Source organism: Asticcacaulis solisilvae (assembly GCF_017875235.1).
In the GTDB taxonomy this organism is placed as follows: Bacteria; Pseudomonadota; Alphaproteobacteria; order Caulobacterales; family Caulobacteraceae; genus Asticcacaulis; species Asticcacaulis solisilvae_A.
Map to the genome: position 1 here is coordinate 1 of NZ_JAGGMI010000018.1, position 53,577 is coordinate 53,577.

The window sequence follows — 53,577 nt, forward strand, 5'->3', positions numbered from 1 at the left end:
AAACGCGCCATACGTGGCGGAAGGGCAAGCATCCGCACCGTCCTGTTTATCATCGCCGGGCACCTCGCCAAATACGAACCCGACTTCAAAGCCTTCCACGACAGGCTAGCCCTAAAGGGAAAAGCCAAGATGCAGATCCGCATCGCACTCGCCCATAAACTCATCGTCAGGCTCAATGCTAAAGCTCGCGATATACGCGAAACGCTCCAAACTACAGCTTGACACCTCAGATAGTCGCTCCCCATGCCTTCGGCACAGGGAGGAGAGTTAGCGTAACTGTTTAGCTGCCGTACCTACCCACCCAATCGGCCAATTTTTCGATAAAGCCGGTCAGGAACTGCGCCGTCTTGTCGTTCAGCACATTGCCGTCGTCGTCGATCAGGTCGGGCTTGAAGGTGAAATAGACTTCCGGTCCGCCCATGACATGGGTTTCCAGGATAACCAGGCTGCTGCGCAGTTGCGATTGCGCCACCGCCGTGCCGATCGACCCCGGCGAGGCGCCGGTAATCCCGACGGCCTTGCCGGCCCAAGCGCTCTGGCCGAAGGGGCGCGAACCCCAGTCGACGGCGTTCTTGGTAACGGCTGGCAGCGAGCGGTTATATTCCGGCGTGACGAACAATATGCCGTCGGCCGCCTTGATCTGGTCCTTCAGCGTCACGACCTTTGCCGGTGGCGATGACCACAGGTCGTCATTGTAAAGCGGCAGGTCGAGATCGGCATAGGTGAAGGCGAGTTTGCCTGCGGCCAGCTTTTCCAGCGCGTGCGCATAGGTGCGATTGATCGACTTGGCGCGCAGGCTGCCGACAAATACCAGAATGTTCTTCATGACTTAGCCAGTTCGCGCTGGATCGAGGCCTGGAGGCGCGGATCGCCGGCTTCGACATCGGGGGCAAAGCGCTCGACAACTTCGCCCGAACGGCCAACCAGGAACTTTTCGAAGTTCCACAGCACTTCGCCTTCCGGGCTCACCGGGATGCCGAACTTGACCAGACGTTCGCGCATCGGACCGGCGCTGACCGCTTCGGGCTGGGCCTTGGTCAGGATGTCATAGAGCGGGTGCTTGACGGCGCCGACGACGCTGATCTTGGCGAAGAGCGGGAAGGTGACGTCGTACTGCGTCTGGCAGAAGGTGGCGATGTCGGCCTCGGTGCCGGGTTCCTGCTCCAGGAAGTTGTTGGCCGGGAAGCCGAGAATCTCCAGCCCGTCGCCGTGCTTTTCGCGGTAGAGGGCCTCGAGGCCTTCGTACTGCGGGGTCAGGCCGCATTTGGAAGCGACATTGACGATAAGCAGGACCTTGCCCTTGTAGGGCGCGAGCGTCGTGTGGCTGCCGTCGATGCGGCGCAGCGGGATGTCGAAAAGCGTATCGGCCATGGAATCCTCTGGAATGGTCGTACGGTTGTAGACCGAAATGCCAAACGGTCAAACCGCTTCGAGCATCTTGCCGAGGCCGATGACGGTGCTGAGGGCCCGCGTCGTGCCGATGCCTAAACGTTTCTTGGTCAGGGCCCCGGTGACTTTCGAAGCGCTGACGTTGCCTGCAAAGCGCATCCACAGGTCGCCATCAATGATGCGCAGGTCTTCGCCGTGCGTGGCGAAACGGTTGAGATCGTCGAGGATCGCCCTGTCCAACGGATCGCGCTGCACACGCATGGCGACCGACTTGGGATCGTCTGTGCCGAACGGATTGGCTTTCACGGTCTTTTGCCAGTCGGCGGCAGTGCGCACGATGATGTCAATCTGCTTGCCGACGCGTTTTTCGAGCGCGTCTTCCAACTGTGTTTCCAGCTTGGCGACCGTCGTTTTCTGCGCCGTGAAGACCAGATTGCCCGTCGCCACGAGGGTGCGCGGATCGCCGAGGCCAAGTTCCGTCGCCATGGCCTTCAGGTCGCTCATGACCAGCCGGCCCTTGGGCAGGATGATCGAATAGAGCAGAGCGACGTACGTCGTCATAGCTTGTCGAAGATCGAACCCATGCGCGGGCTGAACAGGCGCTCATAGGTTTTCATCAGGTGCGCGTCGGTCATGCCGGCGATGTGGTCGCAGATGATGCGCATGTCCTTGCCCGCCGCGACGTACCGGGCATAGGCGTCCGACGGCAGATAGGCGCGCGGATCGGTGGCGACGGCTTCGAAAACCGATACGACCAGGCTCTGGCCCTTGAACTCCATCTGCTGGACCTGGGCGCAGCAGATGACCTTGTCCATGACCAGATCCTTCAGCGCGTCCAGAAATACCGCCGGGCCGGCAGCCATGGTGGCGCGATAACGCAGCAAAGGTTCTTCAAAATCGGAATTGTCTTCCAGGCCGATGGCGCCGATCAGGTGGCCGACAATGATGTTGATGATCATCTTGCGCTGCTGGCCTGAGCCGAACAGATTGTCGACCAGGTCGCCGTAAGCATTGTTGCCGACCTTGTCGCCATACTTGCTCTGGCGGTATTCCAGGAAGGAGGCGCAGGCCTGCGGCGTGACCATGTCGCGGAAGTCGGTCTTGCGCACCAGCCCCAGCGACAGCGCGTCTTCGAGATCGTGGACGCCATAGGCGATGTCGTCGGCGATATCCATCAGGCTGCAATCGAGCGACTTGTGCCTTGATTTGGCGTGCTTGTCCGGGCGGGCATCGACAGCGGTAAAGCGCGTGCGATCGGCTGCCGATAGTGGCGCCAGCACCCAGTCGACGACATCCTGTTCGCTGTCGAGATAGCATTTCGGCGGCTTGGATGCAGCGCGATCGATGACGCTTAGCAGGGTAGGCCGGGGATCGAGGCGTGGCGCGCACTCCGGGTTAACGACAGCACTGAACGCTACAGGATATTTCAGGATACCCAGAAGTGTCCGTCGTGTCAGGTTGGCGCCGTGGTCCTGGGAGTGGTTCTCCAGCCGGCTGAGCAGGCGCAGGGTCTGGCCGTTGCCTTCGAAACCGCCGTAATCGCGCATGCAGTAGTTAAGCGCGACTTCGCCGCCATGACCGAAGGGCGGATGGCCGAGATCATGCGCGAAACCCAGCGTCTGGACCAGCGGCACGGTCGGCAGGTGCGGCGTCGCCGGATGGTCAGCTAAGTATTTCTGCAGGTGCTTGACCAGCCCGCCGGCGATCTGCGCCACCTCCAGCGAATGGGTAAGCCGTGTGCGGTAAAAGTCGCTGTCGCCGATATTCAGGATCTGCGTCTTGCCCTGCAGCCGCCGGAACGAGCCCGAATGGATGATGCGTGCATAGTCGGTGTCGAACGCATCGCGGGCATCATCGACTATGCGCGCGCGGCTGCTTTCGCGGCGGCGCTCGGTCCAGATGGCGGTCAGCTGGGTTTGCGACTCAAGAGGTATGGTGGTGTGCGGCATGATTAAGGGGATAAATCGCTGCCGGGGCTTGTCAAATCGGAATCAATATGTTCACTATTTGTTCCGGTGTGGGTCGGATCAATTCTTTGGCAGAAAGCGTAAAAGCCATGCTCCGCCTGTCCGCGAAAGCGCGGCTGCCGGTGATCGACAGCGGATCGCTGTTCGACACGGGCCCTGTTCCCGGCCTGACCTATCGGCCGGATTATATCTCAAAGACCGAGGAAGCGGCGCTTATCAACGCCATCGACCAACAGCCGTGGTCGATGGAGCTGTTGCGCCGCCGGCAGTGGTATGGCTGGGCCTATGACGACTCGCCGCTGGGGCTCGACGGCGAATACCGGTCTTCGCCCATGCCGGACTGGCTGAAGCCGTTCGCCGAGCGGCTGGCGTCAGAAGGGTGCCTGGATGGTGTGGCCGACCGGGCCCTGATCAACGAATATTATCCAGGGCAGGGGATCGGCGCGCACAAGGACCGTGATATTGAACATATCAAGGCCGTGGCGATCATTAGCCTGGGCTCGGGGATCACGATGGAGTTTACGCGGATGGGCCACGCCACGCGGTGTGAATATCTTCAGCCGCGCAGCCTGGTGATTATGCGCGGCGAGGTGCGCGAAAAGTGGTTGCACGGCATTGTCGGCCGCAAGAGTGACCGTGTCGGCGGGCTGATCATTCCGCGCGAACGGCGGATGTCGCTGACCTTTCGGTATGTGGCCTCTTCCCTTCTCCCTGCTTGCGGGGAGAAGGTGGTCCGCAGGACCGGATGAGGGGCAGAAACTCTGTCCGCACGCGCGTTTCTGTCCAGTTGCCCCTCACCCTAACCCTCTCCCCGCAAGCGGGGAGAGGAGATTTCAGCAAACCCTCAGACCCTGCTCATGCCGCTCATAAGCCCTCGGCATAGTGATGAACTGTCATCACAGACCCGAGGGATCCCAAAATGCAAACAAGCGAATGGCTGGCTTATTTTGAACACAACGCCGGGCGCGCATCGCCGCAGACACCGGCCAGGCTCGCCCCCTTGCCCGCTAAATTGCAAGAACCCCTGGTCCACGCCCTGCAGTGCTTTCAACTGGGCGAAGCCGGGGAGGGACGGATCGCCCAACAGGCGCGCCAATCGACTGATCCAGCGCTCGACGACAATCTGAAAGAGTCGATCGCCTTTTATGTCCGTGAAGAGGGCCGTCACGCCACCGAACTGGCGCGGTTGATCAGGGCCATGGGGGAGGCGACGATTACCAAGCACATGTCCGAGCAGTTGTTCGAGCGCTCGCGCCGGCTGATGGGTTTGCGCGCCAAGATGGCGGTCATGGCCGTGGCCGAGGTGGTGGGGGCGGCCTTCTACATGACATTGGCGGAGCGGGTACCGTGTCCGCATATCGCCGACGTCATGCGTGTGATTTCGGCCGACGAAGACCGTCATCTCGAATTCCAGCGCGGCTTTTTCAAAAGGGTGCTGGCGACGACGCCGGTTCTGCTCCGGCCGATTGTGGCGCTTGGGCTGTGGTTCTGGTTTCTGAATGTGCTCGCCGCCGGGATTGCCGCGGTCGCCTTTGGGCACAGCCGGCTGTTCAAGGCGTTGGGGATCGGGCCGTGGCGGTTTTCGTGGTACTGCGCCCGGCGGTTCTACAGGCTGGCGCATGTTCCGACAGAGGTTGAAGTATCTGAACAGGTCGATCTTCCCTCCGATCTCGTGGGAGGGACCTATTGAGGCCGTAGAGTGAGCGGCGACCTTCCGCGGCCCCTCACCCTAATCCTCTCCCCGTAAGCGGGGAGAGGGGACTAGCAGCGCCGCGCGTTCTTCCGGGGTAATCAACCGCCACTGGCCCTCTGGCAGGTCGCCGATGCGGATTGGCCCGATCCGGTCGCGATAAAGATCGACCACGCGCAGTTCACACATGTCGCACATCCGGCGGATCTGGCGGTTGCGGCCTTCGGTCAGAACGAAGGTCAGCGACTGCGGGCCGGTCTGTGTCACCTTGGCGGGCCTGAGCTTCCTGCCATCCAGCTCCAGCCCGTGGCGCAGCCATTTCAGCTTTTCCTCGAACACAGGCCCGCGCACCTCGACGTGATATTCTTTTTCAAGTTCGCTATCGGGGCCGATGATCGCCTTGGCGATGACGCCGTCCTCCGACAGGATCAGCAGGCCGTGCGAATCCTTGTCGAGGCGGCCGATTGGGGCCAGTTTCGAGTTGTTGTCGGGATAGACGTCGGCCGGCCCATAGACATTGGCGCGGCGGATCATGCGGACGGCCGGGGTCTCGCCCGGCTCGGGCTGACCTGACACGATGCCGACCGGCTTGTTGTAGAGAATGGTCATCTTCGCATCGAGATCGGCCACCCCGCCCTGATCCAGCGTCAGGGTCTGGCCGGGCAAGATCTTGCGGCCGGCGTCGGTGAAGCGCTCGCCATCGATGCGCACCAAACCCTGTTCGATCAGCGCATCGGCTTCGCGGCGCGAACAGACGCCCGACTGCGCCAGCCACTTGTTGACGCGCACGGCTTCCGCGCCATCGTAGATTTTGTTCAAAGCCAAAACGCTCTCCAATTTTACGGCTCCCCAATAGCCAAAAATGTACTGGCACGCTACACCGGCAGCATGGATAACTACGATCGCTTCGAAGCCTGGCTCGACCGCCGCGCCGAACAGCCGGCCGAGGTCATTGCCGGATTGCATGCCGGGTTTGTGCCGGTGACAATGGACAATGGCGGCATGGACGCCGTGCCGCTCGATCGGCTGGCCGCCGGGGGCTATGACGAAGACCGCGCCATCTACGGCAACGCAGCCTTTGGCGCGGGGATCGAGGGCGTTGAGCCACGCACCGTCCACCTCGGCATCGATATCTTTGCACCGGCGGGGACGCCGGTCTACGCGCCATGGCCCGGGACCTTCCACAGCTTCCAGGACAATGCCGCGGCATTAGACTATGGCCCGACCATCATCCTGGAACACACGCTGGAACCGGACCTGATGGTTTTCAGCCTGTTCGGGCACTTAAGCCGCGAAAGCCTGCAGGGGCTCAACGATGGTGACTCCGTCGCGAAAGGGCAGCAGATCGCCACCTTGGGCGACCGCGACGTCAATGGCGGCTGGTTACCGCACCTGCATTTCCAGCTGATCCTGGATATCGCCGGCAAGAGGGGCGACTTCCCGGGTGTCTTTAAACGCAGCGAGCGCGAACTTTGGAAGCGCATCTGCCCCAATCCGGCGCAATGGCTGGGCCTGGCCTGATGCGCGTGACGATACTGCTCATGGGCCTGCTCCTGCCGCTGCCGGCCGCCGCCGGAACACCGGATGTCGAGCAGGGAAGGGGGCTCTATGCCCAAACCTGCGTCAAATGCCACGATGACACGGAAACGAAAGAACGCCTCCAAGGCCCGCCTCTGTTCGGTGTCGTCGGCCGCAAGGTCGGATCGGTCAAGGGCTTCGGCTATTCTGATGCCTTGAGAAAGGCTAATGGCGCAGGCCGGACCTGGACGGAGGCGGAACTCGACGCCTATCTGGCGGATCCCGATGCGGCCATGCCCGGCGGCTTCATGCCCCTGGCCGTACCGGAAAAGGCCGATCGACTGAACCTGGTCGCCTATCTTAAAACGCTCGTTGCCAAATAAGCCCATCAGCCTTTCTGTGAAGCGAACCAGGCGACGATGGCGGGCATATCCTGTTCAAAGCCGCCCGGAATATAGATGTTGAGCAGGCCCGCGCGGGCATCTGAATCGTTCCGGAAGTCGTGTTTCACGCCCGCCGGGACGCGCAGGAATGCGCCGCGCGTTGCCTCGATCGTATCGTCGCCGGCGACAAAGGTCATGGTGCCTTCCAGCACGTAAAAGATGTCGTCATTGGCGTCGTGGCTGTGGATGCCCGGGCCAGGTGTGCCAGGCTCCAGCCACCATTCCGAGATCGAGTAGGTGTCGGCGGTCTCGGCGCCGTCCGAGAGAAAGGTGCTTTGCATGGCGCCCATATCGTAGACGCGGCCATAGCCCGCGGGCACGTAAAGAATGCTCTTGCGCGGTTCCATGGAGCTTATTCTGGCGTGTGGCAAACGGCTTCGATATTGTGGCCGTCCGGATCACGCACGAAGGCGCCATAATAGTTGGGGTGATAGTGAGCGCGGATGCCGGGTGCGCCGTTGTCGGTGCCGCCCGCCGCCATTGCCGCCTGATAGAAGGCGTCGACCGCCGCGCGGTCTTTTGCTTTCAACGCAACGTGGATGCGGTCGCTAGGCTTGCCGTCTTCGAGCCACAGATCGGGCTTGCCGGCGCCATAGCCCGTGCCCCACTGGCCGTCCATGACGACGGTGTAGCCGAGCGGCGCCAGGGCCGGCGTGTAGAAGGCCTTGCTGCGTTCGCGGTCCGAGACCTTGAGACCCATGTGATCGATCATGTGAAAACTCCGTTATCTCGCCCATTTACCGGATAACGGAGTTCCACACGTTGATTCAAGTCAAAGTTAAATGACTTAGATCGGTATGATTTTAAGTGGAAACATCATGCGATCTAAGTTTTTGTTTTGTCGCGATATTTAAGGCGAGAACCGCTTACACTTTCGCCATATCGCTCTAGAAGCCGAACTGGCTGCGCACGGCGAAGGTGCTGTAATCCTGATCGAGCAGGCCGCCTGAGGCATTCATGCGCACGACCTTGACCTGCTGGCCCTGAAAGACAAAACGCACCGACGGATTCAGCGTCCAGCCGAGGCCCAGCGTGGAGATGTCCTGCTGGCCGCCGCGCACACGGTCGCCGACGACCGCGCTGCCGATATTGTAGTCGAGGTCGAGATTGGCGTAGCGCGCCACTAGTTCGAAAGCGCCCCAATGGCCGGCTTTCGGGTCGAAATTGTTTTTCGGGACTATGCCGTCGAAAGCGCCCGTGGTCGCGTTGTAACGGCGCGCTTCACCGGTCAGTGTCCAGCCGCCTTCGATATACCACCCGGCGAAGCTTGGGTCGGTGACGCCAGCCGCCGGGTTCTTGCGCGTGATGTCGAAGTTGAAGGCTTCCGCCTGCACGAAGCCTGCGCCCTTCTGGACGGCCAGTTCGATGCCGGTGGCCGTCAGGTTTTCAGCGTTAATGGCGCCGGTATCGACCAGGCGCGTGCCGTCTACGCGCAGTTCGGGGCGCTCACGCAGCTGGACGGCGAAAGGTGTCGCCGAGGCCGCGCCGGCATCGTTCGGATTGATGATGGACGAATAGTTCACACCCGCATGAACTAGCCAGTCCTTGCCTTTGAGAGGCGTGCCGGCGAAGCGGGCAACGACGCCCAGTTGCTCGTCGAAGCTGGCGGGCACGAAGCTTGATGCCTGGGTGTTGAGGGTGGACAGCGTATTGCCGGTGATGGCCAGCGACCACAGGTAGCGATCCGAAGAATTGAAGGCGGCGACGCCCATACGCGTATCACCGGCCGCGATGCCGCGCGCCATTTCGGCGACGGCGGCGCGCTCCAGGAACGGCGTGTTGCCGGCGCCGGTCGCGTCGGCCATGCCGGCGCTGGGGCCAAATTCGCCGATGCGCAGCTTGGCGTGCTTCCAGCCATTGTACTGGAGCCAGGCTTCGTGGAAGCGACCGACGTCCTCGCCGCCCGTGCCGCCGAAGTCCATCCATATGGCGTATTCGAAATCCTTGTAGGCTTTGCCGACCATACCAATGCGGGCGCGGCGGAAATTGGTGCCGGAGTTCAGGTCGCGCGCCGTCACCGATGCCGGCAACCCGTCATCCTGCATGTAGGAAGCGGCGTCCATCTGGAACAGGCTGCGGAAGGTCAGGGTGAAATCCCCTCCGGCGGAGGATAGGCTGGGCGTGGCGTTCTTGAAATTGGTCGCGCCGGTGGGCGCGACTGTGGCGGCCAACTGCTTCGGCGTGGGGGCGGGCGCAGGGGCGGCCGCGGCGACAACAACGGGGGCGGCCTCAGACTTGTCCTGCAGCGCCTTGACCTGGGCGGCCAGGTTCTTCACCTCGGCCATCAGGGCGTCGATCTGCGCCTGCTTGGCGGCGGAATCGTCGTCGTAGCGCTGCTTTTGCAGTTCGATCAGGCGCTCGGCTTCGGCTGCGATCTGTTGCTTCAACGCGGTCTGCGACTGGGCGGCAGGGCGTTTGCGCTTTGCGGGCGTGTCGTCGCCGCCGGCAAAGGCGGGCGCCGCGGCGCCGAGCGCCAGGGTAACGGCCAGAAGACTGACGCCAGCCTTTACAAAGGCGGGCAGGGCGCGGTTAGAAGCGATCGACATTCTGTAATCCTTGATACTGGCTCCGCATACTGCGGTGGCTGGCCGGATAGTGAACGAGATTGCTTAATAAGTGCCTTAAGGCACATCCTACCGTTGAGTTTTGATGGAATCTTATTGAAAACACACAACAAGTTTTATGACATCTTTATGAATGTCGCCGCTCTGGTCAGGCGCGCAAAAAGGGGCTAGGGAAGGCAAAAGTTTGGAGACTGACGATGGCCATTGCGCAAAGCGAACTTCAGGCGCGGATCGAATCCGCCTTTCCCGGCGCGCAGGTTGTGATCGAGGATCTGGCCGGTGATGGTGACCATTATCGCGCCCGCATCGTCGCCGAAGAGTTCCGTGGGCTGCCGCGTGTGCGACAGCATCAGTTGGTCAACAAGGCGCTGGCCGACTTGCTGAGTGGGCCGCTCCATGCTCTGGCGCTGGAAACCCGCGCACCGGAATAATGTTGGTCGTCACCCTCACAGCCGACGATATCGCGCTGTTTCGCAGCGCCATGGCGCTGTTTGGCCGCGCCTTTGACGATGCCGACAGCTATCAGGACGCGCTGCCGCCGGACGACTATGTGCATGGCTGGCTCGGCAATCCGGGCAATATCCTGCTGGTCGCGACCGAAGGCGAGGCGGTGGTGGGCGCCTTGGCGGGCTATGTGCTGCAAAAGTTCGAGCAGGCGCGCAGCGAGATCTATATCTACGATCTGGCCGTCGATGAGATGCATCGCCGCAAGGGCATTGCGACAGCGCTGATCGAGGAATTGAAAGCTGTGGCGCGCGAATGTGGCGCCTATGTGATTTACGTTCAGGCCGACTACGGCGACGACCCGGCGATCAATCTTTACGGCAAGCTTGGTAGCCGCGAAGACGTGATGCATTTCGATATCGAGCCATAGGGCTGAGAGCGGCAAGCCCCGCCCACCGCCTGAAGGCGGTCCCCCCTCCCCATAAATGGGGAGGGCGAAGAATGCACGAGACACATTTTTCAATTTATTCAAAGCTATGATCGACCCACGCCCTCCCCATTTATGGGGAGGGGGAACCATCTGCGGAGCAGATGGTGGGCGGGGCTTATCGTAGGCGTCACACGCTCGGCGATGGATCGCGTTTTAAACGCCGCAGGCAAAAGGTCGATTTGGCGTGGCGGATGCCGGGGAACTTCAACAGCCGTTTGCGCAGGAACTGCTCATAGTCCTCGGTGTCCTCGACCGCGGCCATAATGACATAGTCGTACTCTCCGGTGGTGAGATAGGCGTCGGTCACCTCCGGTAGCTGTGCCAGGTGGCGTGAGAAATTCTCGATCTTCTCATCGTCGTGCATGTCGAGATTGATCTCAATGATCACAGACATCGGCTTGCCGATCCGTTCCGGATTGAGCAGGGCGACGTAGCCAGCGATCACTCCCTGGTCCTCCAGCCGCTTGATCCGCGACCAGCAAGGCGTCTGCGACAGGCCCACCTTGTCGGCGATTTCCTGCGTCGTCAGGTGCGCATCTTCGCGCAAAAGCCTGAGAATCTTGCGGTCGATATCGTCGATCTCATAGGCCGATTTAGAACGTGCCATCGGGTTTTGTGCTCCGCAGCAAATAATATATCTTCTGATTTCGATTTTCTCAGAAAATTATTCCGCTGACAAGGCTGTCGCGCGCGCACTTCGGAAGGACATTCCTGACAGGAGGTATAGTCTCATATGAAATTATAAAAACAGGTTGGAAGGTTCGTATGCGCGCCAATGTCACCCTTGCTGACAAGTACCAGCTGGAGAGCGGCCGGGCCTTTATGACCGGGGTGCAGGCCCTGGTCCGGCTGCCGGTCATGATCCGCCAGGCTGATATCAGGCGCGGGCTGAACACGGCGGGTTTCATTTCCGGCTACCGCGGCTCTCCGCTCGGTACCTACGACATGCAGCTGGCGCAGGCGAAATCGTGGCTGGATGCCCACGACATCGTCGTCCAGCGCGGCATCAACGAAGACCTGGGCGCCACAGCCGTATGGGGGACGCAGCATGTGCCGCTGTTCAATGGCTACCGCAAGGACGGCGTCTTTGGCCTGTGGTACGGCAAGGGACCGGGTGTCGACCGCACCGGCGACGTCTTCAAACATGCCAATTTCGCAGGCACCTCGCCTTTGGGCGGTGTCTTGGCCCTGGCCGGCGATGACCATTCCTGCAAGTCCTCGACCCTGGCCAACCAGTCGGAATTTGCCTTTGCCGACGCCGAAATGCCGGTCCTGGTGCCGTCGACCATCGACGAGGTGCTGGAATTCGGCATGAAGGGCATCGAGATGTCGCGCTACGCCGGCTGCTGGGTCGGCATCAAGACGATCGCCGACCTGATGGACGCCTCGACCTCGGCCCATATCGATCCCGATCGCTATGCCGCGCTGGCGCCTGACTTCGACCTGCCCGAAGGCGGCCTGGGCATCCGCCTGGGCGATACGCCCGAGGCCAAGGAAATCCGTCACCGCCATTTCCGTCTGCCGGCGGCGCAGGCCTTTGCCCGCGCCAATGGCCTCGATCCGATCGTGCGCGACACCAATACCCCGCGCTTTGGCATCGCCGCCAGCGGCAAGGGCTATCTGCACGTGCTCGACGCCCTGCGCCTGCTCGAAATCTCGGATGCCGAAGCCGCTAGCCTGGGCTTGCGCATCTGGAAGGTCGGCATGGCGTGGCCGCTTGACGCCGTCATGGCCCGTACCTTTGCGCGCGATCTCGAAACTGTTCTGGTCGTTGAAGAACGTCGTGCCCTGGTCGAGCCGCAACTGCGTGACGCGCTTTATAATCTGCCCCTCCGCCCGCAGGTCCTCGGCAAGACCGGCCGCGACGGCCGTCCGCTGGTGCGTGATGTCATGGACCTCGACACTGCTCATGTCGCCAGCGCTTTGTTCGATGTGCTGCCGGAAGCATTGCGGACTCCCGCGCGCCAGACCATCGTCGAACGCCTCCATACCCGCGTCGACAGCCGCGATAATGTCGTCCAGTTGCATACGCGCAAGCCGTTTTACTGCGCCGGCTGCCCGCACAATACGTCTACGACCGTGCCGGACGGCAGCCGCGCCACCGCCGGTATCGGCTGTCACTACATGGTCCAGTTCATGCCGGCGCGCCATTCCGAAGTCTGCACCCACATGGGCGGCGAGGGCGTCACGTGGGTGGGCCAGGCGCCGTTCACCGACGAGCCGCACATCTTCGCCAATCTCGGCGACGGCACCTATTTTCACTCAGGCCTGTTGGCGATCCGCCAGTCGATCGCCGCCGGCGTCAACATCACCTACAAGATCCTCTATAACGACGCCGTTGCCATGACCGGCGGCCAGCACGTCGATGGCCAACTGCATCCGGTGACGGTAGCCCAACAGGTCGCGGCCGAAGGCATCCAGCACATCGTCATGGTCTCGGACGATCCCGATCGCTGGCGCGGTCACCCCAACATGCCGCCGCGCGTCAGCTTCTATCATCGCGACGACATCGAAACCGCCGAGGCCGAACTGAAGGTAATCCCCGGCACGACCGTGCTCATCTACGACCAGATGTGCGCCACCGAACTGCGCCGCCGCCGCAAGCGCGGGCTGGAACCGAAGGCGAAGGAACGCATCTTCATCAACAGCGCCGTCTGCGAAGGCTGCGGGGATTGTTCGGTCAAGTCGAACTGTATCGCCGTCGGTCCCAAAGAGACCGAGCTTGGCCGCAAGCGCGAGATCGACCAATCGGCGTGCAATGTCGATACATCCTGCGTCAAAGGCTTTTGTCCCAGCTTCGTCTCGCTGGAAGGCGCAAAGTTGAAAAAAGCCGCGCCCGACGCCGTCGATCATCTCATCGCGGACCTGCCCGAGGTCATGCCGCCGACGCTGACCGCGGAACCGTTCAACGTCTTGCTGACCGGGATCGGCGGTCTGGGCGTCACGAGCTTAAGCGCCATGTTCGGCATGGCCGCCCATCTCGATGAGGCCGAGGTGCTGTGCGTCGACCAGATCGGCCTGGCGCAACGCGGGGGCGCCGTCGATGCGCATGTCCGCCTGGCCAAGGCTGGCACGACGCTGCCCGGCGGCCGTATCCCGCTGGGGGAAGCCGATCTTTTGATCGCCGCCGACATGGTCACGGCGCACGGCAGGTCGAGCCTGCCGCTCCTGTCAGCCGACCGGACGCGGGGCTTGCTCGACAACCGTCTGACGCCGACCGCCGAGTTCACCCAGGACACCGAAACCGTCTTCGATACGCTGAGCATGACGCGGAAGGTCAAAGCGGCAGTCAAATCGCTCGATGCTTTCGACGCGGCAGGGCTGGCGCGCAAATATCTCGGGGACGCCGTTTATGCCCTGATGATCATGTGGGGCGCGGCCTGGCAGTCCGGCCTGCTGCCGCTGTCGCGCCAGGCGATTGAGGCCGCCATCACACTCAACGGGGCCGAAGTCGTCGCCAATCAGCGCGCCTTCGCCATCGGCCGCGCCTATGCCGCCGGCCGTCTCGGCAAGGCGGAAGCGCCAGCACCGGTCTTTGACCTGGATGCCTTTGTTGCGTCACGTGTCGCCGATCTGACAGCCTATCAGGATGGTGCTTACGCCGCCCGTTATCTGCATCTGGTCGAGACCGTCCGGGTGGCCGAAGGACAGTATGGCTCCTTACGCCTGACAGAAGCCGTGGCGCGCGGCGCCTACAAGCTGATGGCCTATAAGGACGAGTACGAGGTTGCGCGGCTCTACAGCGATCCGGCCTTCAAGGCGGCGTTGGCCGAGCAGTTCGAGGACACCAAGGCGATCCGCGTCTTCCTGGCGCCGCCGCTGCTGGGTGAAAAGGATGCGCACGGCCATGCGAAGAAGCGCAAGTTCGGCCCGTGGGTGTTCCAGTTGTTTGGCGTACTGAAATCATTCAAAGGTCTGCGCGGTACCGCCTTTGACATATTCGGCTACACGCACGAACGCCGCGGCGAGCGCCGTCTGGTCGAAGACTATTTCACCTTGATCGGCCGCGTCGCGCGTGAACTGACGCCAGGCAATCTTGACCTGGCCGTGACACTTGCCGGCCTGCCCCAGGACATCCGCGGCTTCGGCCACATCAAGGCCGCCAATATGGAGAAGGTCGCGCTTCGCCAGGCCGACCTGCTGGCGCGCTTTGAAGCGCCGGCCAAATCCGAACCCGTTACCGCCGTACCTCCCAAGGGCCGCGCCATCATCTTCGACAGAACCAAGGACCACGTACATGTTTGATCATCCCGACTTCGACGGCCACGAAAAGGTAATGATGGTGGAGGACGAAGCCTCGGGGTTGCGCGCCATTATCGCCGTCCATTCGACGGCGCTTGGGGCGGCTGCGGGTGGTTGCCGCCTGTGGGGCTATGACAGCAGCGCGGCTGCCCTGTCGGACGCGCTTCGCCTGTCGCGCGGCATGTCGTTTAAGAATGCGATGGCGAACCTGCCCATGGGCGGCGGCAAGGCGGTGATTCTTGGCCCAGTGGCGGCCGACAACCGCGTCGCCGTCATGCAGGCCTTTGGCCGAGCGGTGAACAGCCTGAACGGCCAATACATTACCGCCGAGGACGTCGGCGTCGGCGTCGCCGACATGGAGATCGTCGCCACCCAGACAAAATTCGTCAGCGGGCTTTCGGCTGCGGCCGGCAAGTCGGGCGGCGATCCGTCGCCCTACACGGCGCGTGGCGTCCGCGTCGGCATCGAAGCCGCCGTGCGCGCCAAACTCAATCGCCCGGAAGTGGCCGGCCTCAAGGTCGCCGTCCAGGGACTGGGCCACGTCGGCATGTATCTGTGCGAGGAGCTGTATAACCTTGGCGCCAATCTGGTCGTGGCCGATATCAATCCCGCGCGCGTCGGCGAAGCGCAGGCGCGATTCGGAGCTTCGGCCGTGAGCGTCGATGATATCCTGACCCAGGACGTCGATGTCGTGGCGCCATGCGCGTTGGGCGGCACGATCAGCGAATATGCCGCGCGCTATATCCGTGCCGGTATTGTCGCGGGTGCGGCAAATAACCAACTGGCGACGCCCGAAGCCGGGCGCCTGCTGGACGAGCGCGGTATCCTTTACGCGCCGGACTACGTCATCAATGCCGGCGGCATCATCATGGTCAATGGCGAGATCTCCGGCAATAACGACAAGGCGGTGGTGACCGCGGCGGTCGATGCCATCGGTCCGCGCCTCGACGAAATCTTCGCCCGCGCGAAAAGCGAAAATGTGATCACAAATGAGGTTGCCGACGCCATGGCGAAGGCTAAACTCCGCGCCGCAAAAGAGAACAAGGCACGCGTGACCGTCGCTGCCTGACACCAAGGGGCCGAGCGATGCGCGATATCCACCACTTCCTGAACGGCAAGTCTGTGCCGGGGACCTCTGGCCGGTTCGGTGATGTCTACGATCCGAACACCGGCAAGGTGCAGGCGCGCGTTGCCCTCGCGTCAGCCGCTGAGGTTGATGATGCCGTGCAGCAGGCGGCAAGGGCGCAGGTGGGCTGGGCGCAGATGAACCCGCAGCGCCGGGCGCGCGTCATGTTCGCCTTCAAGGGGCTGATCGAAGCCCATATGGATGAGCTGGCGCACCTCTTGTCGTCCGAACACGGCAAGGTCATCGCCGACTCGAAAGGCGATATCCAGCGCGGACTTGAGGTCGTAGAATTTGCCTGCGGCATCCCGCATCTGCTGAAGGGCGATATGACCTCCGGCGCCGGCCCCGGCATCGATGTCTATTCGATGCGTCAGCCCCTGGGCGTCGTCGCCGGCATCACGCCGTTTAACTTTCCGGCCATGATCCCGCTGTGGATGGCGGCGGTGGCCCTGGCGTGTGGCAATGCCTTTGTGCTCAAGCCGTCGGAAAAGGACCCGTCGGTGCCGGTGCGCCTGGGCCAACTGCTGATCGAAGCCGGCCTGCCTGAAGGCGTCTTCCAGGTTGTCCACGGCGACAAGGAAGCCGTTGACGCCCTGATTACGCACGATCTGATCAAGGCCGTGTCGTTTGTCGGTTCCTCGGACATCGCGCAGTACATCTACACCACAGGCGCGGCGCACGGCAAAAGAGTCCAGGCCATGGGCGGCGCCAAGAACCACGGCATCATCATGCCCGACGCCGATCTCGACCAGGTCGTCAGGGACATTGTCGGCGCCGCCTATGGCTCGGCAGGCGAACGCTGCATGGCCCTGCCGGTGGCGGTGCCTGTCGGCGCCAAAACCGCCGATGCCTTTGTCGAGCGCATGATCGATGCGGCGCGGAGCCTGAAGGTCGGCGTCTCGACCGATGCCGATGCGCACTACGGGCCGGTCATTTCGGCGGCGCATAAGGCCAGGGTCGAATCCTATATCCAGATGGGCGTCGACGAAGGCGCCGAGTTGCTGCTTGATGGGCGCGGTCTGACGCTGCAAGGTCACGACGAGGGCTATTTCATCGGCCCGACCCTGTTCGATCGCGTTACGCCGGGGATGAAGAGCTACCAGGACGAAATCTTCGGGCCGGTGCTTCAGGTCGTGCGCGCTGAGACGCTTGAAGAGGCGGCAAGCCTGCCGTCGAACCACGCCTATGGCAATGGCGTGGCCATCTTCACACGCAATGGGCTGGCGGCGCGTGAATTCGCCGCCAAGGTCAATGTTGGCATGGTCGGCATCAATGTGCCGATTCCTGTGCCGGTCGCCTATCATAGCTTCGGCGGCTGGAAGCGCTCGGCCTTTGGCGACATGAACCAGTATGGCGAAGACGGCGTGCGCTTCTACACCAAGGTCAAGACGGTCACCCAGCGCTGGCCCGACGGCGACCTCGGCGACCAGGCCTTTGTTATTCCGACGATGCGGTAAGCTTTCCTTCTCCCTGCTTGCGGGGTATAGCGCCAGCGAAAGTATAGCTTTCGCCAGCGTTGGGTGGTCCAAAGGACCGGATGAGGGGCTCTTTCAGCAGGCAACAATAAGAAAAACCATGATCCTCAACGAAGACCAGTTGCTCATCCAGGAGACCGCCAAACGCTTTGCCTATGACCGCTTGCGGCCTAACGCCGGCGATTGGGACGAACGCAAACACTTCCCCGTCGATGTCATGCGCGAAGCGGCAGGCTTAGGCTTCGCCTCGATCTACACCCGCGAAGACCACGGCGGTTCCGGCTTGACGCGCCTCGACGCCGTGCTGATCTTTGAACAGTTGTCGCGCGGCTGCATCGCCACGGCGGCCTTCCTGTCGATCCACAATATGTGCACCTGGATGATCGACAGCTTCGGCTCCGAAGACCAGCGCGCGCACTGGCTGCCGCAGCTGGTCGGTATGGACGCTATCGCCAGCTATTGCCTGACCGAGCCTGGCAGCGGATCGGATGCCGCAGCCTTAGCTACTCGCGCGGTTCGCGATGGCGACGGCTACGTGCTCAATGGTAGCAAGCAGTTCATTTCCGGCGCTGGCGTGTCGGACGTCTATATCGTCATGGCGCGAACGGGCGAAGACGGTCCCAAAGGCATCTCAGCCTTCATTATCCCGAAGGACAGCCAGGGCCTGAGCTTCGGCGCCAATGAAAAGAAGATGGGCTGGAATGCCCAGCCGACGCGCCAGGTCCTGTTCGACAATGTCCGCATCCCGGCCGAAAGCCGGCTGGGTGAGGAAGGGCAGGGCTTTACCTTCGCCATGAAGGGGCTCGACGGCGGGCGACTGAACATCGCGGCTTGCAGCCTGGGCGGGGCTCAGGACGCACTCGATCGCGCCCGCGACTATGCCGGACAACGCAAGCAGTTCGGCAAGACGCTCGATGCCTTCCAGGCGACGCAGTTCAAGCTGGCCGATATGGAAACCGAGCTTCAGGCCGCGCGTTCGCTGCTTTACGACGCGGCGCAAAAGCTGGACGCGAAAGCGCCCGACGCCACCAAATGGTGCGCCATGGCCAAGCGCTTCGTCACCGATACGGGCTCTAAGGTCGCCAATGAGGCCCTGCAGATTCATGGCGGCTACGGCTACCTGCACGACTATGGCGTCGAGCGCATTGTCCGCGATCTGCGCGTGCATCAGATACTCGAAGGCACCAATGAAATCATGCGCGTCATCATCGCCCGGCATATGGAGACGGCATGAGTGAAATCATCACCCGCGTAGACAACGGCATCGGCCGCATCACGCTCAATCGGCCAAAAGCGCTACATGCCCTGACGACGGAGATGTGCTCAGGCATGGCCGATGCGCTGACGGCGTGGGAACAAGACGAAGCTATCCGCGCGGTCCTGGTCGACCATGCCGAAGGCACACGCGGCTTCTGCGCCGGCGGCGACATCCGTAAAGTCGCCGAAAGCGGCCGCAAGGACGGCGTGGAAGCAGCCGAGTTCTTCCGCGTCGAATACACGCTGAACAACCAGATCAAGCACTATCCTAAGCCCTACATCGCCGTGATGGATGGCATAACCATGGGCGGTGGTGTCGGCATCTCGGTGCATGGTTCGCACCGGATTGTCACCGAACGCACCATCTTTGCCATGCCGGAAACAGGGATTGGCCTGTTCCCGGATGTCGGTGGCGGTTGGTTCCTGCCGCGTCTGGAAGGTGAGCTTGGCACCTGGCTGGCGCTTACGGGCGCCCAGTTGCGAGGCGGTGACGTTGTGGCGGCGGGAATCGGCACGCATTTCCTCCCATCGGACCGCGTCGAGGTGTTGAAACAGGCTTTGGCGTCTGGGCAAACCATCGATGCAGCCCTGTCAGGCCTTGCGGAAGCCGTGTCGCACCCGTCTTACGCACCGCATATGGCCACCATCAATCGCTGCTTCGCGCACGATACAATGGCACAGATTTCCATCGCTCTGAATGCTGAGGGCAGCGAATGGGCGCTGAAACAGGCCGAAATCCTGACCAAACGCTCGCCGCAGTCCCTCGCCGTCGCGCTCAAACAGCTGCGAGAAGGCCGCGGGATGACGTCGTTTGAAGAGGTCATGAAGATGGAGTACCGCCTGGCCTGCCGGATTACCCGCACGCGTGACTTCTCTGAAGGCGTCAGGGCGGTTATCGAGGACAAGGACAATGCCCCCGCTTGGCTAGCGTCAGTGGACCTTAGTCCAGTGATCGAACATATGTTCGACTCCTTGGGGAATATGGATTTGCAGCTGCCGTAGAACGAGGCGCCTATGGAAATTGCATTCATCGGCCTGGGCAATATGGGCTCGGGCATGGCCGCTAATCTGGTAAAGAGTGGGCATGGCATACGGGCGTTTGACTTGAGCCACGAGGCCGTGGCGCACGCTGTCGCTGCGGGTGCTGTGGCAGCTTCAAACACCTCTGACGCATGCCGAAACGCTGATGCGGTGGTGACGATGCTGCCGGCCGCCGCGCATGTCCTGTCGGTCCATGACGAGGTCCGGAAGGTCGCCACGTCTTCGGCCCTGTTGATCGACTGTTCGACCATAGATGTCGCCAGCGCCCGCATCGCTCACGAACAGGCGCGGGCCGCAGGCTTCGACATGGTCGATGCGCCGGTCTCGGGTGGTGTCGCCGCCGCCAGTGCCGGCACGCTGACCTTCATGGTCGGCGGGGAGACGGCTGTGTTCGAACGCGCCCAGCCGATCCTTAGCGCCATGGGCAAGGCCGTCATCCACGCAGGCGCAGCGGGTGCCGGACAGGCCGCCAAGATCTGCAACAACATGCTGCTGGCCATCACCATGATCGGCACGTGTGAAGCCTTCGCCCTGGCCGAAAAGCTCGGTTTGGACGACCAGGTCTTCTTCGACATCGCCTCGAAGGCGTCGGGCCAGAACTGGTCGCTGACCAGCTATTGCCCCGTGCCCGGTCCTGTACCCAATTCGCCTGCCAATAACGGTTACAAACCCGGCTTCGTGGCAGGGCTGATGCTGAAAGACCTGACCCTGGCCATGCAGGCCGCGCAAATGGCATCCGCCGATACGCCTTTAGGAGCCCACGCCCACGCGCTTTACGAAGCTTTGTGCGCCGACGGTCATGCCCAGGAGGACTTCTCGGTTATGATGGAACGTATTCGCGGCGGGTGACCACTCGCCAGATGGGTGTGGCACTGTTAGGATAAGCTCAGGCAGCCGGGGAAATCGTCATGACAGTCACAGACCGGATCGTAAGCGTTATCTTCGCAATGATGATCGCCACGTCCGCGCACGCGATTGAGCGCGAAAACAGGCTCCGGGACGTGCCGATGGCCATCAGCGTCTTCGACAAGGTAAATCTGGAACGAGTCGAAGCCGGCTGCGGCGCGCTGAAGCTCGATGACGTGCTGACGGCCGCCGCGCGCAAGCACAGCGAGGACATGGCGCTGGCGAACTTTATCAGCCACGTGGGCAGCGATGGTTCGACCGTCGGCAGGCGCGCCACCGCCAATGGCTACTACTTCATCCTTGTCGGTGAGAATATCAGCGACGGCGAAGCGTCCGCCGAACAGATCGTCGATGCGTGGATGCACAGCATGCGTCACCGCGAAAACATCCTCAACTGCCGGTTCGAAGACACCGGCGTCTGGGTGACGCCGGGCCGTTCAGGCAAGGGGCTATACTGGGTTCAGGTCTTCGGCGTGCCGTACAAACGCTAAGACTTGGCGCAGCACAAGGCAGTGGCTTTCGCGTCCTCGTACTTGTCGTGGTGGCGGACCCAGTCGCTCAGATTGCCGTTTTCACCCGTTTCGTTGCGGCCCAGTGGCGTGAGGTCAAGCAGGCCGAGGGCGCCAGAGACCTCGGTGCCGCGCGCATAGCACGAATAGGTGTGATAGACCGCGCCGTCGGCGCCTTTCACGAAGACCGACATCCCCGGCAGTTCGTCGCAGGCGTAGTCGTCCTCGCGGAAATTGTAGGTGACGCGGCCGGCCGCCTTCTGCGCCTCCGTGAACGAGACGTGGTAATCGTAGTTGAAGTCGCTTTCGTGCGACGACACCCAGTCGAAGCCCCAGCCCATACGTGCCTTGAAGGCTTCGATCTTGCTGAGCGGTGCGCGTGCAACGACCGTGAACTTGACGTCGTGGTTTTCAAGATGAATCCAAATGCCGTGCATGTGGTCCGCACCGAACGAACAGCCGACGCAGCCTTCCTCCCATTCCGGGCCGAACATGAAATGCTGGATAATCAACTGGCTACGGCCTTCGAAGAGGTCACTGAGCGTGCGCGGACCATCCGGCGTGTCGAAGAGATAAAGCTTGTCGACCTTGACCCAGGGCAAGGTGCGCCGCTCGGCCGCCAGGGCGTCCATCTGGCGCAGCAACGCCTTTTCCTTGACCAGCAGCGCCTGACGCGCGGCAAGCCAGTCTTCACGCGATGCAATCCTGGGGGCGGCGAGTGGGGCTGTGCCATCCATGACGGTCTCCTGTTGTTACGGACGTAAACCATTCAGATAAACAACGACCTGACGGACGCCAGAACGCAGCAGGCCGGGGTCCTGGGCGGTCTTGGCCAGCGAAATGAAGCCCTCATAGGCGGCGACTATGAACATGGCGGCTTCGCGGGCGTCGATATCGCGGCGCACCTTGCCATTGGCCTGGCCCAGCCGCAGCGCATCGGCGACGCCGCCGATCCATTCGCTGAACAGCCGGTTGAGGCGCAGGCGGAACCCGTCATCGACCGGCGACATTTCCTGCGCCAGGTTGTTGAGCGGACAGCCGCCGGCGACATCTTCCTCGCTGAACGACGTGCCTTCGACAATGTCGATCAGGGCGTTGATCGGATCATCGACATCGTCGAGCGGCGCCAGCCACTTGTCGCTGGTGATCCTGGCGATGAACTGGTCGATGACGGCGTGGCCCAACGCCTCCTTGCTGCCGAAATGATGATAAAGCGCCCCTTTAGTGACTCCCGCGCGGCCAAGGATGCTGTTCAGGTCGCTGCCCTGATAGCCGGTGCTGTAGATTTCAGAAAAGGCGGCCGTCAGCAGACGGTCGCGCGTCTGGGCCGGATTCTTGCGGGGCTGATGATCCATATTCATACCAACCGGTATGTATCAATGATATGTGAAAGTCAATATGTGAACTTGGCCACTTGCCAGAGACAAAAACATACTGCCATAATTTGTCACCATGGTCCGGCATAACCCGCGCCATGAGTAAGCGTTTCAGTAAAGCGTATTCCCTCCCAGCCGCTTTTGAGACGACCATGTCCCGCGCCACCCGCCTGTTAGACCTGCTGCAACTGCTGCGCCGCCACCGCTATCCCGTGGCCGGCGCCGATCTCGCCCAAGAACTCGATATTTCGCTGCGCACCCTCTATCGCGATATTGCCGCTTTGCAGGCGCAGGGCGCGCATATCGAAGGCGAGCCCGGCGTGGGGTATGTCCTGCGTCCGGGCTACATGTTGCCGCCGCTGATGTTCAGCCAGGAAGAACTCGAAGCCCTTGTTCTGGGGACGCGCTGGGTGGTCGACCGCGCCGATACGCGTCTGGCGCAAGCCGCCCAGAACGCCCTGACCAAGATTTCCGCCGTCCTGCCCAAGGATGTCAGCGAGGGCCTCGAATCCACCGGCCTGCTGGTGGCGCCGTCGTGGCCGCCGATGGAAAAGCCGATGGTTGACCTGGGCGACATGCGTGAGGCCATCCGCCGCGAAACCTGCGTCGAGATGGCCTATCTCGATCTCAAGGGCGTGGAAACCAACCGCATTGTCTGGCCGATCGCGCTCGGCTTCTTTGATCACGTCCGGCTCCTGATCGTCTGGTGTGAACTGCGCAACAGCTTCCGGCATTTCCGCGCCGACCGCGTCCAGAGCTGGCAACCGCTCGACAGGCGATATCCCAAGCGCCGCGCGGCCCTGCTCAAGACGTGGAAGGCCGAACGCGAGGCGGAACGGGCGCATTATCAATAACGGCGCGCCTTGATGGTTTCGCAATCTCATCGGCCCCGGCACTGATTGAGCACTTACTGCGGATTTGCCTAACCTCTCCGGATGTCATTCAGGAGAGGCCTTATGCCTTCTGTCCGTTCCCATCTCCTCATCGGCGCCGGCGTCGTATGCCTGCTGGTCGCGGCGCCCGTCCTGGCGCGTCAGGACGTGACGCCCGACCCCATGGCGCCCACGCCGCCGCCCGCGGTCGATAAGCCGGTCGAGCCGATGAATACGCCGCCGGCGCCACCGGGCGTCAAGCCCGATCCGGCGCAGATGTGGCAGGTGACGTCGACCACGCGCATCGGCGACCTGCCGCCGGCCACGTCCACGGCCACTGTCTGTATCAGCGACGCCGACCTCAACCGCCCGCCGGCAGAGCTGGGTGGACTGAAGTGCACGGCGCGCGATTTCCAGATCGCCGGCAATACGTTGAGCTGGACTGGAACCTGCGGCGGCGCGGACGGCGAGGGGAAACTTGTCTTTTCCGACGACCGCAAGACCTTCACCGGCACGGTTACCGCCCGCCAGGGGCCGCTGGAAAGCGCCATGTCGATGAGCGGCCGCGCCACGGGCACCTGCGTGAAGTGATTGGTGGCTTGACGCTCTGTCGGAATAGCTCGACAAAGCCTCATGCCATTTATAGGACGCCGATGATGAGTGACGCCGCCCAGACGCTGGAGACGGAAACGCCGGGCGTAAAGCTCGAGCCTGGCTGGAAGGCCGCGCTGAACGAAGAGTTCGCCAAGCCCTACATGGCCAAGCTCAAGGCGTTTCTGCAGGACCGCCGCAGCAACGGCGCGCGTATCTTTCCAAAGGGTAGTGAATATTTCCGCGCGCTCGACCTGACGCCCCTCGACAAGGTGCGTGTCGTTGTTATCGGCCAGGACCCATACCACGGTGAGGGGCAGGCACACGGCCTGTCGTTTTCGGTCCGGCCCGGCGTGCGCATCCCGCCATCGCTCATCAATATCTACAAGGAATTGCAGGCGGATCTAGGCATTGCGCCGGCGCATCATGGTTTTCTGGAACACTGGGCCAAACAGGGCGTGCTGCTGCTCAATGCCGTGCTGACGGTCGAGATGGGGCAGGCCGCCGCGCACCAGGGCAAGGGCTGGGAACTGTTCACCGACGCCGTCATTCGCGCCGTCAACAACCAGCCGCATCCGGTGGTCTTCATCCTGTGGGGTGCCTATGCCCAGAAGAAGGCCGCCTTTGTCGATACGTCGCGGCATCTGGTCATCCGCTCGGCCCACCCGTCGCCCCTGTCGGCGCATAACGGTTTTTTCGGCAGCCGTCCGTTTTCCAAGGCCAATGCCTTCTTGGAAGCCAACGGTCGCGCGCCGATCGACTGGGAGTTACCGGCGGATCCGGCCCAATCGTGACCGCGGCATTTACACTTGCGCCTATCAACGCTATGCAGATGCACCGCTACAGGGAGTTTTCATGCGCCTAATTCTCTGCCTGGGTGTCATCGTCCTGCTTTCAGCCTGTGGGCGTCCGTCCCACGAGGACGACGCGCCGCATGCCTATCCCGGAGAAGTGCCTGCGTCGGAGATGTCCGAGGCTGAGGCGCGGTCGGCCGAGCGCGCGCTGGAAGAGTCGCTGCACATGGACGCGCCCGCGGGGCAAACCGCTGAGAGTGAAGCGGCGGAATAGATTTCGATAACACAGGAGGTCAGTGATGGGTATGCGTATGAACCTAGGTACGTCGGCCCTGCTGGCCGCATTGTCCATGACCGCCGCGGCGTGCAACAAACCGGCGCAGAAGGCCGAGGACGCAGCGTCGAAGGCCGCGCCGGCCCTGGCCGCCAAGGTCGATCCGATGCAGGCCAATCCCTTGGGCCGCAAGCCCGGCCTGTGGCAGATCACCAATACGGTCGATGGAACGGCCTCGCCCATGCCGATGACGATCTGCGTTGACGCGGCGCTTGGCGAAAAGATGAGCCAGATGGCCGGCCAGATGAGCAACGACATCCAGTGCACCCAGCGCGATATCCGTGGCACGGCGACCGGCGCGGCGATCGACCAGGTCTGCACCATGAACGGCACGACCATGACCAGCCATATCGAAATTGTCTCAGCCAGCGACGCCGCCTTCCAGCAGACGATCGACAGCACCTATAGCCCGGCCATGATGGGCCGGACGCAGTCCAAGGTCGTCATGGACGGGCAATGGCAGGGCGCCTGTCCGGCCGGTATGAAGGCCGGCGACATGCGCATGCCCAACGGCATGGTCATGAACGTCTACAAGATGATGGAAGCGGCCAAGACGCGTCAATAGGTTCGAGTCCAGCTCAGGGGAGCCACCGTTTGCCGCGACTCGGGCTTGACGGTAAGCGCTGTCATCGGTAGCCTGCCCGGTATAAAATTAAGGGAGCCCCCATGTTGAGACCTCTTCTGGCCGCTGTCATTCTCGCGGCGTGCGCCACACCCGTGCTTGCCGCCGACATGCCGGCCTTTACGCCACAGACCCTGGTGCTGACCAATATCCCCAAGGCGACAGGGCCGGCCGTCAGTCTCTTCAACGGCAAGGATCTCGACGCCTGGGACGCGTGGCTTGGCTATGCCGACCCGGCTGAAACCTACAAGCCTGATCATGGTCCGTCGCTGGGCGTGGGCGGCAAGGGCGATATCTTCGACGTGCGCGAAATCGACGGCCGGCCGGCAATCTTCATCTCGGGCAAGACCTGGGGTAGCCTGGTCCACAAGGGCGACTATTCCAACTATCACCTGCGCCTGCAGTACAAGTGGAGCGGCAAGCGCCACGCGCCGCGCCTGAACGAGCCGGAAAACAACGGACTGCTGTACCACAGCCACGGCAAGCCTGGCGCCGTCTGGGGCACCTGGAGCCGTTCGGTCGAGTTCGAGATCATGACGGGATCGGTCGGCATGGCCGTGCCGGTCGGCAACGGCGTGGTGGTCAAATCCGCGGTGGCCAAGGACGAAAGCCTGATCGCGCCCAAGCTGCGCTATATGCACGGCGCGCCGGAAGGCGCCGCGATCGGCAATACGGCCAACTGGAATATCGAAAACAATTTCAATGCCGATAAGCCGGTGGGCGAGTGGAATACGCTCGACCTCTACGTCGTCGGCGACCGCGCCATCCACGTCGTCAATGGTGTGCCGGTGGCCGAGGTCTGGGGCCTGTGCGATCCGGAGCCGACCGGCACCTGCGCACCGCTGACCCACGGCAGCATCCAGTTGCAATCGGAAGGGGCGGAGACCTGGTTCCGGGACATCACCCTGGAACCGATCTCCCACCTGCCGAAGATTGAAGTGAAGAAATAAGCTTTACCAGCGGGCGCCGGCATTGCGCATCGGCAGCGTCATCTCGGCCAGCATATGGCCGAGGTGCTCGCTGTGGTGGCCACGGCGGCCGCCGATGATTGGCTCGGCCGGGCGCGGATGGGCCAGGCGCGCCTGACGCAGCGTGGCATTGACTCGCGTATCGAACTCAGCGCGCAGCGACGGCTTGTCGACCGCGATACCCTGCGCCAACAGTTCGGCGTCGACATCGTCCATGACGAACAACTCGTCGACATAGCGCGTCATGGTGTCGAGGCTGATGATCAGGCGCTTGTTGTTCACGCAGTCGCCGTCGCCCATGCGGATCATCCAGTCGCGACAGAATTCGACGTGGGACTGCACGTCGCGCAGGGCTTTGGAGGCGATGCGCGCGATGTCGGCATTGGCCGATCCGGACAGGGCGTCGAGATAGACGGCCTGCCAGTTGGAGAACAGGAACTGGCGCGCCAGGGTCTGGGCGAAGTCGCCGTTCGGCTGCTCGACCAGCAGGCAGTTGTGATAGTCGGGCGGATCGCGGTGGAAGGCGAGGGTGTCGGCGTCCTGGCCCTTGCCGTCGATGGCGGCGGCGAGGTCGAGGAAGTCGGTGGCTTGTTCGACCAGGTCGAGCGCCAGGCTGGACAAGCCCAGGTCGACTTCATGATTGGGGGCGTGGCCGCACCACGTGCTGAGCCGCTGGCCTAGGATCAGGGCGTCGTCGCCCAGGCGGAATACATATTCAAGCAGACTGTCGCGCATTGGCCGTCATTCCCTGTTTTCTTTTTTCTTATGCATGCAGCGTGCCGGAGCCATGCGGTCGGATGCCGGGCCGGCAGCGGTCCGTTAATCCGTTCATTTCTTTTTGAAATCCGCGGCTAGCGCGCGAAACCTGCCCCCGCATGCGGGGCCGGCCAGGATATGGCGCGTAACCGCGGGCAAGCTTCGATGCGCAGGCTGTCATTTGTGGCACTCTTCTTATTCTGCGCCACAAACCTAGCCAAAGCCTGACCCAGGGTCAAATCAAAACTGACATTTATGTCAAATTTATTTTTAGGCCATAATCCTGACGCACTCCTGTCACGTAACGCGCCTAGGGATGGTGATTCAGTCGGGGTTGTGCAGGCTGTCGTGGGCGGCTTCCAGCAGGCTGTTGGGCGCGGGCGCATCCTCGGATAGCTCCCAGATCATGATGCCGGCGGTTTCCTTCGCCGCCAGCGCCGCCTTGGCGCGGATGGTCGGGCGGCCGTTATAGGTGACGTAGTCGCAGCCGGCGCACGCCTTCCCGACCACGTCGTAATTGGCGGCGTCCTTGCCAAAGGTCGTCAGCACCTTCTGGAAGCTGTAGCCGCCCTTGTAGCCGTTGAATCCGCGGCCGTAGAAGGGTACGCCGAGCGTCAGCTGTTCCTTTTTGGCGCCCAATGCCTTCCAGGTGGCTATGTCTTTGCGCGCCACCTCCATAGTCGAATGTTCGGCGCCCGCCTTGCCCCAGGTCTCGCCGATCTGGTCGTAGGACATCAGGTTGATATAGTCGAAATGCGGAATCGATCCGACCGGGATCATGCCGCCGGGGTTCGACGCCGTGGCGCAGGTCAGGAGCTTCCTGCGCTTCGTCAGGCCCGTGCGGAGAGCTTGCGTGAACGGCACATAGTTGCCTTCCTTGTCGATGGCGGTCAGCACGTCCCACTCGAGGTCGACATCGATGCCGTCGAGGCCGGTGGCGTCAGCAAAGGCCAGCAGGTCGGCCACCAGCTTTTCGCGCGCCCCCGGCCGCGTCAGCTCCGTCCAGTTGCCCGAGCAGCCGGGAATAATGCCGCCGCCCAGCGACACCAGCACCTTGACGCCCTTGGCGTGCGCCATCTGAACGATCTCACGCACCTCGGCGACCGAACGCGTGCCGTTGCCATTGCCATTGTCGGTGTCCATGCAACTCATCTTATCGCCGGTGACGATGCTGCCGTCCTTGCCCGGATTGACGAAGGAGATGTTGATATGGGTCAGCTTTTTGAGGTCGGTCATCTCCATGGTCGCCTTCATGTCGCGGAAGGCAGCGACATAGCCTATGACCACTGGGCCTTGCGGCTTACGGGCCTCGGCGGCGGGGGAGGCAAGCAGGGACAGGGCTGCGAACGCAGCGGCGGCGGGCTTCAGCATGGCGTTTCCTCTCTTTTGGATCGAGATTGGCATTACCGGAACCGGGGATCAACCAGACCAATTTTATTTTGTTACTTGGTGACCATAAGCCCGTCGCGGACCCCGACCGGCCACGGCGTCAGGCTGCGGCCGGCGCACGGCCCGCCAACGCAATAGCCGTCGGTGATGCGGAACAGCGCGCCGTGCCAGCCGCAACTGATCAGGTCGCCGCGCGAGGTCAGGTATTCGTCCAGTTCCTCGGCCAGCGGCATGCCGGCGTGCGGGCAGCGATCGACATAGCCATAGACCTGCTCGCCTTGGCGGACAACGAAGCCGTGAAAGTGCGCCTCGCCAATCTCAAGCACGAAGTTGCGCGCCTTGCCGTCGGCGATGAGCTCGAGCGGACCCAAGGTGACTCCGGCGGGCGTTGAAAAGACGCGGGCAAAGCTCATTCGGCGCCCGGCTGGCGCGACGGGTGGGCGGCGGCGAATTCATCCAGGCGGGCGCAGGCGGCATCGACCGCCATGATCCGCGGCCAGGGCGCAAGATCGACATTAAATCGGCGGGCATTGTAGACTTGCGGGATCAGGCAGCAGTCGGCCAGCGTCGGGCCTTCGCCAAAGGCAAAGCCTTCGCCGTGCTGGTCGATGAGCGCTTCCAGGGTATCGAAGCCTGCGGTGATCCAGCGGGCAATCCAGGCGTCGATCTGCGCTTGCGTGGCGCCGAACTCGGCCTTCAGGCTGTTGAGGACGCGCAGGTTATTGAGCGGATGGATGTCGCAGGCAACGACCGCCATCATGGCGCGCACCGCGGCGCGGCCGGCCGGATCGGCCGGCATGAGCGGCGGTTGCGGGCGGGTTTCCTCGAGCCACTCCATGATTGCCGTGCTCTGGGTGATCACCTTGCCATCGGACTCGACGGCGGGAACCAGGCCTTGCGGATTGATGGATTTGTAGTCAGTGGCGGATTGCGCGCCGGTCCGCAGGTCGATGGACACGGTGTCATAACTGACGCCCTTGAGGTTCAAGGCGATGCGGACGCGATAGGCGGCGGATGAACGCCAGTAATCGTAAAGTTTCATCACCCTCTCGCGGCAAGAATCGTGGCGCGGCAGTCGCCGAAACCGATGGGGGCAAAGCCGTCGGCAGCAGCGCGGGCGCTCAAGATAATCTCATCACCGTCCTCAAGGAAGGTCCGTGTTTCATTGCCCGGCAGGATAATCGGCGACTTGCCGCCGTCGCTCAGCTCCAAAAGGCTGCCGGAACTGGCGGAATCGGGACCTGACAGGGTGCCCGTACCCAACAGGTCACCGGGTTGCAGGTTGCATCCATTTGAGGCGTGGTGGGTCAGGATCTGGGCGACCGTCCAGTACATGTGACGGGTGTGGCTGCGGCTGATGACGACAGGCGCAAGATTCTGCGCGCGCATCTTCGCCGTGCGCAAGGATACTTCCAGATTTATCGAAAGGCCGCCATAGGCCTGGTCATCTTCGGCCCACAGATAGGGCAGGGGCCTGGGGTCGCCCATAGGGCGAGGCGTCGGCGCCATGCGGAAGGGCGCCAAAGCCTCAGGGGTGACGATCCATGCCGAGACAGTGGTGTGGAAGTTCTTGGCCAGAAATGGCCCCAGCGGCTGGTACTCCCAGGCCTGGAAGTCGCGCGCCGACCAGTCGTTGAGCAGGCAGAAACCGCCGATATGCTGGGGTGCGTCGGCGATGGCAATCGGATCGCCTAAGGCATTGCCGGGCCCAACCCAGACACCGAGTTCCAGTTCGAAATCGAGGCGCCTGGACGGCCCGAAGCCGGGCGTTTCGGCATCCTGCGCCTTGGTCTGGCCGCGTGGGCGCACGACCGGTTCGCCGGAGACGCGCACCGACGAGGCGCGGCCGTGATAGCCGATCGGCACGTGCTTGTAATTGGGCAGCAAAGGGTTGTCCGGCCGGAACAGGGCGCCGACCTTGGTGGCGTGATGGATGCCGACATAGAAGTCGGTATAGTCGCCGACGCGCACCGGCAGGTGGACGACGCAATCACGCGCCGTATGCAGATAGGGCTCGGCGGCGGCGCTGTGCGTGGCGTCCGACAGCAGGCGCGACAGCTGGTGACGCAGCGATTTGCGCAAAGGCGGCGTGGCCAGGATCGTTTCCAGGTCATCCGGAACGTCACGCAACATGCCGGCGGCGACCAGGGCCTGAAGTTCCAGGATGTGGTCGCCGATGGCGACACCCGGACGCGGCGCTTCGCCGGCCGGGCTGAACAGGCCGAATGGCAGGTTCTGGATCGGAAAGTCGTGATGGCCGTTGGCCGAGTGAACCCAGCTTTCGAGGGCGATGTCGTGGGTGGCGTCGATCATTTGGGTAGGTTCGCTTTCGGGAAGTCCTGCCAGCAGGCATCGTAGTCGGCTTGTAGCGCGGGCGAGGTGAGGGCGGCCTCCGTCGGGCGCAGGACCCAGCGGCTTTCGAACATGAAGGCCATGGTGTCGGTGATTTTGTGCGGCTTGAGGTCTGCCTTGATGGCGGCGGCATGGCTTGCGGCATCAGGGCCGTGACCGTTCATGCAGTTATGCAGGCTTGCACCGCCCGGAAGGAAGCCGCCGGCTTTTGCGTCATAGGCGCCTTCGATCAGGCCCATGAACTCGCTCATGAGATTGCGGTGGAACCACGGCGGCCGGAAGGTATGTTCGGCGACCATCCAGCGCGGCGGGAAGATGACGAAATCGCAATTGGCCGTGCCGGGGAGTTCGGACGGCGAGGTCAGGACGGTGAAGATCGACGGATCGGGATGGTCGAAGCTGACCGTATTGATGGTGTTGAAGCGCGTCAGGTCATAACGATAGGGCGCGTAGTTGCCGTGCCAGGCGACGACGTCGAGCGGCGAGTGGTCAAGCGTCGTTGTCCATAATGCGCCGTGGAATTTCTGGATCAGTTGGGTGGCTTCGTCGCGGTCTTCAAAGGCCGCGACGGGCGTTTCGAAATCGCGCGGATTGGCGAGGCCATTGGCGCCTATGGGGCCGAGATCCGGCAGGCGAAACGGCGCGCCGTGGTTTTCGAGGACGTAGCCGGTGGCGCTGTCGCTCGTGAGGTCTACGCGGAAGCGGACGCCGCGCGGGATGACGGCGACGTGCAGGGGCGCGACGTCGAGTCGGCCCATTTCCGTAAATATGGAAATATTGCCGGACTGCGGCACGATCAGCATTTCGCCGTCGGCGTTGACAAAAACGCGCTGCATGGAGGCGGTCGCGGCATAGAGCCAGATGGTGACGCCGCTGTGTGTCGCGGCATCGCCGTTCATCGCCCACGGCGTCAATCCGTCGAGAAAATCCGTCGGGATTTCGGGAAGTGTCTGCGGTGACCAGCGCAGGCGGTTGGGCGTGGCCGAGCCGGGGGCGGGGCCGTCCTTCAGACGTTTAAAAGGCGCATGACTCGCCGAGGGGCGTAGGCGGTAGTGCCACGACCTCCGGTTTTCGCTGCGCGGCGCCGTAAAAGCCGAACCCGACAGCTGTTCGGCATAAAGCCCGAACGGCGTCTGTTGCGGCGAGTTCTGGCCGACGGGCAGGGCGCCCGCCACGGCTTCCGTCGCGAAATGATTGCCAAACCCGGTCATATACTGGGACATCTGAATGCTCCGGAGCTAGACTTGCCCCCCCCACCACTCGCTCCGCTCGCGGTCCCCCTCCCCACTCGCATCTTGGATGCTGTAACTACCGAGTTGCTCATGGGGAGGAATATGAAAAGGAAGCTTGCCCTCCTTATTCCTCCCCGAGAGCACCTCGAACTGTCAACGCAATGAAGTGAACGGGGAGGGGGACCATGAGCGGAGCGAATGGTGGTGGGGGCCTTATGCCACCTTAATAACGCCGCGGCGAATCTGATCCAGTTCGATCGATTCGAACAGGGCCTGGAAATTGCCGTTGCCGAAACCGTCGTTGCCCTTGCGCTGGATGATCTCGAAGAAGATCGGCCCGAAGGTGTTTTCGGTGAAAATCTGCAACAAGATCCCGTCTTCGCCGCCGCCATCGATCAGTATGCGGTTGCGGCGCAGGCGTTCCAGGTCTTCGCCGTGGCCGGGCACGCGCTTGTCGACCAGGTCGTAATAGGTGTCGATCGTGTCCTGGAGTTTCACGCCCCGCGCGCGCAGGCGCTCGACCGTCTCATAGATATTGTCGGTGGTCAGCGCGATATGCTGGATGCCTTCGCCATTATACTGGCGCAGGAATTCCTCGATCTGGCTCTTGTCATCCTGGCTTTCGTTGAGCGGGATGCGGATCTGCTGGTCGGGTGCGATCATCGCCTGGCTGAACAGGCCGGTCGCCTGGCCCTTGATGTCGAAATACTTCTGTTCCTCGAAGCCGAAGATGCGGCGATAGAATTCCGACCAGGTGCGCATCTCGCCGCGGCGGACATTGTGCGTCAGGTGGTCGATCATGCCGAAGCCGACGCTGTTTTCAGCCTCCGCCCCGGCGCCGGACAGCGGCGTCCAGCCGGCAAAGACGTCGTGGTCGATAAGGTAAAGCAGCGAACCGCCTATGCCTTCGAGCACCGGCACATCGGGGAAAGCACTGAGGTTGGCATCGGCCGGCCGCGCGCCTTTTTCCAGGGCCAGTTCATAGGCGCGGGCGGCGTCGGTCACGCGAAACGCCATGCCGTTGGCCGACGGGCCATGCGCCCTGCCAAACTCGGACGCCTGCTGCGTCGCCGCCTCGTTCAGCACAAAATCGACGCGGCCTTGTCGATAGCGGGTAATGGACTTGGTGGGATGCCTGGCGACGGCCGTGAAGCCCATGGCTTCGAGCTGTTCGGCCATTCCGGCTGCGTCGGGACCTGTAAACTCCACAAAGGCAAAGCCATCGAGACCCAAGAGGTTGGTTTCGGTTTCGGACATGGCGACCTCCGCGCAATAGTATCAATAGAAACTATTACGGTCTGGTCCTCCTGGCAACGCTTTTTTTGCAACTCGTATGTTAGAGCAGAGCAACCGCGTCAGCATAAACCGGGCAGTTTCAAAAGGAGTTCCAGCCATGGCCGACCAGTACCCGCTCTACATTGCCTTGCGCGACCTGATGGTCCGCGCGGCGCCTGCCATGAAAATCGGCAAGGATGTGGTGGGCGAATGCACGGTCAATGTTCCGACCGCGACCATGGCGTCGAAGGACCCGATCTGGTTCGGCACGGTCCGCCTGGCCGGCAGCCGCGTCTCCTACTATCTGCCGCCGCTGGCCATGAAGGAAGGGCGCGACATTCCGGTTCCGGACGCGCTGAAGAGCCACGCCCAGAGCAAGACCTGCTTTGTATTCGACGCCATCGAGCCGGATCTGTTCGGCGAGTTGGAAAACGTCACCCGCACCGCCGCCAAGGCGTTCGGCTAGAGCGATATGGCGAAACGAAGTTCGGCGCAGCCAAAAGTGTAGGCGGTGATCGGTATGATGTTTCCACTTAAAATCATGCCGATCTAGGACAAACTTTTTAATGAAGCCCGAAGGCGTAGTCCGATCCCGGATTACGCCTTTGCCTTGCCCGTGCCCTTGTAGACCATGAAGGCGAAGACCAGAGCGCTGACAATGGTCACGACCGAGCCGAGGCCAACAACCGGCGCCGCCCATGGCATGACGGCGATCGAGCCATAAATGCCCGGGATGATCAGCAGCAGGCCCAGCAGCGCTATGCAGTAGTGCGCCAGGATCAGCTTCGGCGACAGGTTGGGATGGCTGTTGTAGAACAGGCCGGCCAGGAACATCAAAACTCCGCCGATCAGGTTGAGGTGGCCGTGCACCGGCGCGTAGGTAAAGTCGTGCGTGCCGCCCATATAGGCGCCGAAACCCATCGACAGCACAAAAGCGATGACGCTGGTGCGCAGGAAAATAGTACCATTCATTAAGAGTGCCCCTGTTTATATAGCCCCGTTATTTATTACATCCGTAACGACCGCGAGGCAATCCCGTCGTTACACTTGCGGCCTCCGGCGTTCTGACGCACAGTGCGGGTAATAACAATTCAGGGAAGGCGTAAGGCATGAGATTCGGTCGGTGGCTTGGAATGTGCGTGGGCGCGGTGGCTCTGGTGCTGGCCGGACACGCGGTCGCGGCAGACGGGAGCTACAAGCTGGCCGTCACCATCGACGACCTGCCGTCGCACGGCGCCCTGCCAGCCGGGATGACGCGGTCGGGCATCGCGAAAATGACGCTCGACGCCTATGCGGCGCACAAGGTGCCGCGCGTCTATGGCTATATCAATTCCGTCCACCTCAAGGGCGATCCCGACAACGCCAAGGTGCTTCAGATGTGGCGCGCCGCCGGCCATCCGCTCGGCAATCATCACGTCAGCCACGCCAGCGTCGACGCCGGCACGGCCGAGGACTTCATAAAAGGCATCGCGGCCAATGAGCCGGTGCTGGCTGAGCTTATGCCCGGCGAAAACTGGCACTCCTTTCGCTATCCGTTCCTGAACGCCGGCGACGCGGCGCGCGGCCCGGCGGTGGCGGAATGGCTGAAGGCGCACGGCTACACCATTGCCGACGTGTCGATGTCGTTCAACGACTGGGCCTATACCGATACCCACGCGCGCTGCGTCGCCAAGGGCGACACCGCCGCTGTCGAGACCATGAAGACCCGCTACATGGACGAGGTCCGGGCCCAGATCGCGCGCAGCAAGGCGGTGTCGCAGAAGGTCTATGGCCGGATGATCCCCCAGGTCCTGCTGACCCATATCGGCGGATTCGGCGCCATCATGCTGCCGCAGGTCCTCGACGAACTGGAAAAGAGCGGCGCGAAATTCGTGACGCTGGAAGAGGTTCAAAGCGATGCCGCTTATGCCGAGCCGGGCCTGAAATCGGGCCTGGTCATGGAGCGGACCGCCCAGGCCAAAGGCATCGACATCTCGGCCATCGCGAACACCTCTGTGGCCGGCCTCGACCAGATGTGTCGCTGATCCCAATGTCCGCAAGCGTTGACACAGCCGCGCCATCAGGCTTAGCAAAGGATATGAAATCCGAAAAACAGGCGGCGCGTCGCGAACAGATCCTTGATATTGCCAGTGAAATCTTCCTGCAGGAAGGTTATGCGGCCGCATCGGTGTCGACCATTGCCGCGCGCGTCGGCGGTTCCAAGGGCACGCTCTACAGCTACTTCCGCAGCAAGGAGGAGCTGTTCGCGGCTTACGTAGAGCGCCACTGCGAGATCCACCGCAACCAGATGAGCGAACTGCTCACCGACGAGGCCGAGGCGCGCGTCGTGCTGACCAAGTTCGCCAAGCGTTACCTGCGCATGTTCACCAGCGAACGCACGCTCGCCAACTGGCGCGTCATTTCCGCCGAAAGCGCCAAGTCACCCGAAATCGGCCGGCTCTTCTACGAAACCGGGCCTTTGCGCGGGGCGAAACTGCTGGCTGAGTATCTGAACAAGGCCGTGGCGCGCGGGGAACTGAAGATCGACGACACGCTGCTGGCGGCGCACCAGTTCACTTCGCTGATCCATGGCCGGATGATCAAGGCGATGTTGCTCAACTACATCGCGCCGCCGACCGATGCCGAAATCGACGCCGAGGTCGAAGCCGCCATGTTCGTTTTCTGCGCCGCCTATGGCGTAGCCAAGCCGTGAAATGGCTGGCCGTCGCCGCGTTGTTGGTGATCCTGGCGACGCCGGCTGTCGCGGCGGACAAGCCGAACGGCCGGATGCAGGCCTGTACGCAAGCCTGGCTGGAACGCCGGGACGCGGGGCAGGCGCAGGCTTACAAGCCGTTTCTGAAAACCTGCCTTGCCGATCCGGCTTCCGCCGCCACCAAAACGGTCAAGGCAGGTGGCAAGGCGAAAAAGCGCGGACCGAACCGCATGAAGATCTGCGGCGCACAATGGAGGAAAATGAAGGCCGAAAGCCGGACAGGCGGGCAGAGCTACCGCGAGTTCTCCCGGACCTGTCTCAAGAGCTGAGCCTTACTCGCGCAGCGAATTCACCAGGTTGAACACCATTTCCTTGGCGGTGTCGTCGTGGCCTTCCTGGGCGACGCCGTACAGGGTCTGCATGACGTTTTCGGCGATCGGTTGGACGCTGACATGGTCGGAAACTTCGAAAATGCCGGGAAGTAGCGCCTTGCGCACCTCGTTGTCGTCGACCAGGGCCTCGGTGATTTTCTCGCCTTCGCGTAAACCGGTGAAGACGATCTTGATATCTTTCTCCGGCGTCAGGCCATAGAGCCTGATCATGCGCGTGGCCAGGTCGTAGATGCGCACCGGCTCACCCATCTCGAGGATATACAGGCCGGAATGATTTTCGGGCGTCTGGGCGTTGGTCATCGCTGCGGTCAGGACAAGCTGTACCGCCTCGAAGATCGTCATGAAATAACGCTCGGCATCCTTGTCCGTCAGGGTGATCGGGCCGCCGCGCTCGATCTGCGACCGGAACAGCGGCACGACGGAGCCGGTCGACCCCAGGACATTGCCGAAACGTACGACGCAGGCCTGATGCGAATCGGTGATCTGGCTGCGGATCAGGTGTTCGGCCATGCGCTTGGTCGCGCCCATCAGCGACGACGGCGCCACAGCCTTGTCCGACGAGATCAGGACCAGTTGCTTGACGCCGGCGGCCTTGGCGGCGTCGATGACGTATTGCGTACCTAAAACATTGGTCAGCACGGCTTCGCACGGATTGAGCTCGACCATCGGCACGTGCTTCAGCGCCGCGGCGTGGAAGATGACATCCGGCGCCTGCGCCTTGACGACGGCGGCCAGGCGCTCCTTGCGGCGGATGCTGCACAGGATGGGCTGGGCGTGCGTCGTGCCGAACTGTTCGCGAATCGCGCGATCGATTTCGTAGAGCGCCAGTTCCGAGTGATCGACGAGCGTAACGTGGGCCGCGCCGAGACTTAAAGCCTGCTTGCAGATTTCCGAGCCAATCGAGCCGCCGGCGCCTGTGACCAGTATGCGTTTACCGGCATAAAAGCTGCGCAGGCCCTCCGTGTCCAGCTCAACCTGCGGGCGGTGCAGAAGCACCTTGAACGACGCAGGGTCGCTCGGGTCGGGCAGGACCAGCGGGGGAGGAGATTTTCCAAAAGCGGCAAGCCGGGCAAGGAAACGCAGCAGTCTGTAGTTCGAGGCGCCCATCTGAGTCCGGCTTGGTAAAACTGAGGCCTTGTATTGAGCCGAGGATAGGTGTTTTAGCAAGGGGGGAACGCCTGAAACCGCTGAATTTTTTAAAGGAGCGGTGCGCGAAGTTGCGTTAATCTGTCCGCGCGGGAGAATGTTGTGATCGAAGTGCTGTTTTTTGGCAAGATGGCGGATGTGGCGGGCCGGCGATCACTCACGATCGGCGTCCCGGATGGCGGAACGCTGCACGTATTGCGAGACCGGATTTTTGCTGACGCCCTCGCGCAGGGGCAGGTGACAGCGCAGGACATTCGCATGAGTGTCAATAAGGTCGTCGCGACTTCGGATCGGCGCATCGATGACGGTGACGAAGTGGCCTTTTTTTCGATCTTTTCGGGGGGATGATGGCCCGGCTCGATGTGCGATTGCTGGAGGACGGCCTGGATCCGGCGGCGGCCTATGCCGTCTTCGACCGTGCCGAAGGCTCTGCCGGGGCCGTGGTCAGCTTTACCGGCGTGGTGCGCGGTGAAAGCGGCGCGGTCGATTATCTTTTCCTCGACTGGTATCCCGGCATGACCGAGGCATCGCTCCAGGAGATCGCCGAAGCCGCCGCCCAGCGTTTCGACATCACGGCGCTGAGCGTCCTGCACCGTTGCGGCAAGGTCATGGCGGGCGAGACCATCGTCTTCGTCGCCGCCGCCAGTGCGCATCGGCGCGCGGCCTTCGAAGCGGCCGACTACGCCATGGACCGGTTGAAATCCGAGGCGGCCCTGTGGAAGCGCGAAGCGGGTCGGGACGGGGAACACTGGGTGGAACCGCGCGCCGCCGACGCCAAAGATCTCAAGAGGTGGACATGAGCGACCTGACGCATCTCGACGAAGCCGGCCGCGCCCGCATGGTCGATGTTTCCGACAAAGCCGTGACGGCCCGGACCGCCAGGGCCGCGGGCCGGCTCGTCTGCGCCGCAGGGACGGTGACCCTGGTGCGCGAAGGCCGGACGCCCAAGGGCGCGGTGGTCACGACGGCGGAGCTGGCCGGCATCATGGCCGCCAAGCGAACCGCCGACCTGATCCCGCTGTGTCATCCGTTGGCGCTGACCAAGGTCGCTGTCGTCATCACCGAGAATGCCAGCCTGCCAGGCTTCGATATTTCGGCCGAGGTCAGGACGTCGGGGCAGACGGGCGTGGAGATGGAAGCACTGACGGCCGTCAGCGTGGCGGCGCTTACCCTTTACGACATGCTGAAAGCGGTCGATAAGGCCATGCGCATCGAAGGTCTGGAGGTTCTGTCGAAAACCGGCGGAAAGTCGGACGGATGGCCGGCATAGACCCCGCCTCATGCTATACGGCCGCCGGACGGGTTGGAACGTCCGGCGGCCTGAAAGCGCCCGGCAATAATTAAAGTAACGCCGGCAGCGAAGCATTTTTGATCGCAACGCACAATACGTTTTTCGTTCATCTGAGCGCCACAATTGCCGTAACGGTGAGGTAAGTTGTTGCATCCGCCGCATCGCGTGTAGCCTCGCGCACACAAGTTGGCGATGACATTCATATTTGAACATCAGCGCCAGCTTGTTTTCGCCGAAGCGATATCTAGCCGAAAGCCGCTTAGATGTTCGGCTTTAGAATAGACGCGTGCGAACCCCGACCCACAGCCGGCGGCCGAGCTGGCTGTAGCCGGCGGCGGTCTCATAGCGCTGGTCGGTCAGGTTCTCGATGCGGCCATAGAGCTCGACCCGGTCGTTCAACTTGTAACGCGCGCGAAGGTCCGTGACCGTATAGGCGTCTAGCGGAACCGTGTTGGCAGAGTTATCGAAGGCATCGCCGGCGTGACGCAGGCCAATCGCCAGGTTCACGGCATCGCTGACGTCGTAGCTGAGGTCCAGATTGGCCAGCAGATTCGGCTTGCGTGCCAGCTCCTTGCCTTCCAGACCCACGGACTCGTTGCGGGTATTGAGCGCCGTCACGTTGCCGCGCACATGCAGGCGATCGCTGATATCCTGCGCCCATTCCAGCTCGACGCCATTGGCTTCGGACTTGTCGATATTGGCGTAGAAGCCGAACGGATGCGTGGCGCACAGGGCGGCCGTCGCCGGCCAGCAGCTGTCGAAGCCGATCAGGTTGTCGATATTGCGGGTAAAAGCCGTCACCGACACCTGACCGGTGGCGAAGCTGTAATCGAAACCGCCATCGATGGTCAGGGCCTTTTCGGGCTCCAGCTCCAGATTGCCGTAATCGCTATAGAGCTGATAGAGGCTCGGCACCTTGACGCCCTGGCCGGCGCTGGCGCGGAAACGCCACTGGCCGGCCGGAACGGCGACCGACGCCTGGACGATGTCCTGGCCACCAAAGCTCGACGACTCGTCGTGGCGGGCGCTGAGGGCCACGCTGGCCACGCCGAAATCGTGACGCACCTGGCCGTAGACGCTGGTCAGGTCCTGGTCGGCGGTCTGCTGCGGCGTCCAGGTGGACTCGGTGCGCATTTCGTCCTTCTGGTGGCGCAGGCCCGCCAGCAGGCGCGTGGCGTCGGAGGCGCGATAGACGAGGTGATAATCCGCCGTCAGCGAATGGCCCCGACCTTCAAAGGTCGGGGTGCGGGTGGCGTCGAAAAGCTTGCGCTCGGTCTCGGTCGCGCTCAGCGACAGGGTGTGTTCGATGCGCTCGGACCGCGCCGTCAATCCGGCGGCCAGAAGCGTTGTGTCGCTCAGCGAGGTATCGTCGGTGTCAGTGAAATTGAAGTTGATGTCGTAGCCGTCGACTTCGCTGTAATTGTGCGTTTTCGCGGCCAGGCCGGTCCAGGTGACGTGGTCCGTCACGGCATAGCTCAAGCGTGCGCTCAGTTGTGTCTGGGTAAAGCCATCGGTTTCGGTGCCGCTGGCCGCAGCCGACACGCCGCGATCATTGAGACCTGACGCAAAGACGCGCCAGTTCAGACGACCGGCCTTACCGCCGACGCCGAGACGCGCCGAGCCATAGTGATCGAAACCTTCGACGGCCAGATCGCCTTCCAGCGCCTTTGTCGCGCGACGCGTGGTGATGCTGACGACGCCGCCGACGGCGCCCGAGCCCCAAAGGGTCGACAGCGGGCCGCGCAGGACTTCGATGCGTTCGGCGTCGCCGGTCGACAGGACACCGAGATCGACACCGCCGCCGACTTGGGACGGATCGTTCAGGGCGATGCCGTCTAGCAGATACAGCACCTGGTCGGCGCCGGCGCCACGGATGCTGGAGGCGCCTGAGGCCCCCGGACCGCCATTGGCGACGATATGCAGGTCGGTGGTGCGCGCCAGCAGGTCGCTGACCGACAGGGATTGATAGGACTTGATGTCGGCGTCGGTCAGGACGTCGACGGCCTGGCCGATCTTCGATACGGGCAAGGCTTCGCGCGTGACGGTGACGACGACGTCTTCGCCATCAGCATAGGCAAGGGGAGGGGACAGCAGCGCCAGCGAGGACGCGCCGAGGATAAGGATATTCTTCAACATGGAACGGTTTCTTTCCGCCAGAAGACGAGAGCCGACTGTCCTGGGACTACGGCTCACAAACACATCGTCTTTCGAGAGGCTTCTCGCTCGCCCGGCACACCTCGACCAGGGCAAAGGACGACAGCCATGGCAGGTTTCCTGACTTGCGTCTCAGACGCCCGACGCCGTCTTCCCCGCGGATGCAGGTGACGTGTGGCGGCGGGCTTAACGCTTACAGTTGCGAGGACAGTCCGGGATTTCCACCCGGTTCCCTATTATCTTCCCCTTCGGGAAGCACCATTGGCACGGCGCCGCCTTACGGTGCGCGCGTTCGAGCGTCAAGCGGCGGGCAGAGGATTTTCGCGAGTGTGGGTTTCACGCCTCAGCCGGCGTCTTTGCCTGGATGCTGAGGGCGTGGACAGGACCGGCCAGTTCCTCGGCCAGTATGGTGTTTACCCGCCGCTGACGCGCCACGCGGCTCAGCCCCTCGAAGGCGGATGACACGATAAGCACGGAAAAATGACTCTCGCCCCCTTCACGCGCGCCCGAATGCCCACTATGTTTGGCGCTGTCGTCTTGGATATCAAGGCGCACCGGGGCAAGGGCTGATTCCAGCTTCGATCGGATACGATCAGCGATTTCACCCATATTCGGCCTCACACGTCAGATATAATTCAGCAGTTATTATGCTTTCAGGGTGATATCTCATCATATGAGCGAAGGATTCAAGTACAAGCCGCGTTTTATGGACATGCGCATCCGCCCTCCCAAGGAAGGCGAGGAACAAACGCGCCGTCCGGAAGAAGACGTATTGCAGCTCAAGCCGGGCCAAAAGCCTTGCGAATGGCCGGAGTGCCACAAGGCCGCGACCGCTCGGGCGCCGAAGTCGCGCGAAATGATGAACGAATTCTATAACTTCTGCCAGCTGCACGCCGGCGAGTACAACAAGAACTGGAATTTCTTCGCCGGCATGTCCGAAGGCGAGGCGCGCCGTCACCGCGAATCGATCGCGACCGGCGACCGTCCGACCTGGGCGTTCCGGGCCTCGCGTCAGTCGCGCGAAGCCGCCAACTTTACGACCAAGGGCACCAAGGCCGGCGGCTTCTACGATCCGCACAGCGTCTTTGGCGCCGGCGCCGCGCCGAATCGCGACAAGGCCGTGCCGGCCGAGAAGCAGTACGGCAAGATCGAGCGCCAGGCCTTTGCCGATCTCGACCTCGAAGCCGGTGCGACCTGGGACCAGATACGCGTCCGCTATACCGAGCTGCTCAAGCGCTGCCACCCGGACAATAACGGCGGCGACCGTTCGGCCGAGGACAAGCTGCAGAGAGTTATCAAGGCTTATAAAGTCCTCAAAAAGATGCAAACCTCGTAAAAGCCTTGGCTTTTTTGATGCGCTATCGCTTCGCTGCTTGAGCGCGGAGCGATCTGCGTCGCGGTCGTCGCTTGGCTGTATAAGGATACAGCCGGCGCTAGCCAGCTAGCATCTCATCCAATTTGAAGGCTTTTACCCGCCGTTACCTGTGGCGGAGCGTTACCTGCCTGCGAAGTAACCGTCACTACCCGAAGATGCGCCGGTGCGGCCGAACAGGTTGACCTGCCACATGCGGCGGGGTTTGAAACCGGTCGAGGCGTAGGCCCGCAAAGCAGATTCGTTGTCCGGTAGGGAGTGCAGGAAGGGAATGCGGCCTTCTGCCTTGATCTTGCTGCCCATGACAGAGATCAGTTGTTTGGCCAGGCCGCGCCCCTGATAATCCGGGTGCGTGCAGATGGCCGTAATCTCCGTATAGCCCGGCAGGCACATGCGTTCGCCCGCCATGGCGATCAGCCGGCCATTGTCGCGGATGCCGACAAAATCGCCCTTTTCGATGGTTCGTGTGCCGAAAGGTCCCGGCCGCGTCAGCGCCGTAAGCTCCAGGATGTCGGGCACATCAGCCTTGGTCAGCGGTTGGATATTCGCACTGACCGGACCCGGGCGGAAATCGTCGGCCACCAGTTGCATGACATCGAACGCCGTCATCCGTTCAAGACCAGCGGGCGCATCCAGGGCAGTGTTCGCCCACACGACCGCATTGCCGTCATTGGGCACCACGTTGCCGAGATGCTCCAAAGCGTCGGGCGTTTCGAACGCCGCGAACGGCGACACATCGGCGGGATAACGCAGGACAGGCGGCCTGCCTTCGGCCAGATGGGCATGGCGCGTCGTCAGGGCATGCCAGACGGGGTTATCGAGGACGAAATGCGCCATAGGTGGTCCTGTTGCCGCTTTTGGGTGGGTGCCTCATATAGGCAGGACGGCAAATCCTGCCAAGACGAGGACGTCATGACACTTTCAAAAGGCGGATGCCAGTGCGGCGCGGTGCGCTTTGAAGTCAAAGGCCCGCTCGGCAAGGCGTCGGTCTGCCACTGCCGCATGTGCCAGAAGGCGTTCGGCAATGTCTTCGCACCGCTGGTGTCGATCCCTGAGGGTGCGCTGAAGTGGACAAAGGCCGAGCCCAGGCGCTTTCAAAGCTCCAACCTCGTCCAGCGCGGCTTTTGTCCAGAGTGCGGCACGCCCCTGACCTATGAAGCGCCGGACGGGCTGGCCGTGGCGATCGGCGCGTTCGATCACCCGGAGCGCATCGAACCGGAAATCCAGTTCGGTATCGAAGGCCGCATTCCGTGGATGGACCATGTCAATGATTGGCCGGTGCGCGAAACCCTCGACGACATCGAGGCGGCGCCATTTCTCGACAAGCTGGAAAGCTATCAATACCCTGACGAGGTCTGATTTCTGTCGCGCAACCTATCCCGAAACCGGAGGCCACTTTCGGGGTTGCGCTTAACTGAACGGTTCGAAGCAGTCGTAATTGCGCTGGCGGAAGATCTTGCCGTCGCGCAGTTCGAAGACGCTGCACACGTGCGCCGTCATCGTGTCGCCGGCTTGCAGCTTGCCGAAATCGACATTCAGCACGCCGCGCCACAGGCATTCGGCCGCCACGACATCGCCGTCACAGATCAGGGCATTGATATGGAAGGTCTGGCTTCGTACCGATGTCCGGCCGCGATGAAAGGCCGTCTTGACGTCTTCCAGGTTCGAGACCACGCCTTCCTTGCGCAGCGCGTTCGGCCATTCGGTGTGTTTGACGTCCGGATGGTAGCACGAAACGATGGTGTCGAGATCGCCGTCCTCGATCGCCCTGAGAAAGGTTTTGATCACTGTGCGGTTGGGATCGGACGCCGGTTTGTCGGCCTGGAGCGCGGGCTGTGTCATGCTGGCATTTTTAGCGAAAAAATATGACACAGTGCAAACATTAAGGGTTGTTTCGCCCGTCCGAACGGCCTAGCTGAAAACCGTCTGTTCAAGCGCAATCCAAAAAGTGCTTCGCGGTTTTTGGATAGATTGCGCGCTCGCAAAAATACTCGATTGAAAGCCAAAGAATGCCTGCCGATCTTGAATATGCCGATCCGTTGCTGAACCTGAAACCGGATAAAAAGGTCAGCATTCGCGAGGTGTTCGGCGTCGATGCCGACATGATGGTGCCGGCCTTTTCCAACCGCGACAACCACGTGCCGGATATCGATGAGGCCTACCGCTTCGATCCGCAGACGACGCTTGCCATCTGCGCCGGCTTTGCTTTCGATCGCCGCGTGATGGTCCAGGGCTTCCACGGCACGGGTAAATCGACGCACATCGAACAGATCGCCGCGCGCCTGAACTGGCCGCTGGTCCGCGTCAACCTCGACAGCCACGTCAGCCGGATCGACCTGATCGGCAAGGACGCCATCGTGCTGAAGGACGGCCAGCAGGTCACGGAATTCCGTGAAGGCATCCTGCCGTGGGCGCTGCAACGTCCCGTCGCCCTGGTGTTCGATGAATACGACGCCGGCCGTCCGGACGTCATGTTCGTCATCCAACGCGTGCTGGAAGCGCAGGGCCGCCTGACCTTGCTGGACCAGAACAAGGTCATCAAGCCGAACGCAAACTTCCGCCTGTTTTCGACGACCAACACCATCGGTCTCGGCGACACGACCGGCCTCTATCACGGCACCCAGCAGATCAACCAGGGCCAGATGGACCGCTGGTCGTTGGTCACCACGCTCAACTATTTGAGCCATGACGCCGAGGTCGAGATCGTCCTGGCCAAGGTGCCGGAATTCAACACGCCGGAAAAGCGCCAGATCATCGATGCCATGGTGCGCGTCGCCGACTACTCGCGTTCGGCCTTCGCCAATGGCGACATCTCGACCGTCATGAGCCCGCGGACCGTCATCACCTGGGCGCAGAACACGCTGATCTTCGGCGACGATCCGGAATTGGCCTTCCGCCTGTCCTTCCTGAACAAGTCCGACGAACTGGAACGCCACACCCTGGCGGAGTTCTACCAGCGCGCCTTTGGTACGGACGTCAAGGAATCGGCTCTCAAAGTGAAGGTGATCTGATCTTCTCCTCCCCATGAGAATGGGGAGGGGAACCACGAAGTGGTGGAGGGGTAGGCTGCGTCTGTGGAATACCCCTCCGTCATTCCGCCAAGGCGGAATGCCACCTCCCCAGCCTCGCCGGCAGGCAATCGCTAGGGAGGAGAGTTGGAAGGAACCCGCGAGCCGCCATGCCGCCCAAAACGACCATCTTAAGCGAACCGTTCAAAAAGGCCCTGGTGCACTCCACCCGCGCCCTGGCCGAGGATTCCGAGCTTGAGATCATCTTCGGCTCGGATGGCCCAAAGCGTGACGGCAATAAGCTGACCCTGCCGCACCCGCCGCGCGACCTGGCGCCACGTCAGGCACAGACCATCCGTGGCGTTGCCGACCGGGCCGCCTTGCGTATCGCCCACCACAATGACCGCATCCATGCCAGCGCCCGTCCGCGTGACGACAAGAGCGCCGAAGCCTTCGATGCTTTGGAAGAGGCGCGGCTGGAGGCCCTGGGCGCCCGCGCGCTGATGGGCGTGCGCGCCAATCTCCATGCTGCGAATGTCAGCGAGCTGGAACGCAAGGGGACGGGCCGCAAGGAGCAGAAGGACGAGCTGAATTTCGCCGATATGCTGGGCCAGATCGCGCGCGAGCACCTGACCGGAGACAGCGTGCCGGGCCTGATCGAGCGTGTCGTCAACTTCTTCCGCGGCGAGGTCGAGGACAAGGCCGGCAACCGCTTGCGCGCGCTTCTGCCCTATATCCATGACCAGAAGCGCTTTTCCGAAGAAGCGCGCCGCATCCTGACCGATCTCGACCTCAAGGACGACAGTCTCGATGCCGAGAAGGAAAAGCAGGACCAGGGCGAGGACGAAGACAACGAAGGCGATGCCGAGACCGAGGATCAGGACGACAACGAGCCTGAGGCCGAGGAGGACAACCGTCCCGAACAGGACGAACCACGCGCCGATGGCCAGGAACAGTCCGAGGAGGGCGAGGACGACTACACCCAGATGCAGGGCGACCCGCAGATGGCATCGGAGTCGACCAGCGACGAAATACCGGACGGGGAGGCCGGCGAGGTCGACTTCCGCGACCAGGGCGCGCCGGACACGCCGATCAAGCCCGACTATGAGATCTATACCAAGCAGTTCGACGAGGTCGTGACGGCCGAAGAGCTGTGCGATCCGGAAGAGCTGGAACGCCTGCGCGGCTTCCTCAATGCGCAACTGGCGAACATGGCCAGCGTCGTGTCGCGCCTGGCCAACCGCCTGCAGCGCAAGCTGATGGCGCAGCAGAACCGCTCGTGGACCTTCGACCTCGAAGAAGGCGTGCTGGATGCCGCCAAGCTGACGCGGGTCATCGTTGATCCGTCGGCCCCTCTGTCATTCAAGCAGGAAAAGGACACCGAGTTCCGCGATACGGTGGTGACGCTTCTGCTCGACAATTCGGGCTCGATGCGGGGCCGGCCGATCATGGTCGCCGCCATGTGCGCCGACATCCTGGCGCGGACCCTGGAGCGCGTCGGCGTCAAGGTCGAGATCCTGGGCTTTACCACCAAGGCGTGGAAGGGCGGCCAGTCGCGCGAAGCCTGGGTGCGTTCGGGCAAGCCTGCGGGGCCGGGCCGGCTTAATGACCTGCGCCACATCATCTATAAGGCCGCCGACAATCCGTGGCGCCGGGCACATAAGAACCTCGGCCTGATGATGCGCGAGGGGCTGCTGAAGGAAAACATCGACGGCGAGGCACTGAACTGGGCCTATGGCCGCCTGGCCGGCCGGCCCGAGCAGCGCAAGATCCTGATGGTCATTTCGGACGGCGCGCCGGTCGATGACTCGACGCTGAGCGTCAATTCGGGGCACTATCTCGAAAACCACCTGCGCAAGGTGATTGCCGATATCGAAGGCGCGCGGAGAGTTGAGCTGGTGGCGATCGGCATTGGCCACGACGTGACGCGCTACTACAAGCGCGCCTTGACGCTCATCGATGTCGAGCACTTGGCTGGCGGTCTGATGGATAAGCTCACAGAGTTGTTCTCCGAACCCTAGACCGTCACGTCCGTGCCATGTTTGTGAGGGATCCCCAATATCTATGACGCAAGTTAGCAAACGCCCTCGAACTTACTCCTCCCCAGGTTACTGGGGAGGGGGACCGCGCCGGCTTGCCGGCGTGGTGGTGGGGGCTCTTGCTTTGCTTGCCACAAGCACCACACAGGCTGCCCTGCATCCCTACGGTCAGAAGCGCACGCTGAACATCCAGCCCCTGCCGGCCGCCAGCGACGCCCATCCGGTCAATCCGGCTGTCCGCTACGCCGGCGGTTACGAACTGTCGCCGCAACCACGCATGTGGCAGTTCCGCGGCATGTCTGACCTGCGCGTCACGCCGGGCAATGGCGCCCCGCGTGTCGAGGTCATCAGCGATATCGGCGTCGCCATCAGCTTCGACCTCAAGCAGGACGCGCCGATCGATCTCGAACAGCTGCGCGGCGACGACGGCAAGACGTTCACCAACCGCTTGTTCAGCGACGCCGAAGACAGCGCCTTTGATCCGCGCACTGGCACGCGCTACGTTGCGTTCGAGCGCACTCACCGCATCATGGCCTTCCGCAACGGCTGGACGCAAAAGGGCGAAACGCTTCAGCTCAGTGGTCTGCCTGTCTTTCCCGCCAATGAGGGCATAGAAGGCCTGACGCTGGTCGGCGACAGCCTCCTGGCCGGTGGCGAAGGCGGCGGCTTCTGGCTCTGTCCCCTGACGACCCTGGCCTGCCGCCAAGTCAAGGGACCGCAGGTGCCGGGCTTTATGTACAAGCTGACCTCGCTGACGACGCTGGAACCTGGCGGCAATGAGGTCCTGGCCCTCTATCGTTTCTATAATCCGCTGATCGGCCTGCGCAGCCAGTTGCGCCTGCTTCGGCTGAACGGCGACCGCCTGACCGTGGTGAGCGATCTTTTGAAGATCGCACCGCCCATGCCGGCCGACAATTACGAAGGCGTGGCGGCGGTGAAGACGGCGACCGGCTATCGCTTCTACCTGATCTGCGACAATCTCGATCCGGTCGCCAAGCCCAAGCTGCTCGTTTACGACTGGACGCGCTGATGCTTGCCGTGCTGGCGCCCGCCACTGCCGCCTGTCAATTGATGATGGCGCTGATCATCTGGCGCAGGACGCAATTGCCGGGGCGGAGTGATCTGGCGATCAGCCTGATCTCTGGCACCGCCTACTTTCTTCATGCTGCGTTTCCAGACGATTTGCGCTTCCTGCTGCCGATCGTCCTGGCGGCGCCCCTGGCATGTAACCGCGCCATTCGCGCCGGTTTTGAGACATCGCGCCGTCCCGTTTGGCAGGACCTTGGCATTCTGGTCTTTCTCTTAGGATTCGGTTTGGCCGCGCGCGTTGGTGCACCGGGATGGACGGGCCTGGCGTCGAGCCTCTTGAGCCTCGCGCTTTTCGTCGAACTGCCGATCATCGTCTGGCGCGGCCTGCCGGACGACCTGGTCGCCGCCCGGCGAAGCATCCGTATCTGGGCGCTGGGGCTGTCGGCAGTGCTGGGCGCCGGCGTGGCCATCGCCTCGGTCCTGGGCGGCGCTGTCTGGGCCGTCCCGATCGCTGCCGGGCTGACCTGCGGGCTGATCTTTGCCGCCGTCGCCTTTGGCGGTGGATTGCCCGACACGCTGTCAGCGTCGCCGCAGGCCGCCAAAAGCCCGCTCGACAGCCGCGAGCAGCAGATACTGCGCCGCCTCCGTGAGGTCATAGCCGAAGCCTATAGCGACCCAAATCTGACCCTGTCGAAACTGGCGCAGCGCCTTGACGTTCCGGAACATCGCCTGCGCCGCGTCATCCATTTGGGCGAGGGCCAGGGCAATTTCAGCGCCTGGCTGAGCGGCTATCGCATCGCCGCGTTCAAGGCGCGTATCGACGAGGACGCAACCATCCTGACGCTTGCCCTGGCTGTCGGCTACAATTCGCTGTCCGCCTTCAACCGCGCTTTCAAAGCAGCGGAGGGCGTGACCCCCAGCGCCTTTCGGGCGGCGCGAAAGGCGAATGCGAAAGCAATCAGCGAGCCCACGCCGGAAACGCCCAACGCGACATAGGGCGATGGAAACAGTGTCGCTGCCGCTACCGACATCAGGGCGGCAATCAGCCCGGCCATACGGAAGGCATGCTCCGCCGGGTTCAGCCATAACCGCCAGCGCGACGGCAGAAGCGTGCGGACCACGTCCCAGCCGCCATAAGTCACCAAGCTGCCGGCGGTGGCGTAAACGAGCGCAGGGGGCCAGTTAAGCAGGCTTTCGATCCGTGACATTCCGAAAAGACCGGTACCCGCCATGACCACCAGAATGGCTGGGCCTAGATCGCCAAGGCGCCGTCCATTCTCTTTCAGTTTCAGGGCACGCACGCCGGCCCAGAGGTTGTAGCTGATGACTATGCTGACGCCCATCAGGTCCAACTTGCCGCGAAAAACAAAGGCACCGATCAGCGCCGTGGTCACGCAGGCGATCGCCAGGCCCACCGTGATCCTGCCCATCATCTGGTGGACGCCGCCCCCCTTGCGGCGCGCCAGGACGACCAGGCCGGTCAGAATGGCCAGCGAACCGGCGGTTACGTGGGTGATGATGTTGAGGACGTGGATATCGGGCATGAAACCTCCTGTTGGAAGGGCTGTCATGCGGCGAGCCAGACGCCGTTTCCGGCCGATTTCTGAAAACGGTCAGCTTTCAGGCAACAAAAAACCCGGCGCGACGGCCGGGTTCTTCAAATTCACGGGAAGCAGGCTTTAGGCCTTGGCTTCGTCCAGCTTCGCCTTGATCTGCTTCTTCAGGCGACGGGCGCGCAGGGACAGGTCTGCGTCGTCGGCCTTGATCAGGAAGGCGTCCAGGCCGCCACGGAAGTCGAGCGTGCGCAGGGCGGCGTTCGAGATCTTCAGGCGATAGGACTGGCCCAGCGCTTCCGAAGCGAGGGCGGTTTGACGCAGGGACGGCAGGAAGCGGCGCTTCGTCTTGATGTTGGAGTGGCTCACGGAATGGCCAACCATCGGGCCGACACCGGTGAGTTCGCAGCGACGCGACATGGGTTCCACCTTAGGAAAGAAAAAATGACAGACATGCCTGCGGCGAAGCCGAGGCTTGAAGAGGGGCGTTCTATAGGCAAAGAGGTTCGGCAGGTCAAGGGGAAAACGCCACCTGACCTGCCGGTTTCAGTTCAGCCCGAAATGCCGGCCGGCAAATGCCCGCGGCGTGTCGGTCGTCGGGCGCACAACGATCTGGTGATCGTCCCGCCAAAGGACTTCCCGCGGCCGGCGGAGCTTGATGGCTTCCACGGGGACGCCGCCTTCGCCGATCAGCCAGGCACAGTACCGCGCCCGCTCTATGCACTCACGCGCGGCCGGATGGAACCAGCAGACGCCGTAAATGCTGCCGCGCCGCTTGAAGTGACGCGAGACCCGGCCGGGAATGGGCAAATAGTCGTTGAACCAGTCGAACTGGCCGTCGAGCTCCCGGCGAATCCAGTCGGGACATCCGGTCCGCGACAGATACCAGGAAGCCCGGAAAAAGCCGGTCTCCGCGCCCGTCATCCGGTCGCGGAGCGGCGTTACGAACCGCACATACATGGAGATACCTTCGCGACGCAGTCTGTTTTGCGTCACGCCATTGCTTTGGAATTTTCAGGGCAGGTGGGCGATCCCTTCGGATCGCGCTCAGGCTTCCAAAGGGAGACGGGGCGGGGGTGTGTTCTTAAAGAACATGTCGCGGTCTCTCTGTACGGTTAAGGTCCGGCGCGGATAGATCATATCGCTATCGCCGGCAAGTTGGTTTTGAATGAAACGATTTTGTCGCCGCAGGGTGCGGCTTTTGCGTCACGCATGAAAAAAGCCCTCCGGCGAACCGGAGGGCTTGTCTCTTTTGTGATCCGAAGGCTTAGGCGGCCTTGGTCAGGTTCTTGTTGAGGATGGCGACGGCGGCGTCACGATCGATCTTTTCGATGGCGGCGACTTCGCGGGCCATGCGGTCCAGCGCCGATTCATAGAGCTGGCGCTCGGAATAGGATTGTTCCGGCTGGCTATCCGAGCGGTGCAGGTCGCGGACCACTTCGGCCAGCGAGACCAGGCAGCCCGAATTGATCTTGGCTTCATATTCCTGGGCGCGGCGCGACCACATGGTGCGCTTGATACGGGCGCGGCCCTTCAGCGTGACCAGCGCTTGCGACATGACGGCGTCGGCGGCCAGATGGCGCAGACCGGCCGTCTTGGCCTTCTTGGTGGGGACGCGCAGGGTCATCTTTTCGTGGTCGAAGGTGACGACGTAGACTTCCAGTGTCAGGCCCGCAACTTCCTGGGTCTCGACCGCGGCGACCTGACCGACGCCGTGCGCCGGATAGACGACCTTGTCGCCTACGGAGAAATCATGACGGGTGAGGGTAAGGGTATCTGCTGACATCTTTAAAGCCTTTCGCTTCAAAAGTGGAACAGGGTGGCGAGTACGATGTCTTTCCAACCGTCAGAGGCGCGGGCTTCGGCCGGGGAGGGCTGAAACGCGGACCTTAGGAACGCAAAAAAACCACGCCGTAGCACAGAATATTCTGCAAAACGGGTGGTGCGCTGACTTCCTGACTTAAGACAAGATTCTCATCCGACCTGTGTCGATGGTGCGCATCAGATCCAGGAAAAGCGGAACTGAACGCATGAAACAAACGAAGTTTTGCGTGGAGCGTATGGTCTGTGCCGGTGGCTTTCGAATGAAGGCCAGAGGCGTCGGGAGGCCGCTGCGACTCTTGCAATACGTTAGGATATATCACAAATTTGCGACAAGATAAAGTCTCGCCCCGGCAGGGGGCGTTCACGTATAAAGACTTTATAAGTCAAAGGCATCGCCTGACGAATTGGTATTTTCATACCTTTGGTATCTGCGCGACTCTAAAATATTTTTCATAAAGATCGCTCACGGTCCGCATTATAGGGTTAATGCGTGGCCGCATAGAGCCAAATCAACACAATCCCCAGACTTTGCAGGCCCGCGATCAGGTGCAGCCGCGCCATGAAGGTGTCTTTGCGACGCTTGTGACGCACCCATTGCGCCATTAGCAACGACGCGGGCCACGCGCCCAGCATAGCCAACAACAGCAAGGTTTTCTCAGAAATGCGGCGGGAACCGCGTACCGCTCGGCTCTTGTCGTGAGACCACAGGATCATCGCCATCAGGTTAACGCCTGTAAACCAGACGGCGATAATCACCCACAGGGTCTGCGACATTTCAACGCACGGTGTGCGATTACTTGCCGTCGCCGGGCTTTTCGGAGAAGTACTTCTCGAATTTGCCGGTCTCGCGTTCAAATTCTTCGCGGTCGGCGGGCGGGGTGCCCTTTTCCGAGATGTTCGGCCACACAGCGGCGTACTTGGTGTTGATCTCCAGCCACTTGGTGCCTTCGTCCTCGGTGTCCGGCTTGATCGCGTCCACGGGGCATTCCGGCTCGCAGACGCCGCAGTCGATGCATTCGTCCGGATTGATGACCAGGAAGTTTTCGCCTTCGTAGAAGCAGTCGACCGGACACACTTCCACGCAGTCCATGAACTTGCACTTCACGCAGGGGTCGGTGACGATGTAGGTCATAACGCTTACAAGCCTTTGGGCATGCCTTCTGGAAATTCGCTGGCGTCATGCGGCAAAGCTGGGCGAACGTCAAGAGTCAGACGCGCCATTTGTTCTAACGCCACAGTTTAGGACGCGGATTCGTTGATTTTATAGAGGGTTTGTGCCTCGGTCGCCGGGCCGCGCCGTTCCCCGGCATCCAGGATGGTGATGTCGATCAGCCGGGCGCCCAGCGCAAAGATCAGCCGGTCGCCAGGCTTGACAGCTTGCGAGGCTTTTTCGACGCGCGATACGGCGCCGAAGCGTTCCAGCCGGACATGACCCGACTCGCACATCTTGGCTGA

At 62.2% G+C, this 53,577-nt stretch carries 62 protein-coding genes, 1 pseudogene and 1 riboswitch (1 of these 64 only partly in view); of the genes and pseudogenes, 33 read left to right on the plus strand and 30 right to left on the minus strand.

The window, feature by feature from the left end; all coding sequences use genetic code 11:
• Positions 1-222 (plus strand): annotated as a pseudogene (locus J2X24_RS20400) (IS110 family transposase); the annotation flags it as partial.
• A 58-nt stretch (positions 223-280) separates the two neighbouring features.
• Here J2X24_RS20400 and J2X24_RS20405 read toward each other — a convergent pair.
• From J2X24_RS20405 to J2X24_RS20420, 4 genes are read right to left on the minus strand one after another with little or no spacing between them, the layout of a single operon-like run.
• On the minus strand, positions 281-826 hold the full coding sequence (locus J2X24_RS20405) for an NADPH-dependent FMN reductase (RefSeq protein WP_209725583.1): 546 nt from the start codon (positions 824-826) through the stop codon (positions 281-283).
• A complete protein-coding gene (locus tag J2X24_RS20410) occupies positions 823-1,371 on the minus strand; it encodes a glutathione peroxidase (protein ID WP_209725585.1) in 549 nt (182 codons plus the stop codon). Before J2X24_RS20410 ends, J2X24_RS20405 begins: the two co-directional genes overlap by 4 nt.
• Positions 1,372-1,419: 48 nt before the next feature.
• Positions 1,420-1,950: a DUF1697 domain-containing protein gene (locus tag J2X24_RS20415; protein WP_209725587.1), complete on the minus strand. Its 531-nt coding sequence runs from the start codon at positions 1,948-1,950 to the stop codon at positions 1,420-1,422.
• Positions 1,947-3,338, minus strand: a complete 1,392-nt coding sequence (locus J2X24_RS20420) for an anti-phage deoxyguanosine triphosphatase (protein WP_209725589.1) — start codon at positions 3,336-3,338, stop codon at positions 1,947-1,949. Before J2X24_RS20420 ends, J2X24_RS20415 begins: the two co-directional genes overlap by 4 nt.
• A gap of 107 nt (positions 3,339-3,445) precedes the next feature.
• On the opposite strand from J2X24_RS20420, the gene J2X24_RS20425 reads away from it, so the two are divergent.
• Positions 3,446-4,105: an alpha-ketoglutarate-dependent dioxygenase AlkB gene (locus tag J2X24_RS20425; protein ID WP_245344994.1), complete on the plus strand. Its 660-nt coding sequence runs from the start codon at positions 3,446-3,448 to the stop codon at positions 4,103-4,105.
• Positions 4,106-4,275: 170 nt separating this feature from the next.
• Entirely contained in the window at positions 4,276-5,046 is a 771-nt protein-coding gene (locus tag J2X24_RS20430; protein ID WP_209725591.1) for a ferritin-like domain-containing protein, read from the plus strand.
• Between the two features lie 39 nt (positions 5,047-5,085).
• Here the strand turns inward: J2X24_RS20430 and J2X24_RS20435 are convergent, their stop codons facing one another.
• On the minus strand, positions 5,086-5,871 hold the full coding sequence (locus tag J2X24_RS20435) for a pseudouridine synthase (RefSeq protein WP_209725593.1): 786 nt from the start codon (positions 5,869-5,871) through the stop codon (positions 5,086-5,088).
• Between the two features lie 63 nt (positions 5,872-5,934).
• Here J2X24_RS20435 and J2X24_RS20440 point away from each other — a divergent pair, with 63 nt between their 5' ends.
• Both J2X24_RS20440 and J2X24_RS20445 read left to right on the plus strand, forming a co-directional pair.
• Positions 5,935-6,567: a peptidoglycan DD-metalloendopeptidase family protein gene (locus J2X24_RS20440; RefSeq protein ID WP_209725595.1), complete on the plus strand. Its 633-nt coding sequence runs from the start codon at positions 5,935-5,937 to the stop codon at positions 6,565-6,567.
• The gene (locus tag J2X24_RS20445; protein ID WP_209725597.1) at positions 6,567-6,947 is read left to right on the plus strand and encodes a c-type cytochrome; all 381 of its coding nucleotides are present in this window, start codon (positions 6,567-6,569) and stop codon (positions 6,945-6,947) included. Before J2X24_RS20440 ends, J2X24_RS20445 begins: the two co-directional genes overlap by 1 nt.
• 5 nt (positions 6,948-6,952) lie before the next feature.
• Here J2X24_RS20445 and J2X24_RS20450 read toward each other — a convergent pair whose 3' ends face one another.
• The 3 genes from J2X24_RS20450 to J2X24_RS20460 form a co-directional block, all read right to left on the minus strand.
• Entirely contained in the window at positions 6,953-7,354 is a 402-nt protein-coding gene (locus tag J2X24_RS20450) for a cupin domain-containing protein (protein WP_209725598.1), read from the minus strand.
• A 5-nt stretch (positions 7,355-7,359) separates the two neighbouring features.
• Entirely contained in the window at positions 7,360-7,719 is a 360-nt protein-coding gene (locus tag J2X24_RS20455; RefSeq protein WP_209725600.1) for a VOC family protein, read from the minus strand.
• 175 nt (positions 7,720-7,894) lie between these two features.
• Positions 7,895-9,553 (minus strand): OprO/OprP family phosphate-selective porin, encoded by a 1,659-nt coding sequence (locus J2X24_RS20460; RefSeq protein ID WP_209725602.1) that lies wholly within the window; start codon positions 9,551-9,553, stop codon positions 7,895-7,897.
• 215 nt (positions 9,554-9,768) lie between these two features.
• Here J2X24_RS20460 and J2X24_RS20465 point away from each other — a divergent pair, with 215 nt between their 5' ends.
• Together J2X24_RS20465 and J2X24_RS20470 are read left to right on the plus strand one after the other, a co-directional pair.
• Positions 9,769-10,002, plus strand: coding sequence for a BolA/IbaG family iron-sulfur metabolism protein (locus J2X24_RS20465; protein WP_209725604.1), 234 nt, complete (start codon positions 9,769-9,771; stop codon positions 10,000-10,002).
• Positions 10,002-10,445 (plus strand): AAC(3)-I family aminoglycoside N-acetyltransferase, encoded by a 444-nt coding sequence (locus J2X24_RS20470; protein WP_209725606.1) that lies wholly within the window; start codon positions 10,002-10,004, stop codon positions 10,443-10,445. Before J2X24_RS20465 ends, J2X24_RS20470 begins: the two co-directional genes overlap by 1 nt.
• Before the next feature lie 187 nt (positions 10,446-10,632).
• On the opposite strand, the gene J2X24_RS20475 is transcribed toward J2X24_RS20470, so the two are convergent.
• Positions 10,633-11,112 (minus strand): Lrp/AsnC family transcriptional regulator, encoded by a 480-nt coding sequence (locus J2X24_RS20475; RefSeq protein ID WP_209725607.1) that lies wholly within the window; start codon positions 11,110-11,112, stop codon positions 10,633-10,635.
• 158 nt (positions 11,113-11,270) lie between these two features.
• On the opposite strand from J2X24_RS20475, the gene J2X24_RS20480 reads away from it, so the two are divergent.
• From J2X24_RS20480 to J2X24_RS20510, 7 genes are all read left to right on the plus strand, one after another.
• A complete protein-coding gene (locus J2X24_RS20480; protein ID WP_209725609.1) occupies positions 11,271-14,750 on the plus strand; it encodes an indolepyruvate ferredoxin oxidoreductase family protein in 3,480 nt (1,159 codons plus the stop codon).
• On the plus strand, positions 14,743-15,816 hold the full coding sequence (locus tag J2X24_RS20485) for a Glu/Leu/Phe/Val family dehydrogenase (protein WP_209725611.1): 1,074 nt from the start codon (positions 14,743-14,745) through the stop codon (positions 15,814-15,816). The genes J2X24_RS20480 and J2X24_RS20485 overlap by 8 nt, the downstream gene beginning before the upstream one ends.
• 17 nt (positions 15,817-15,833) lie before the next feature.
• The gene (locus tag J2X24_RS20490; RefSeq protein ID WP_209725613.1) at positions 15,834-17,330 is read left to right on the plus strand and encodes a CoA-acylating methylmalonate-semialdehyde dehydrogenase; all 1,497 of its coding nucleotides are present in this window, start codon (positions 15,834-15,836) and stop codon (positions 17,328-17,330) included.
• A 118-nt stretch (positions 17,331-17,448) separates the two neighbouring features.
• Positions 17,449-18,582, plus strand: a complete 1,134-nt coding sequence (locus J2X24_RS20495) for an isobutyryl-CoA dehydrogenase (RefSeq protein WP_209725615.1) — start codon at positions 17,449-17,451, stop codon at positions 18,580-18,582.
• Positions 18,579-19,607 carry an enoyl-CoA hydratase/isomerase family protein gene (locus J2X24_RS20500; protein ID WP_209725617.1) on the plus strand — a complete coding sequence of 343 codons (1,029 nt, stop codon included), beginning with the start codon at positions 18,579-18,581 and terminating at the stop codon, positions 19,605-19,607. Before J2X24_RS20495 ends, J2X24_RS20500 begins: the two co-directional genes overlap by 4 nt.
• A gap of 12 nt (positions 19,608-19,619) precedes the next feature.
• Positions 19,620-20,495, plus strand: a complete 876-nt coding sequence (gene mmsB / locus J2X24_RS20505) for a 3-hydroxyisobutyrate dehydrogenase (RefSeq protein WP_209725619.1) — start codon at positions 19,620-19,622, stop codon at positions 20,493-20,495.
• A gap of 59 nt (positions 20,496-20,554) precedes the next feature.
• On the plus strand, positions 20,555-21,043 hold the full coding sequence (locus J2X24_RS20510) for a CAP domain-containing protein (protein ID WP_209725622.1): 489 nt from the start codon (positions 20,555-20,557) through the stop codon (positions 21,041-21,043).
• On the opposite strand, the gene J2X24_RS20515 is transcribed toward J2X24_RS20510, so the two are convergent.
• Together J2X24_RS20515 and J2X24_RS20520 are read right to left on the minus strand one after the other, a co-directional pair.
• Positions 21,040-21,798, minus strand: coding sequence for a DUF899 domain-containing protein (locus J2X24_RS20515; RefSeq protein ID WP_209725624.1), 759 nt, complete (start codon positions 21,796-21,798; stop codon positions 21,040-21,042). The genes J2X24_RS20510 and J2X24_RS20515 overlap by 4 nt on opposite strands.
• 15 nt (positions 21,799-21,813) lie before the next feature.
• Entirely contained in the window at positions 21,814-22,416 is a 603-nt protein-coding gene (locus tag J2X24_RS20520) for a TetR/AcrR family transcriptional regulator (protein WP_245344995.1), read from the minus strand.
• A gap of 173 nt (positions 22,417-22,589) precedes the next feature.
• On the opposite strand from J2X24_RS20520, the gene J2X24_RS20525 reads away from it, so the two are divergent.
• The 6 genes from J2X24_RS20525 to J2X24_RS20550 all read left to right on the plus strand — a co-directional run bounded on the left by J2X24_RS20525 (position 22,590) and on the right by J2X24_RS20550 (position 26,600).
• Positions 22,590-23,291, plus strand: a complete 702-nt coding sequence (locus J2X24_RS20525; RefSeq protein WP_209725627.1) for a helix-turn-helix transcriptional regulator — start codon at positions 22,590-22,592, stop codon at positions 23,289-23,291.
• 102 nt (positions 23,292-23,393) lie between these two features.
• A complete protein-coding gene (locus J2X24_RS20530; protein WP_209725629.1) occupies positions 23,394-23,900 on the plus strand; it encodes a DUF3617 domain-containing protein in 507 nt (168 codons plus the stop codon).
• A 65-nt stretch (positions 23,901-23,965) separates the two neighbouring features.
• The gene (ung, locus tag J2X24_RS20535) at positions 23,966-24,694 is read left to right on the plus strand and encodes a uracil-DNA glycosylase (protein ID WP_209725631.1); all 729 of its coding nucleotides are present in this window, start codon (positions 23,966-23,968) and stop codon (positions 24,692-24,694) included.
• 61 nt (positions 24,695-24,755) lie between these two features.
• Positions 24,756-24,968 (plus strand): hypothetical protein, encoded by a 213-nt coding sequence (locus J2X24_RS20540; protein ID WP_209725633.1) that lies wholly within the window; start codon positions 24,756-24,758, stop codon positions 24,966-24,968.
• 25 nt (positions 24,969-24,993) lie between these two features.
• A complete protein-coding gene (locus tag J2X24_RS20545; RefSeq protein ID WP_209725635.1) occupies positions 24,994-25,593 on the plus strand; it encodes a DUF3617 domain-containing protein in 600 nt (199 codons plus the stop codon).
• 101 nt (positions 25,594-25,694) lie between these two features.
• Positions 25,695-26,600, plus strand: a complete 906-nt coding sequence (locus tag J2X24_RS20550) for a 3-keto-disaccharide hydrolase (RefSeq protein ID WP_209725637.1) — start codon at positions 25,695-25,697, stop codon at positions 26,598-26,600.
• 3 nt (positions 26,601-26,603) lie between these two features.
• Here J2X24_RS20550 and paaC read toward each other — a convergent pair whose 3' ends face one another.
• From paaC to hppD, 7 genes are all read right to left on the minus strand, one after another.
• On the minus strand, positions 26,604-27,353 hold the full coding sequence (gene paaC, locus J2X24_RS20555) for a 1,2-phenylacetyl-CoA epoxidase subunit PaaC (RefSeq protein ID WP_209725639.1): 750 nt from the start codon (positions 27,351-27,353) through the stop codon (positions 26,604-26,606).
• Between the two features lie 345 nt (positions 27,354-27,698).
• Complete coding sequence (locus tag J2X24_RS20560; protein WP_245344996.1) at positions 27,699-28,745, minus strand: glycosyl hydrolase family 18 protein; 1,047 nt, start codon at positions 28,743-28,745, stop codon at positions 27,699-27,701.
• 71 nt (positions 28,746-28,816) lie between these two features.
• On the minus strand, positions 28,817-29,176 hold the full coding sequence (locus tag J2X24_RS20565) for a Rieske (2Fe-2S) protein (protein ID WP_209725643.1): 360 nt from the start codon (positions 29,174-29,176) through the stop codon (positions 28,817-28,819).
• Positions 29,173-29,805 carry a maleylacetoacetate isomerase gene (gene maiA, locus J2X24_RS20570; RefSeq protein ID WP_209725645.1) on the minus strand — a complete coding sequence of 211 codons (633 nt, stop codon included), beginning with the start codon at positions 29,803-29,805 and terminating at the stop codon, positions 29,173-29,175. The genes J2X24_RS20565 and maiA overlap by 4 nt, the downstream gene beginning before the upstream one ends.
• The gene (gene fahA / locus J2X24_RS20575; RefSeq protein WP_209725646.1) at positions 29,805-31,076 is read right to left on the minus strand and encodes a fumarylacetoacetase; all 1,272 of its coding nucleotides are present in this window, start codon (positions 31,074-31,076) and stop codon (positions 29,805-29,807) included. The genes maiA and fahA overlap by 1 nt, the downstream gene beginning before the upstream one ends.
• Positions 31,073-32,338 carry a homogentisate 1,2-dioxygenase gene (gene hmgA, locus J2X24_RS20580; RefSeq protein ID WP_209725648.1) on the minus strand — a complete coding sequence of 422 codons (1,266 nt, stop codon included), beginning with the start codon at positions 32,336-32,338 and terminating at the stop codon, positions 31,073-31,075. The genes fahA and hmgA overlap by 4 nt, the downstream gene beginning before the upstream one ends.
• A gap of 222 nt (positions 32,339-32,560) precedes the next feature.
• Complete coding sequence (gene hppD, locus J2X24_RS20585; protein WP_209725650.1) at positions 32,561-33,604, minus strand: 4-hydroxyphenylpyruvate dioxygenase; 1,044 nt, start codon at positions 33,602-33,604, stop codon at positions 32,561-32,563.
• A gap of 136 nt (positions 33,605-33,740) precedes the next feature.
• On the opposite strand from hppD, the gene J2X24_RS20590 reads away from it, so the two are divergent.
• Positions 33,741-34,088, plus strand: coding sequence for a hypothetical protein (locus tag J2X24_RS20590; RefSeq protein ID WP_209725652.1), 348 nt, complete (start codon positions 33,741-33,743; stop codon positions 34,086-34,088).
• A 131-nt stretch (positions 34,089-34,219) separates the two neighbouring features.
• Here J2X24_RS20590 and J2X24_RS20595 read toward each other — a convergent pair whose 3' ends face one another.
• The gene (locus J2X24_RS20595) at positions 34,220-34,594 is read right to left on the minus strand and encodes a hypothetical protein (RefSeq protein WP_209725654.1); all 375 of its coding nucleotides are present in this window, start codon (positions 34,592-34,594) and stop codon (positions 34,220-34,222) included.
• A gap of 167 nt (positions 34,595-34,761) precedes the next feature.
• Here J2X24_RS20595 and J2X24_RS20600 point away from each other — a divergent pair, with 167 nt between their 5' ends.
• Genes J2X24_RS20600 through J2X24_RS20610 form a run of 3 tightly spaced genes read left to right on the plus strand, consistent with a single transcriptional unit; the run spans position 34,762 to position 36,643 of the window.
• A complete protein-coding gene (locus J2X24_RS20600) occupies positions 34,762-35,646 on the plus strand; it encodes a polysaccharide deacetylase family protein (RefSeq protein WP_342591102.1) in 885 nt (294 codons plus the stop codon).
• Positions 35,647-35,699: 53 nt separating this feature from the next.
• Positions 35,700-36,314, plus strand: coding sequence for a TetR/AcrR family transcriptional regulator (locus J2X24_RS20605; protein WP_245344997.1), 615 nt, complete (start codon positions 35,700-35,702; stop codon positions 36,312-36,314).
• The gene (locus tag J2X24_RS20610) at positions 36,311-36,643 is read left to right on the plus strand and encodes a hypothetical protein (RefSeq protein ID WP_209725658.1); all 333 of its coding nucleotides are present in this window, start codon (positions 36,311-36,313) and stop codon (positions 36,641-36,643) included. Before J2X24_RS20605 ends, J2X24_RS20610 begins: the two co-directional genes overlap by 4 nt.
• A 3-nt stretch (positions 36,644-36,646) precedes the next feature.
• On the opposite strand, the gene J2X24_RS20615 is transcribed toward J2X24_RS20610, so the two are convergent.
• A complete protein-coding gene (locus J2X24_RS20615; RefSeq protein WP_209725659.1) occupies positions 36,647-37,813 on the minus strand; it encodes an SDR family NAD(P)-dependent oxidoreductase in 1,167 nt (388 codons plus the stop codon).
• 141 nt (positions 37,814-37,954) lie between these two features.
• On the opposite strand from J2X24_RS20615, the gene J2X24_RS20620 reads away from it, so the two are divergent.
• The 3 genes from J2X24_RS20620 to moaC are packed head-to-tail and all read left to right on the plus strand — an operon-like array spanning position 37,955 to position 39,122.
• Positions 37,955-38,200, plus strand: a complete 246-nt coding sequence (locus J2X24_RS20620) for a MoaD/ThiS family protein (protein ID WP_209725661.1) — start codon at positions 37,955-37,957, stop codon at positions 38,198-38,200.
• Positions 38,200-38,652, plus strand: a complete 453-nt coding sequence (locus tag J2X24_RS20625; RefSeq protein ID WP_209725664.1) for a molybdenum cofactor biosynthesis protein MoaE — start codon at positions 38,200-38,202, stop codon at positions 38,650-38,652. Before J2X24_RS20620 ends, J2X24_RS20625 begins: the two co-directional genes overlap by 1 nt.
• Entirely contained in the window at positions 38,649-39,122 is a 474-nt protein-coding gene (gene moaC / locus J2X24_RS20630) for a cyclic pyranopterin monophosphate synthase MoaC (protein WP_209725666.1), read from the plus strand. Before J2X24_RS20625 ends, moaC begins: the two co-directional genes overlap by 4 nt.
• A 294-nt stretch (positions 39,123-39,416) precedes the next feature.
• Here moaC and J2X24_RS20635 read toward each other — a convergent pair whose 3' ends face one another.
• The gene (locus J2X24_RS20635; RefSeq protein WP_209725668.1) at positions 39,417-41,279 is read right to left on the minus strand and encodes a TonB-dependent receptor plug domain-containing protein; all 1,863 of its coding nucleotides are present in this window, start codon (positions 41,277-41,279) and stop codon (positions 39,417-39,419) included.
• Between the two features lie 111 nt (positions 41,280-41,390).
• Positions 41,391-41,575: riboswitch (cobalamin riboswitch) on the minus strand.
• Between the two features lie 58 nt (positions 41,576-41,633).
• Entirely contained in the window at positions 41,634-41,906 is a 273-nt protein-coding gene (locus J2X24_RS20640; RefSeq protein WP_209725670.1) for a BolA family protein, read from the minus strand.
• 64 nt (positions 41,907-41,970) lie between these two features.
• Between J2X24_RS20640 and J2X24_RS20645 the strand changes: the two genes are divergently transcribed.
• A complete protein-coding gene (locus tag J2X24_RS20645; protein WP_209725672.1) occupies positions 41,971-42,633 on the plus strand; it encodes a J domain-containing protein in 663 nt (220 codons plus the stop codon).
• Between the two features lie 159 nt (positions 42,634-42,792).
• On the opposite strand, the gene J2X24_RS20650 is transcribed toward J2X24_RS20645, so the two are convergent.
• Positions 42,793-43,506 carry a GNAT family N-acetyltransferase gene (locus J2X24_RS20650; protein WP_209725674.1) on the minus strand — a complete coding sequence of 238 codons (714 nt, stop codon included), beginning with the start codon at positions 43,504-43,506 and terminating at the stop codon, positions 42,793-42,795.
• A 75-nt stretch (positions 43,507-43,581) separates the two neighbouring features.
• Here J2X24_RS20650 and J2X24_RS20655 point away from each other — a divergent pair, with 75 nt between their 5' ends.
• Positions 43,582-44,028, plus strand: coding sequence for a GFA family protein (locus J2X24_RS20655; protein WP_209725676.1), 447 nt, complete (start codon positions 43,582-43,584; stop codon positions 44,026-44,028).
• A gap of 51 nt (positions 44,029-44,079) precedes the next feature.
• On the opposite strand, the gene J2X24_RS20660 is transcribed toward J2X24_RS20655, so the two are convergent.
• Positions 44,080-44,511, minus strand: coding sequence for a nuclear transport factor 2 family protein (locus J2X24_RS20660; protein ID WP_209725678.1), 432 nt, complete (start codon positions 44,509-44,511; stop codon positions 44,080-44,082).
• A gap of 167 nt (positions 44,512-44,678) precedes the next feature.
• Between J2X24_RS20660 and cobS the strand changes: the two genes are divergently transcribed.
• The 4 genes from cobS (at position 44,679) to J2X24_RS20680 (ending at position 49,741) form a co-directional block, all read left to right on the plus strand.
• Entirely contained in the window at positions 44,679-45,680 is a 1,002-nt protein-coding gene (gene cobS / locus J2X24_RS20665; RefSeq protein WP_209725681.1) for a cobaltochelatase subunit CobS, read from the plus strand.
• Between the two features lie 167 nt (positions 45,681-45,847).
• Positions 45,848-47,698, plus strand: coding sequence for a cobaltochelatase subunit CobT (gene cobT / locus J2X24_RS20670; protein WP_209725683.1), 1,851 nt, complete (start codon positions 45,848-45,850; stop codon positions 47,696-47,698).
• Positions 47,699-47,840: 142 nt separating this feature from the next.
• Positions 47,841-48,746, plus strand: a complete 906-nt coding sequence (locus tag J2X24_RS20675; protein ID WP_209725684.1) for an esterase-like activity of phytase family protein — start codon at positions 47,841-47,843, stop codon at positions 48,744-48,746.
• Positions 48,746-49,741, plus strand: coding sequence for a helix-turn-helix domain-containing protein (locus tag J2X24_RS20680; protein ID WP_209725686.1), 996 nt, complete (start codon positions 48,746-48,748; stop codon positions 49,739-49,741). Before J2X24_RS20675 ends, J2X24_RS20680 begins: the two co-directional genes overlap by 1 nt.
• A gap of 683 nt (positions 49,742-50,424) precedes the next feature.
• Here J2X24_RS20680 and rpmB read toward each other — a convergent pair.
• From rpmB to J2X24_RS20710, 6 genes are all read right to left on the minus strand, one after another.
• On the minus strand, positions 50,425-50,718 hold the full coding sequence (gene rpmB, locus J2X24_RS20685) for a 50S ribosomal protein L28 (RefSeq protein ID WP_209725688.1): 294 nt from the start codon (positions 50,716-50,718) through the stop codon (positions 50,425-50,427).
• A 126-nt stretch (positions 50,719-50,844) separates the two neighbouring features.
• Positions 50,845-51,294 carry a hypothetical protein gene (locus J2X24_RS20690; protein ID WP_310005083.1) on the minus strand — a complete coding sequence of 150 codons (450 nt, stop codon included), beginning with the start codon at positions 51,292-51,294 and terminating at the stop codon, positions 50,845-50,847.
• A 271-nt stretch (positions 51,295-51,565) separates the two neighbouring features.
• On the minus strand, positions 51,566-52,084 hold the full coding sequence (locus tag J2X24_RS20695) for a CarD family transcriptional regulator (RefSeq protein ID WP_209725690.1): 519 nt from the start codon (positions 52,082-52,084) through the stop codon (positions 51,566-51,568).
• A gap of 521 nt (positions 52,085-52,605) precedes the next feature.
• Positions 52,606-52,896, minus strand: a complete 291-nt coding sequence (locus J2X24_RS20700) for a DUF1294 domain-containing protein (protein ID WP_209725692.1) — start codon at positions 52,894-52,896, stop codon at positions 52,606-52,608.
• A 19-nt stretch (positions 52,897-52,915) separates the two neighbouring features.
• Positions 52,916-53,254: a ferredoxin FdxA gene (gene fdxA, locus J2X24_RS20705; protein WP_209725694.1), complete on the minus strand. Its 339-nt coding sequence runs from the start codon at positions 53,252-53,254 to the stop codon at positions 52,916-52,918.
• A 107-nt stretch (positions 53,255-53,361) separates the two neighbouring features.
• On the minus strand, positions 53,362-53,577 hold the 3' portion of the coding sequence (locus tag J2X24_RS20710) for an RNA-binding S4 domain-containing protein (RefSeq protein ID WP_209725696.1). 75 nt of this gene lie beyond the right edge of the window; only the last 216 of its 291 coding nucleotides appear in the window; its start codon lies off the right edge, out of view — the gene reads right to left on this strand; it ends in the stop codon at positions 53,362-53,364.

Excerpts from the sequence above, each read along its gene's own strand:
- J2X24_RS20525 (WP_209725627.1), top strand. The coding sequence starts at position 22,590 with ATGTCCCGCGCCACCCGCCTGTTAGACCTGCTGCAACTGCTGCGCCGC.
- J2X24_RS20445 (WP_209725597.1), top strand. The coding sequence starts at position 6,567 with ATGCGCGTGACGATACTGCTCATGGGCCTGCTCCTGCCGCTGCCGGCC.
- J2X24_RS20405 (WP_209725583.1), bottom strand. The coding sequence starts at position 826 with ATGAAGAACATTCTGGTATTTGTCGGCAGCCTGCGCGCCAAGTCGATC.
- mmsB (WP_209725619.1), top strand. The coding sequence starts at position 19,620 with ATGGAAATTGCATTCATCGGCCTGGGCAATATGGGCTCGGGCATGGCC.
- J2X24_RS20410 (WP_209725585.1), bottom strand. The coding sequence starts at position 1,371 with ATGGCCGATACGCTTTTCGACATCCCGCTGCGCCGCATCGACGGCAGC.
- J2X24_RS20635 (WP_209725668.1), bottom strand. The coding sequence starts at position 41,279 with ATGTTGAAGAATATCCTTATCCTCGGCGCGTCCTCGCTGGCGCTGCTG.
- J2X24_RS20550 (WP_209725637.1), top strand. The coding sequence starts at position 25,695 with ATGTTGAGACCTCTTCTGGCCGCTGTCATTCTCGCGGCGTGCGCCACA.
- J2X24_RS20615 (WP_209725659.1), bottom strand. The coding sequence starts at position 37,813 with ATGGGCGCCTCGAACTACAGACTGCTGCGTTTCCTTGCCCGGCTTGCC.
- J2X24_RS20490 (WP_209725613.1), top strand. The coding sequence starts at position 15,834 with ATGCGCGATATCCACCACTTCCTGAACGGCAAGTCTGTGCCGGGGACC.
- J2X24_RS20565 (WP_209725643.1), bottom strand. The coding sequence starts at position 29,176 with ATGAGCTTTGCCCGCGTCTTTTCAACGCCCGCCGGAGTCACCTTGGGT.
- J2X24_RS20450 (WP_209725598.1), bottom strand. The coding sequence starts at position 7,354 with ATGGAACCGCGCAAGAGCATTCTTTACGTGCCCGCGGGCTATGGCCGC.
- J2X24_RS20480 (WP_209725609.1), top strand. The coding sequence starts at position 11,271 with ATGCGCGCCAATGTCACCCTTGCTGACAAGTACCAGCTGGAGAGCGGC.
- J2X24_RS20420 (WP_209725589.1), bottom strand. The coding sequence starts at position 3,338 with ATGCCGCACACCACCATACCTCTTGAGTCGCAAACCCAGCTGACCGCC.
- hmgA (WP_209725648.1), bottom strand. The coding sequence starts at position 32,338 with ATGTCCCAGTATATGACCGGGTTTGGCAATCATTTCGCGACGGAAGCC.
- J2X24_RS20425 (WP_245344994.1), top strand. The coding sequence starts at position 3,446 with ATGCTCCGCCTGTCCGCGAAAGCGCGGCTGCCGGTGATCGACAGCGGA.
- hppD (WP_209725650.1), bottom strand. The coding sequence starts at position 33,604 with ATGTCCGAAACCGAAACCAACCTCTTGGGTCTCGATGGCTTTGCCTTT.
- paaC (WP_209725639.1), bottom strand. The coding sequence starts at position 27,353 with ATGCGCGACAGTCTGCTTGAATATGTATTCCGCCTGGGCGACGACGCC.
- J2X24_RS20510 (WP_209725622.1), top strand. The coding sequence starts at position 20,555 with ATGACAGTCACAGACCGGATCGTAAGCGTTATCTTCGCAATGATGATC.
- J2X24_RS20475 (WP_209725607.1), bottom strand. The coding sequence starts at position 11,112 with ATGGCACGTTCTAAATCGGCCTATGAGATCGACGATATCGACCGCAAG.
- J2X24_RS20680 (WP_209725686.1), top strand. The coding sequence starts at position 48,746 with ATGCTTGCCGTGCTGGCGCCCGCCACTGCCGCCTGTCAATTGATGATG.
- J2X24_RS20495 (WP_209725615.1), top strand. The coding sequence starts at position 17,449 with ATGATCCTCAACGAAGACCAGTTGCTCATCCAGGAGACCGCCAAACGC.
- J2X24_RS20540 (WP_209725633.1), top strand. The coding sequence starts at position 24,756 with ATGCGCCTAATTCTCTGCCTGGGTGTCATCGTCCTGCTTTCAGCCTGT.
- moaC (WP_209725666.1), top strand. The coding sequence starts at position 38,649 with ATGAGCGACCTGACGCATCTCGACGAAGCCGGCCGCGCCCGCATGGTC.
- J2X24_RS20485 (WP_209725611.1), top strand. The coding sequence starts at position 14,743 with ATGTTTGATCATCCCGACTTCGACGGCCACGAAAAGGTAATGATGGTG.
- J2X24_RS20695 (WP_209725690.1), bottom strand. The coding sequence starts at position 52,084 with ATGTCAGCAGATACCCTTACCCTCACCCGTCATGATTTCTCCGTAGGC.
- J2X24_RS20605 (WP_245344997.1), top strand. The coding sequence starts at position 35,700 with ATGAAATCCGAAAAACAGGCGGCGCGTCGCGAACAGATCCTTGATATT.
- cobS (WP_209725681.1), top strand. The coding sequence starts at position 44,679 with ATGCCTGCCGATCTTGAATATGCCGATCCGTTGCTGAACCTGAAACCG.
- J2X24_RS20700 (WP_209725692.1), bottom strand. The coding sequence starts at position 52,896 with ATGTCGCAGACCCTGTGGGTGATTATCGCCGTCTGGTTTACAGGCGTT.
- J2X24_RS20440 (WP_209725595.1), top strand. The coding sequence starts at position 5,935 with ATGGATAACTACGATCGCTTCGAAGCCTGGCTCGACCGCCGCGCCGAA.
- fdxA (WP_209725694.1), bottom strand. The coding sequence starts at position 53,254 with ATGACCTACATCGTCACCGACCCCTGCGTGAAGTGCAAGTTCATGGAC.
- fahA (WP_209725646.1), bottom strand. The coding sequence starts at position 31,076 with ATGATCGACGCCACCCACGACATCGCCCTCGAAAGCTGGGTTCACTCG.
- J2X24_RS20655 (WP_209725676.1), top strand. The coding sequence starts at position 43,582 with ATGACACTTTCAAAAGGCGGATGCCAGTGCGGCGCGGTGCGCTTTGAA.
- J2X24_RS20520 (WP_245344995.1), bottom strand. The coding sequence starts at position 22,416 with ATGGATCATCAGCCCCGCAAGAATCCGGCCCAGACGCGCGACCGTCTG.
- J2X24_RS20625 (WP_209725664.1), top strand. The coding sequence starts at position 38,200 with ATGGCCCGGCTCGATGTGCGATTGCTGGAGGACGGCCTGGATCCGGCG.
- J2X24_RS20430 (WP_209725591.1), top strand. The coding sequence starts at position 4,276 with ATGCAAACAAGCGAATGGCTGGCTTATTTTGAACACAACGCCGGGCGC.
- J2X24_RS20515 (WP_209725624.1), bottom strand. The coding sequence starts at position 21,798 with ATGGATGGCACAGCCCCACTCGCCGCCCCCAGGATTGCATCGCGTGAA.
- J2X24_RS20415 (WP_209725587.1), bottom strand. The coding sequence starts at position 1,950 with ATGACGACGTACGTCGCTCTGCTCTATTCGATCATCCTGCCCAAGGGC.
- J2X24_RS20595 (WP_209725654.1), bottom strand. The coding sequence starts at position 34,594 with ATGAATGGTACTATTTTCCTGCGCACCAGCGTCATCGCTTTTGTGCTG.
- J2X24_RS20660 (WP_209725678.1), bottom strand. The coding sequence starts at position 44,511 with ATGACACAGCCCGCGCTCCAGGCCGACAAACCGGCGTCCGATCCCAAC.
- J2X24_RS20530 (WP_209725629.1), top strand. The coding sequence starts at position 23,394 with ATGCCTTCTGTCCGTTCCCATCTCCTCATCGGCGCCGGCGTCGTATGC.
- ung (WP_209725631.1), top strand. The coding sequence starts at position 23,966 with ATGAGTGACGCCGCCCAGACGCTGGAGACGGAAACGCCGGGCGTAAAG.
- J2X24_RS20650 (WP_209725674.1), bottom strand. The coding sequence starts at position 43,506 with ATGGCGCATTTCGTCCTCGATAACCCCGTCTGGCATGCCCTGACGACG.
- J2X24_RS20455 (WP_209725600.1), bottom strand. The coding sequence starts at position 7,719 with ATGATCGATCACATGGGTCTCAAGGTCTCGGACCGCGAACGCAGCAAG.
- J2X24_RS20545 (WP_209725635.1), top strand. The coding sequence starts at position 24,994 with ATGGGTATGCGTATGAACCTAGGTACGTCGGCCCTGCTGGCCGCATTG.
- J2X24_RS20645 (WP_209725672.1), top strand. The coding sequence starts at position 41,971 with ATGAGCGAAGGATTCAAGTACAAGCCGCGTTTTATGGACATGCGCATC.
- cobT (WP_209725683.1), top strand. The coding sequence starts at position 45,848 with ATGCCGCCCAAAACGACCATCTTAAGCGAACCGTTCAAAAAGGCCCTG.
- maiA (WP_209725645.1), bottom strand. The coding sequence starts at position 29,805 with ATGAAACTTTACGATTACTGGCGTTCATCCGCCGCCTATCGCGTCCGC.
- J2X24_RS20460 (WP_209725602.1), bottom strand. The coding sequence starts at position 9,553 with ATGTCGATCGCTTCTAACCGCGCCCTGCCCGCCTTTGTAAAGGCTGGC.
- J2X24_RS20560 (WP_245344996.1), bottom strand. The coding sequence starts at position 28,745 with ATGCTGAAGCCCGCCGCCGCTGCGTTCGCAGCCCTGTCCCTGCTTGCC.
- J2X24_RS20465 (WP_209725604.1), top strand. The coding sequence starts at position 9,769 with ATGGCCATTGCGCAAAGCGAACTTCAGGCGCGGATCGAATCCGCCTTT.
- J2X24_RS20640 (WP_209725670.1), bottom strand. The coding sequence starts at position 41,906 with ATGGGTGAAATCGCTGATCGTATCCGATCGAAGCTGGAATCAGCCCTT.
- rpmB (WP_209725688.1), bottom strand. The coding sequence starts at position 50,718 with ATGTCGCGTCGCTGCGAACTCACCGGTGTCGGCCCGATGGTTGGCCAT.
- J2X24_RS20500 (WP_209725617.1), top strand. The coding sequence starts at position 18,579 with ATGAGTGAAATCATCACCCGCGTAGACAACGGCATCGGCCGCATCACG.
- J2X24_RS20470 (WP_209725606.1), top strand. The coding sequence starts at position 10,002 with ATGTTGGTCGTCACCCTCACAGCCGACGATATCGCGCTGTTTCGCAGC.
- J2X24_RS20590 (WP_209725652.1), top strand. The coding sequence starts at position 33,741 with ATGGCCGACCAGTACCCGCTCTACATTGCCTTGCGCGACCTGATGGTC.